Source organism: Pseudoalteromonas sp. APC 3893 (genome assembly GCF_030408095.1).
Classification (GTDB): Bacteria; Pseudomonadota; Gammaproteobacteria; order Enterobacterales; family Alteromonadaceae; genus Pseudoalteromonas.
In genome coordinates, this window is sequence record NZ_JASDCD010000003.1 from 230,016 (window position 1) to 287,686 (window position 57,671).

Sequence of the window (57,671 nt, forward strand, 5' to 3'; positions counted from 1 at the left end):
GCGCGATTGCAGTGTTTAATGACACGTTGGTTTTACCAACTCCGCCTTTACCACCGGTAACAGCGATAACTTTTACACCGTTATTATTGTTTTGACTCATTTTTCGCAGGCCACTTGCTTGATCTAATACTGTGTTAATCATACATCCCTACTGTGCTTGACGCCACTGCTTGACGTCGTGAATGTTGTGCTTTTGTTCTTTTTAAATACAATTGTTCAGCTTTTTTTACTAATTTTTCTGAATTAGCGACACGAATGTCCTCAGGAACACGCTGGCCGTTAGTAAGATACCCTATTGGAAGGCGATTTTGAATCGCTACGCTAATAATCTCACCTAAACTTAGCGACTCATCCAATTTGGTGAAAATACAGCCACTTAATTGTACTTTCTTAAAGTGTCGTACCGTTTCCTGTAACACGTTAATTTGTGCCGTTGCGCTTAAGACTAAATAATTACGAATATCCACACGTTGATTACGCATTAGCGTGTTTAATTGCTCTGTTAAACGTAAATCACGTTGGCTCATTCCCGCCGTATCAATTAATACTAGTCGTTTATTTCGTAAATGGTATAACACTTCTGCTAATTCGTTAGCATCTTTAACTTGTTTTACGCCACAGCCAATTATACGACCATACGTCGCAAGCTGCTCATAAGCACCTATACGGTAGGTATCGGTTGTGATCAGCGCGACTTTATCTGCGCCATATTTTTGCGCGCCCAGTGCGGCTAACTTAGCAACCGTGGTAGTTTTACCAACGCCAGTAGGCCCCACTAATGCGTATACACCACCTTGACGAAGTATTTCGTTATTCGTTGTATGCATTTGGTTTTCAACCATTTGCAGTAGCGCCTGCCATGCTTGTTGGCGAGAAACATCATCAGGAATAAAACACGCCATTTGCTCGGCTACATCATGCTCTATGCCCATACCAACTAAACGGTCAATCATACAAGCTCGTGTTGGATCACGCCGTGCCATATCTTGTTGCATTAAACCTGACACTTGGTGTTCAAGCAGTTGACGAATCGCATTCATTTCATCACGCATTGACGAAATTTCGTCACTTTTGCCATTCCCTGTAGCTGCCTGAGAGTGTAAAGGGGTGTCTAAATCATCAAAGCCACTTTCTAACTCGTCATCAAAACCTAAGCTGTGTGCTTGAGTATGTGCTTTATTTGTCGTTTCACGGCGAGCAAACTCTGGGTGTGCTTGCGGTTCACCTGCTCTATAATGTGCTTGATCTGGCTGTGGCTGTTGCTGCGGCTTACCCTGATATTGAGTTGAAGTATCAATACCCGATTGGCTAAACATAGACGCAAGCTCTGGTGATTTAGGTTGTGGTGACTGACGTTCTAATAAAGCTTGTAGGCTATCAGCAACCGCAGCTTGTGGCTCTTGCTGAGCACGTTGCGGCGCAGGTTTTACAAAGTTCGGATTTCTTTGCGCTTGAGCCGCGGCAGGTTGTGGTGCTGATTCTTTTGGTGCAGACTTGTCATAATCAACAGCAGCAACAATTTCAACGCCATTAGCTAGCTTTTTATTTGACATAATTACTGCATCTACACCAAGTTCATCTTTAACTTCTTTTAGTGCGGTACGCATATCTTTAGCAAAAAAACGTTTTATTTTCATGGTTCACAACCCTTTTAAAATCCGATTATTGGCCTACTGAGCTAACAATCTTGATCTGTCTTTCATCTGGTACCTCTTGATAAGACATCACTCTCAAACCTGGAATGGTGTACTTAACAAATCGAGATAACACAGTGCGTAACATTCCTGATGTTAGCAATATCGAAGGTTCACCGGCCATTTCTTGATTCTGATGCGCTTCGTTTAATGATTGTTGAAGTCGCTCAGCAAGTCCTGGCTCTATTCCGGCACCTTCGTCGCCTGCATTCTGAAGTGACTGATGCAACATCTGTTCCAACTCAGGCGCCAAGGTTATGACAGGTATTTCAGACGACATACCAACCGCATCTTGAACGATTAACCTACGCAATGAAATTCGCACTGCAGCCGTTAATACGTCAGGGTCTTGGCTACGAGGACCATACTCAACTAGGGTTTGTACAATTGAGCGCATATCGCGAATTGCTACGCCTTCATTTAATAAATTTTGCAGGACTTTAACCACGGTTGTGAGTGGTAATACATCTGGCACTAAGCCTTCGACTAAACGAGGGTGGCTTTTAGCTAACATATCTAATAGATTTTGTACTTCTTCGTGACCAAGTAGTAATGCAGCACTGTTAGTAAGTAATTGACTGATATGAGTAGCCACGACAGTCGCTGAATCAACCACTGTGTAGCCTAATGATTGGGCTTCATCTTTTTGATTTGGCTTGATCCACACCGCATCTAAGCCAAACGCAGGATCTTTAGTTTCAATGCCTTTAATTGGACCGAACACTTGACCTGGATTAATCGCCAGCTCATCCCCGTGTTTGAGCTCCCCTTCACCACTAGATACACCCATCATAGTGATCCTGTAAGCATTTGGGTCTAATTCGAGATTGTCACGAATATGCACCGGTGGTACTAAAAAGCCCAGCTCTTGTGATAACTTTTTACGCACTCCTTTAATTCGGTTAAGTAGCTCGCCACCTTGAGATTGATCAACAAGTGGGATCAATCTATAACCGACCTCTAAACCAATGACATCAACTTGCTGTACGTCATCCCAGCCAAGTTCTTTTTGTTCTTGTTTATTAGCAACACCGGTGCCAGCTGCCCCACCATTTGCCGCCTCTTCTTCTTTAGCTGCGGCCTCTTTAATTTTGTTTTGTTGTGTGTAATACGCAAGGTAACCAAGCAGTGCACCTAAACTTAAAAATGCAAAATGCGGCATGCCAGGTACTAAGCCCATCACAATGAGAATGCCAGAAGCGATAAATAATGACTTTTCGTTACCAAGCTGGCTTTTGAATTGATCGCCCATGTTCAGCGATTCATTTTGGCGTGTTACAACAATTGCTGTACCAATTGATAACAGTAATGAGGGTAATTGCGCTACCAAGCCATCACCAATCGTCAGCAATGTATAAACCTCCATTGCTCGGCCGAAACTCAGATCATGTTGGATCATACCTACGAATAAACCACCAATGATATTGATGATCAAAATCACGATACCCGCGATGGCATCCCCTTTTACAAACTTACTAGCACCATCCATTGAACCATAAAAATCTGCTTCACGGGTGACTTCTTCACGACGGTCTCGTGCTTGCTCTGCGCTGATAAAACCGGCGTTTAAATCGGCATCAATGGCCATTTGCTTACCCGGCATAGCGTCTAAGGTAAAACGTGCTGATACTTCTGAAATACGCCCTGCGCCTTTGGTGATTACGACAAAGTTAATAATAATCAAAATTAAGAAAACCACTAAACCAACGGCATAATTGCCACCAATAACCACCGAGCCAAAGGCCTCAATAACTTTACCTGCCGCATCTCCTCCATTGTGACCTTCAAGCAGAACTACTCGGGTACTCGCAACATTGAGCGCTAAGCGCATTATAGTTGCGATAAGCAGTACTGCGGGGAACATACCAAACTCTACAGGTTTCATGGTGTAAACAGTCACCAACAAAACCACTAAGGCAAGGGCTATATTAAACGAAAAAAGAATATCGAGTAAAAACGGCGGCAGCGGTAAAATCACCATACCTAGTGCAGCTAGCACGAGTAAAGGCGTTCCGACTCCTTTGGCATACTCTTTTTTATCTTTATTAAGTTGTTGTAATACAGCTTTAAAATCCATAACTCACAATTTCAAAAAATTGACACTGCACGGAATTTGCAATAACTATTCCAAGTTATTGCAAAGCTAAAATTAAGCAGGACTAGTATTTATAAGCGTCTGGAATAGGAAGCTTTTTATTGAGCTCAGTTGGGCGCTTACCACGGCCTTTTTGAAAGCGCTTAAGTTGAAATACATAAGCGAGTACTTGTGCAACCGCGGTAAACAGTTGATCTGGTATTTGGTCACCAACTTCTGCGGTGTGATACAGCGCTCGAGTTAACATAGGTGATTCAACCAATGGTACTTCGTTGCCTTTGGCTATTTTACGAATTTGCATCGCCATCTCATCAACGCCTTTAGCCAGTACAATTGGCGCACCTGCACGCTCTGTATCGTATTTAAGTGCCACAGAATAATGGGTTGGGTTGGTTACTACTACATCCGCATCAGGCACGTCTTGCATCATCCTACGCTGAGACATCTGTCGTTGTGTTTGCCTAATACGCGCTTTTATTTGCGGGTCACCTTCAGAGTTTTTATATTCGTCTTTGACTTCTTGCAACGTCATTTTTAGTTCTTTGTGATGTTTATGGCTCTGGTACGGTGCATCAATCGCGGCAATAATCGTTAAAGTGCAGGTTAAGCCTAAAAACATCCACGCTAGAATCTCTAAGGCATGAATAATATTACCCGGTGCACTTTCGATACTCAGATGAAGAATCTCATCAAAAAAAGTATTAATTAAAAATATGGCAAACCCTGCTACCACTGCAAACTTTAAAATCGACTTAACTAGCTCCACTCCTGCTTGCGGGCCAAACATACGCTTGATACCTTTAGCAGGTGACATTTTACTCGCCTTAGGTGCAGCGGCTTGCCAACTAAAGTTAAATCCACCGAGTAAGGTATTACCAATAACACCCGCAAGAGCAATAATAAATACAAACATTGCCATTGGAAAAACAAGCGCGTCAGCTACAGATCCCCACACCGAAAACATCTTAGTTGTGTCATAGGTTTCGTTGCGATTCAGGCTCAGCATTCGTCCCATAATATTATACAAGCCTTTACCAATTTCAGGACCATACAATAATAGTGAAATGGCAGAAAAAATAAGCACGAACATGGTACCGAGTTCTTTTGAACGCGCTACTTGTCCTTTCTTTTTCGATTCTTCAATTTTTTTCCCCGTGGGTTCTTCGGTTTTTTCTTGACCTGAATCTTCAGCCATATTGCGCTCCTAAGGTGAACAGCCCACTAAAGTACACATCAACTCAACCATTTTCAGCCACTGAAATTCAAACTGAGTGACAAAATTACCTAGTGTCGCCCAAATAATTATTAGCCCGGCAACAAGGGTAAATGGAAAACCGATAGAGAATATATTTAACTGTGGTGCTGCACGAGTCATTACCCCAAACGACATATTAATAACCAGCATTGCGGTTAACGGTGCTAAAGATAGCACCAATGCAGTTGTAAACATCCAACCGCCCCATGTCACAATATCCCAATAGTGATCAACTGCCCACCAGCTACCATCAATAGGCAGAACATTAAAACTATGCACCACCATTTGGATCATCATTAGATGGCCGTTAAAAACAAAGAATAATAACGTCGCTAAAATTAAATAGAACTGACCAACCGCAGGTACGCTCATACCATTTGATGGGTCAACAACGGAGGCAAAACCTAAGCCGGTTTGCATTGCTAGAATTTGCCCCGCTAACACAAAGGTATTGAGCATGAGTAATGATGCAAATCCAATAGCGACCCCTATCAGCATTTGCTGAATCACCACTAACACCATTTGAAAGGAAAACAGATTATTAAAACTTGCAGGAGGAAGTACTGGCACCACTAAAAATGTAATAACCACCGCCAAGCCCATTTTTATTCGGGTAGGGACATTTTTAGCACCAATACCTGCCATAATCATGATCATCGAGCTAATACGTACTAATGGCAGTAAAAAATCACTGAGCCATTGAATAATAACCGAAAACGGAAATTCCATATTAGCCTGCGATTTCAGGGATGATCATGATTAAACGGGTAAAAAAGTCCATTAACTCCTGAGTTAGCCAATGACCACCAAAAATAAGTGCACTAATGGTAATTAATAAACGTGGTAAAAAGCTTAATGTTTGCTCATTGATAGACGTTGCTGCCTGAAATACCGCAACAACTAAACCAACGAGTAGACCGGGAACAACAATAGCTGAAACCAACTTAATTACTAAAAATAATGCATCGCTGAGTATATCAACAAAAATTTCCGGTTCCATGGCTCCCTCCTAGTTTTGCTTCAACGTCGATAAAAACAACATAGCCTAAGCCCCGAGTCCGAAACTTTTTGCTAAGGTGCCCATTACAAGACCCCAACCATCAACCAAAACAAACAACATAATCTTAAAAGGTAAAGATACGATCATCGGCGATAGCATCATCATACCCATTGCCATTAATACAGAGGCCACCACTAAATCCACGATTAAAAACGGAATGAAAAACATAAAACCGATTATAAAAGCGGTTTGCAACTCACTAGTTACAAAAGCAGGAATGAGGACAATCATTGGCGTATCTTCAGGTGAATTAAGCTGCTCATACCCTGCTATTTTGGCGAATGTTTCTAAATCTTTAATACGCACTTGTGACAGCATAAATGCTTTCATCGGCTCTTTAGCAAGTTCTAACGCTTGTACCGATGTAACCTGTTCATTCATATAAGGCTCTATAGCTTGCTCATTCACTTTTTGATACACAGGCGCCATAATGAAAATACTTAAGAATAAAGACATACCCAATAATATTTGATTTGATGGGGTTTGTTGTAAACCTATTGCTTGGCGTAAAATAGCCAGTACCACAATAATTCGCGTAAAAGAAGTCATCATGATCACGGCCGCAGGAATAAAGCTCAGCGCGGTCATGATAGCAAGTACTTGTAGTGTTACAGAGTAGTCTTGTGAGCCATCAGGATTGGTGGTGATATTAAGCGCTTCAATCCCTTCAGCATTAACTTGGGGAATAAACACTAGGGTAAAAAGTATCAGCAGCCACTTCATCATATTATGTATTCTTTTTATTGTGGTTGGTATTTGGGTTTAATAGCTTACCAAAACGCTGTGCCAAAGCGGGTAATTCTTTTTCGGTTAATGGCGTTTCTAATTTATGTAAGTAATTAATACTATGAGGTGTCACGCCAAGTAAATGTTGGCAATTATCAATTTCAACAACCATTAAACGTTCACGGGTACTTAAAGGAAGGCTTCGCACCACTTTAAACTCTTCACTATTCGCCAAATTGGGGTTTAGTTTTTTAACCAGAAATGCCAGTACCACAATCAGTACCAGTACCATGATTAACGACATCGCCATTGAGACAACGTCTCCCATCGGCGTAGCCGAGGGAGTTACTGTGCTTGTAGCTGCGGAAAGTAAAAACCAGCCACTCATCGTAATTTTTTGATCCGCTCTACTTGGCTAATTACATCCGTTAAGCGAATACCAAATTTGTCGTTTACCACAACCACTTCACCATGAGCAATAAGCGTACCATTAACTAACACATCTAACGGTTCACCTGCGACACGGTCAAGCTCAACCACTGAACCTTGGTTTAACTGCAATAAGTTACGAATATTTATTTTAGAACGCCCTACTTCCATCGAAATAGTCACCGGTATATCTAAAATTGTGTCGAGCTTACGCTTTTCTTCATTGCTCATTTCGTGCTTAGCGTCACTTAACTCATCCAGTTCAGCAACCTTTGCATCGCCACCTTCGTCTGCACCTTCAGCTTCGGCTAAGGCTGCAGCCCATTCGTCCATCGTATCTTGGTCATCACTCATACTTAAAAACCTTAATCTTTACCAGTCTAAATCCACACCTTCAGAAAGGTGTAAATCGTCTTCTAATTCTGCTAATTCTGCATCTGAATCGAGTTTTTTACCACCTTTTGTAAAGACGTGTAATTCTGATTTGACAGATTCAGGGCGTTTAATTTTTTCACTAATTTGCAGTGCGACATTATCCCGTGAGCGGCCCATTTTAGCTCTAAATGTAGGCAGTTCTTCTACAAAAACAGTTATATGCTCTGGCATCTCAACTGGAATGATATCACCGGCTTTAAGCTCCATAATTTGTTCTAAGCTTAAATCCACTTCTAATAATTGCGTTGAAAGCTCAACCTCTACATCCATGATTTCATCACGTAATGCTTTACTCCAACGTAAATCAGTGTCTTCGGTGTCAGATTGCACACCAGCATCAAGCAACTCTCTGATTGGCTCGAGCATAGAGTAAGGTAAAGCAATATGAAAATCGCCGCCACCGCCATCAAGTTCAATATGAAATGAACTGATCACCACAACTTCTGTTGGGCTAACAATGTTTGCCATGGCAGGGTTTACCTCTGAATCGAGGTATTCAAAAGACACATCCATCACCGGTGCCCATGCTTCTTTATAATCTTCAAAGATTATTTTCAACAGCATTTGCACTATACGGCGCTCTGTAGGGGTAAACTCACGCCCTTCAATTTTGGCATGATAGCGACCATCTCCACCAAAGAAGTTATCAACCAAAATAAACACTAACCGTGCTTCCATGGTGATTAAGCCTGTGCCTTTTAATGGGCGAAAACGCACCATGTTTAAACTTGTTGGTACAAAGAGAGTGTGAATATACTCCCCGAACTTTATCATTTGCACACCGTTGATTGATACTTCGGCGGTGCGGCGCATCATATTAAATAAACTGATCCGCATGTGGCGGGCAAACCGTTCATTGACGATTTCCAGCGTCGGCATTCTACCGCGAACAATACGGTCTTGTGATGAGAAGTCATATTGTAGCGTATTGCCACCATCCCCTTCATCACCGTCTTGTATATCTTCCTCTTCAACCTCATCAACACCGTGTAATAGCGCATCAATTTCGTCTTGGGATAATAAATCGCTCACGCGGACCCCTTATTGCATTACAAAGCCGGTAAATAACACCCGCTCAATTACTTTGCTGCCTTCAACATCATTCAATGCCGTTTGTACTTTTTCAAGTGCTGCTACACGCAAGCTTTCTTTACCTTCACTCGTGCCTAGCTCATCGGCTGTGGTAGTAGAAAATACACTTAATATTGTCCCTTCAATAAGTGGTATATGCTTTTTAGCTATTTCTTCATTTACGTCACCACGGACCAATAATTGTACTTTAATCTGCACCACACGGTCTCTGCTGGCACCGGGTACATTAAAAACAAACGGCCTAGGCATAGCTACATATAAAGCACTACCTATTTGTGCTGAATCAGAATTGTTCACCTCTTCACTAGTAACAGTTTCATCAGCCAAAGTTTCAGCAGGTTCATCTGAGCCTGATAGGAAGAAATAACCAGCGCCGCCCGCAATAACAAGCAATATCACTGCGATTATGATAATAAGCTTTTTTTTACTTTTTCCACCATCTTCGATTTCTAAATTTGCTTCTTCAGCCATGATAATTCCTTTGCGTCTTAATGACCCAGCAAGTTATTTATTTTTATATCATTATAATAGCAGGTGTTAGGCATAGTAATCTATTGATGATGAAGATTGTTGCTTGATATTGTTAGTAGATGCTTGAATATCTGTCGATTCATCATCATTTTCAGCATTATTTGCAAGTTGACCTTGAGCATTTTGCTGCTGTTGTTCTGCCATGTTTTCTTGGCTATCACCTTGCTGAATACTACTTTCTCCGAGTTCTATGCCTTGCTCCGCAAGCATTTCACGTAATTTAGGCATAGATTGCTCAAGCGCTTCTTTTGCTTGTTGGTTTTGAACCACAAAGTTTATTTGTGCTTGTTCCGCATCACTGCGAATACGAATTTGCATGCTGCCCATTTCTGGCGGATCTAAACGAATTTCAGCTTCCTTATTATTAATATTTAATAAGGCACTAACGCGCTCTTGCAATAATTTAGCTGCATCACTCTTAACAATATTTAGTGCCTGTAGCATAGTAGGGTCAACATTTATTTGTTTGCTCTGAGATGTAGCGGTCGTTTGCTGCGCATTAAGCACTTGCATATCAGTAAATTCTTGCTGATAACGCTGCTCAATAACCTCATTCATCCCCGTCACTACAGAGCTTGTAATTTGATTCGTTGCAGTCGTAATTTGAGCGAATAGCTGATTTGTTCGAGTTACAGCTGTGTCGCGAGGAGTTAATGCTTCTGCGTTATCTTTATCAACGATGACTTGCTCTTTAACAATACTTTGCACAGCAGACTGTTTATTAGCTTGCTCTTGGCTCAATGCACTGCCCGCAGCACTATGTACCGGTGCTGCTTTGCTTGATTCAACGGGTGTACTATTTGCCGCTTGTGTAAGCGTTTGTGCGTTCAGTTGTGGCTCTTTTATCGTTGTAACCGACTTACCTTCGAGCTCAGCCAAAGCAGCATTAACTTTATTTAATACGGCACCTTGCGGTTTTTCAGTCGCGATAAATTGATTTAACTGTTTAGCTAACACTTGCTTTTCTGGCGCTGAAAGGCTCGCTATTTCATCACTTAATTGCGTAGTATCCATTGTTGTATTTACAGTTACATTTTTTATTGCTGGGTTAGCATCATTGTTACTCACTATAAATTGAGCAATGGTCTGCTTTAATACTGAGATACTTTGTGGTGTCGCCCCTAGGGCTGGCAAGCTTTCTGCTTGCGTTTGTAATTGTGTACGCTGCTCAGTGCTTAAACTTGCAAGTAATTTATCATCCGTTAATGACGTACTTTCATCTGCTTTTAGTAATGTTTGAACAGCTTGAGTAACGTCTGGACTTTTAGCTATCGCTGATGTCACTACTGAGGGTTTATCCGCTGCTGAGTTAACCTGCGTTTGCGTTGCTGTAACGGCCTCTTTTAATACTTTTACTACATCAGGTGTTTGCGTCAGAGTTTTGTCAACCACAGGGCTTTCAGTTGTATTCGCCACGCTACTTGCTTTTTCTGTATTGCTAACATCGTCCAATTCAGCCAATTTACTTTGACCTGTTGATGATGGTAATGTAACGTCAGCTAAAACTTTGGCTTCACCATTATGCGATGATTTTGCCATCTCAGTCTTAACAGATTCATTCTCACTATTAGTTGCAGTACCAACGAACTTCCCTTCAAGCGATTTAGGGTTTACAGGCTCTTTATTCAAAATAGTAGATTCAGCTGCATCTTTTACTTGGTCTGAACCCTGTGCTGTTGTAACAGAATTAATTAAAGCCTCTTTGTCTGAGTTAACCTTATCAACAATGGGTGTCACAGCATCACCTGGGTCGCCTTTATAATTAACTTCTTTACCAATCGCTTCAGCAATAACTGTTTTATCACTTGTTACAGCAAGCTTATTCTCACTGCTATCATCTTCGAGTGGTGAATCAATAATTGGGGTAACCGCATCAATAGGGCGTGGTGCATTGACTTTTACCAACTCAGGATCTAGCTGCTCTTTTGAGTACTTGTCCAATAAATCGCTGACAGAGTTACTCTCAGCATCTTGACTGTCATCTTCAAGTGGCGGGTCAATAATTGGGGTTACAGCATCAATAGGGCGTGGTGCATTTACTTTAACCAAACCTGGATCTAGTTTTTCTTGAGCATATTTATCTAATAGGTCAATTACAGAAGTTGCCGGTTTATCAGTTGATGTGGTCTTTACACTGGTATCTAAATTATTTGCAGCATTAATTTGTGCAAGCATATCGTCACCTGATATTTCAGGTTTATCTTGCTCTTTTTTTATTTCATCTTGATCTAACTTGACCTCTTCGGGGTCTCGCTGCTCGGCTGTATTTGATTTTTTATTTGGTGTTTCAACAGCATTATTAGCACTTTGCAATTGGCTGAAAAAATCACTACCAGAGATCTGACCATCTTCGGTGTTGTTTTGATGCACCTGATCTTTGTTAGCTAATTTAGCATCTGGCTCTGCTGATATGAGTACTGATAATTCGCTAATCGACATAATTCACCTACATTAAACGTGGCAATTTGCCGCCGCAGTTTGCCAATATAAAGACTTCATAAATGAATAAAGCAATTTATATGCCTAAATTGTTATTAGTTCACAAGGCTTGGCGTTTTTGAAAGAATTGATTGGAGGAAAACTCATCAAGCATTTTTTGTTCATTCTTTAAAATTAGTGCATTCGCTTTTTGCTGCTGCTTCTCGATGAGCTTAGCAACTGCTTTGGCCTTTATTTGCTGCTTTAACCACAAACTTTGCCGCTGGGTAACAACTTGCTTTGCTGTACTTACAGTGCTCGCTTGCTGGCGAATAGCTTCTTCTATTTTTGCGATAAAAGCATGATATTGACTAAACCCTGCACTACTCAAACCAGATTGGCCTTTGACGTGAAGTTGCTGTGTATACTCCATGCGAAAATCATTTAATCCTTGGAGCTTTTGCTGATTAGCTTGAAAATGTTGTTGCGCTTGCAAATAATTCATTCGCAACGACTCTTCTTTGTCTTTTTCTAATTTCAGCAATAGATCGAGTTTATTCTTTGCCATTATGCTTGTCCTAATAATTGGGCAAGCCCTTGCAAGCCATCATCATAACTAATCACATCTTTCATACCTTGCTGCAAAAATGCGTTTACTCTTGGCATCATATTTATAGCCTGATCAAGCATTTGATCAGTGCCCTTTTGGTAGGCACCTAAGGTGATCATGTCTTTATTTTGTTGATACATGGAATACACTTGTTTTAATACTCTCGCTTGCTGCATATGGGGCTCTGAAACAACTTGCGGCATAACCCGCGAGATAGACTTTTCAATATCAATTGCAGGATAATGACCGCTATCGGCTAAATCTCTTGATAACACAATGTGACCATCTAAAATCGCGCGAGCAGCATCGGCTATTGGGTCTTGCATGTCATCCCCTTCGCTTAGCACAGTAAAAAATGCCGTTATTGAGCCCTGCCCTTCACCACCATTCCCAGCGCGCTCCACCAGCGCGGGCAGTTTAGCAAACACTGAAGGCGGGTAACCTTTGGTTGCAGGCGGCTCACCAACAGCTAACGCTATTTCACGCTGTGCCATGGCATAACGCGTCACTGAATCCAGCAGCAATAGAACGTTTAAACCTTGATCGCGAAAATACTCTGCAATAGTCACTGCACTTTCGCACCCTTTAAGGCGCATAAGCGGTGAGGCATCTGCTGGAGCTGCAACCACTACGGATCGCTTGCGCCCTTCAACGCCTAAAATCTCTTCGATAAATTCTTTAACTTCACGGCCACGCTCGCCCACTAAACCAACGACGATAACATCGGCCTCAGAGCCTCGGGTCATCATACCCAGTAAAACAGACTTACCCACACCAGAACCTGCAAACAAGCCCATTCGTTGGCCCTGACCTACTGTAATAACTGAGTTAATCGCGCGCACGCCAACATCCATAGGCTGACTGATTGGTCTACGAGACAGGGGATTAATAGTGTTTTGGGCAAATTTTAAATGATGCTCTGCGTTTATCGGCCCTAAACCATCCAATGGGCGCCCTAAACCATCTACAACCCGGCCAAGTAAACACATACCAACCGGCAAGCCAGTTTCATTTACTTGCGGTATAACCCGTGCACCTGGCAACACACCTGATATATGATCATTGGGCATTAAGTAGAGGGTTTGGTCGTTAAAACCAACTATTTCAGCATCAACAAAGCCATGCATGGTTTCGATTTTACATTGGCTGCCTACAGGGGCTCTAAGCCCCTTAGCTTCCAAAGTAAGGCCTACAACGCGTGTAAGAATGCCCGCGACAGCCGGTGCTGGGCTGTGAATATGTTTTTGGTAGTCTTGTAAGCGTTCGCTTAATGGCCGAAGTTGAGAACTCATTGCAAACCAATTATTGAGTTAGATACCACTACTATGCAAAAAACTATCCAACGTTTCTTTGACGCGTGTTTTCATCGTCATATCAATGGATGATTGAGGGGTTTTAACTTGGCAACCACCACGCTCTAAGGTTGGCTCTGGCACAAGTTGCCAATTACTTTGCGATAGTGCTTGTTCACCATAACTGCTTTTAACTAATTCGATATCGTCAGGGTTTAGGTGAATACGCACACTTTGTTGTTGCTCTCCGAGCGCATCAATAGCGTGTTTTAAGCTATGTAAGAGCACATTCGGCGAGGTTTTAACTTCTTGATAAATTAATGCTTCAGCCAGCATCACCGCCAGTTGAATTAATTGCTTTTCCGCATCTTCGTCAACTTTATCAAGGGGGGCTGTTAAGCTATCAAGCAGTGTTTTTAAGCCCGTTAACTGCTCTTCAATTAATGGCTTAACCTCTTCATGGCCTTGAGTTTTACCCAGTTCAACACCTTCTTTGTAGCCTGCTTCTTTGCCTTCTGATACACCTTTTTCAAAGCCATCAATATAACCTTGTTCATGGCCTTGCTTTAAACCTTCTTCATACGCATCTTGGCGAATACGCTCCAGTTCAGCCATCGTTAAATTAGGTAACTCTTCTTCTGCTTCAGGCTCTTCAATCGGTTCTTTAACTTCTTTTTTGTAAAGCTCTGCGAGTGGCGTACCAAATGCCGTTGAACGACCATCGTATTTGCGTGTATCTTGAGTTACATCTGGGATAGGCCAGTTTTCTAATAACTCATCAACCGCCTCATTTGCATGCAATGGCCGACCTTGAGTTGAGCGAGGTTTATTCATGGTTTACAAGAACTCCTCGCCACCGCCGCCACCAAGCATAATTTCACCTGAATCAGCTAAACGGCGAGCTGTTGATAGTATTTCTTTTTGTGCAGCTTCTACTTCACTAATCCGCACCGGTGCCATCGCCTCCAAGTCATCCGCAAGCATGTCGGCAGCACGTTTTGACATATTACCCAATATTTTATCTTTTAATGCTTCGTCCGTACCTTTAATCGCTTTCATCAGTACATCTTGTTGTACTTCACGTAAGATAGCTTGTATGCCTCTATCTTCGACATCCATTAAGTTTTCAAATACAAACATTAAATCTTGAATTTGTTGTGACATTTCTTCGTCATGCTCACGGATAGAGTCCATGAGTTGACCTTCAACATTGGTATCTAGGTAGTTCATTATATCAGCAGCAGCTTTCAGGCCGCCCATTTTCGCAGCTTGTGCACCCGCTTGACCTGCAAATTGTTTTTCCATGATCTCGTTAAGTTCTTGCAGTGCTGCAGGTTGAACTTCTTCAAGGTTAGCAATACGCATGGTTAAATCTAAGCGCACTTTTTCTGGGAATTGCGCTAAGATTTCAGCAGATTGCTCTGGTTCCAAATATGATAAAACAATGGTTTGAATTTGCGGATGCTCGTTACGAATAATATTGGCTACTTGTTTTGAGTCCATCCACTTTAATGAATCCAAGCCTTTCGCGCCTGATCCCATAACTATTTGATCAATTAAGCTGGCGGCTTTGTCTTCACCTAATGCAGCAGTAAGTGCTTTTTTTATAAAGTCTTCAGATTGGAAGCCAATAGTACTAAAGCTTTGTATTTGCTCAATAAATAAATTATGTACAGCACTTATTTTAGCCTGCGACAAATCATCTATTGCCGCCATTGCCATACCTACTTTTTGCACTTGCTTCGGCTCTAAGTGCTTAAGTATTTGCGCTGCATCTTCTTCCGATAAGCTCAACAGTAAGATTGCCGCTTTGTCTACACCATCTAGTTTATCAACATCAAATGCAGCGGGTAGTTGTTTTTGTTCTAAATCTTGATCAGTCATCTTCGCTTAACCACGCTTTCACAACCTGTGAGGATAGTTCTGGTTCATTTGCTACAAGGGCACGAACAGCTTTAAGTAAGTCTTCGTCGCCATGTAAGTCTGGTAATTGCAGTGTACCATCACTTGAGAAGCCAACCGAAGCAGAATCAAAATCTTTATTTAGCATATCTAGCGTGTTATCGCCAATATCAACACCTGAGCTTAGTGCATCATCATCATATTCTTCAAGTGTGTCGTCAGGGTAAATTAAACGTTTCAGCATAGGTTTAACCACAGCCATAATCAATACGATAATAACTAATGCGCCGAGTACTAAACGAACAACCTTCATGAACCAGCTTTGCTCCCAAAGTGGTACTTCTTCTAACACGTCTAATTGCTCACGAACAAAAGGAACCGTAACGACTTCTAATGCATCACCACGCTGTAAATCAAAGCCAACCCCACCTTGTAATAAACGACGGATATTTGACAGTGCTTCAACTGAGCGCGGTACCATAGTGGTTTCACCGTTTTCACCCACAGTGGGCAAGTAATCCACCGCAACTGACACACTGATACGGCGAATAACACCTGTTTGCTGACGCTTATGTGAAATTGTAGTATCTAGCTCATAGTTACGGGTCGCTTCTTTATGACTTCTGCTCGGAGATGTACCTGTACCCGCTCCTCCTTGCCCCGCAATTTCAGGGATATCCGAATTGACTGGTGGTTGGTTTGTCAATGCACCTGGGATACCTACCGCAAGTCCACCAATGTTATTTTCTTCAAAGGTTGTTTCGCTACGTACTGCAGGTAAATCTGGGTTATAACGCTTTTGTGTTTCTTCAACTGCACTAAAGTCCATGCTTAAATCAACTTGCGCAGTATAATTGCCCATACCAACTACAGGCATTAAGATGCTGTCAATTTTTTGTAGATACTCTTGCTCACGTTTACGTTCAATATCGTATTCTTTACGCGAACGTGCCGCTAATGAGCTTTGCGAACCTGAATTAAGTAAACGGCCATTTTGGTCAGTCACTGTGACTCGTGCTGGTGATAGGCCCTGCACCGCGGAGGCAATAATATCAACAATTGAGTCAACTTCTTCACTATCAAGCATTCTGCCGCGCTTGAGTGTTAAAACCACTGTAGCAGAAGGTTCTTTTTCACGACGAGCAAACACATTTTCTTTTGGAATGGCGAGTAATACCTTAGCACGGGTGACGTTTTTTAATTCTTCAATAGTACGCGCTAACTGCTGTTCACGACCATGCTTTAAGCGCTCACGCTCTAAGCGTTGACTCACACCAAAACCCATGTCTTGCATTATAATATCAGTGCCAGAACTCGGCGCTTGATCTAACCCTTCACGGGTCATAAGCAGTTTAATATTCTGATATTCACCCTCTGCAACTGAAATGACATTGCCATCCAGCTCATATTCAATCTTTTGCGCATCTAAAAAATCCAGGGTTTGAATTAACTCTTCTGTCGGCATTTTACCCAGCGGACGCATATCTGGCTGACGAGCCCAAATAATCACAAAAATTGCGATAGCTAAGCAAATAGCAAGGGCGATGATCAAAGTCACTTGGCGCAATACATCAACACCATTTAATGCGCTTAAGTAGCCTGACTTTTGCTCTTGTTGATCGTCATTATCAGCTTGGTCGATACCGCCGCCAGCTAATGCAAGGTCTGTTGATTGATTAGATTGCGCCACAATAATTCTCCACTACCTAATTAAACAGGCATGTTCATGATTTCTTTATAAGACTCAACAAGCTTATTACGAACTTGCACTGTCGCCTCAAAAGCAACCGATGACTTTTGTGATGCAATCATCACTTCAGCAAGAGATACACTGCGATCGCCCATTTCTAAAGCCGTTACTTTTTGTTTTGCTTCTTGCTGATGATTATTAACTGTATCGAGTGCATTCGTTAATAAGTCACCAAATTGTGCAGATGAAGTGGGTTGTGTTTGCGTTGGAATTACATTGCTGGTGTTACTACGGCCTGCTTCTAGAGCCATAGACTGCATTTCTTGGAATAACGCGCTATTTTGAATTTTCATAATTATCTCTGACGTTGCACTTTACTAACAACTTAACAAGCACAAAACGTGCCATAAAACAAAATAATAAAATTCAATAAGTTAGCGTTTATTTTCAATGTCAGAGTTTTGACATAGCAACGCCCAGCAGTGCTGAGCGTTACTATATAATGGAGCCCATTGAGGGGTTAGGCTGGTAATGCAATTCCTAAGTCGCGCATTTGTGCTAATTTATAACGTAGTGTTCGAGGACTTATGCCAAGAGTTTCGGCTACGTCTTTACGCTTACCTTGGCAACGGGTAAGGGTTTCCAAAATAATACGATGCTCTTTGTCTTTGAGTTCATCTTTATAAGTACCAGAGTCTAAGCTTGGTAACTCCCCCACAGGCTCTATCGACTCAGTTTTTGCAGCAATCGCTGGTGCAACGGCATCATAGTAAACCTCATTCGTTGTAGCTGGTTTACCAACAAACGGGGTGACAGTTAAATTCTCAATGAAAATAGCACTTTCATCGATGACTTCACCTTGGCGTAAGATCAACGCCCGCTGAATCACATTATCGAGCTCACGTACATTGCCCGGCCATGCATGAGAGAGTAATTTTTGCTGTGCTTTTTCACTAAGCTGCGCGAGTGATTCTTTACTTTTAGTTAAATGACGTTCAATTAAATGCTTTGCTAACACTATAATGTCACCAGGGCGCTCACATAATGGTCGCCACATTAACGGAAATACATTGAGTCTGTAATATAAATCTTCTCTAAACTTATGCTCACTTACTGCCTCTTTTAAATCTCTATTACTAGTTGCAAGTACTCGCACATCAAGCTTAATTGTTTTACGCCCACCTAAACGTTCTACTTCACGCTCTTGCAATACACGTAGCAGCTTTGCTTGAAGGCTTAAGTCCATTTCGGTGATTTCATCCAGTAATATAGTACCGCCTTGGGCTTGCTCGAACTTACCAGGACAAGCCTGAATAGCCCCGGTAAACGCGCCTTTTTCATAACCGAATAAAGTGGCTTCGAGCATATTTTCAGGTATGGCAGCACAGTTAATTGCCACAAATGGTTCATTCGAGCGCTCTGACTTATCGTGAATATAACGAGCTAACACCTCTTTACCAGAGCCACTTGGGCCTAACACCATAACGCTGGCATCAGATTTTGCCACTTTACTGGCAAGCTCTAATAACTGAATACTTGATGGGTCTGCAACAATGGGACCGTCAGTTTCTTTTTCTGGCTCTGGCAAGTAACGACTCACCATATTTAATAGCACTTCAGGCGCAAATGGTTTTGCCATGTAATCAATAGCCCCCAAGCGCATGGCTTCAACTGCATCATCGATAGTGGCGTATGCTGTCATCATGAGTACAGGTAAATCTGGGTAGTTTAAATTAATGCTGCGCAATAAATCGAGCCCGCTCATCGCGCCCATTTGAACATCACTGACCACTAGCGAAAAACTGTCTTTTTTTAGTAGCAACATTGCTTGCTCAGCACTGTCGGCTGCAACACATGCAATACCCGACATTTCTAATGTGTCAATCAGTGCTTCACGAAGACCTGCGTCATCCTCAACAACTAAAATAGTGTTATTACTCATAATGCCTCCACCGGTTTAGAATCAGTACAAATAGGCAGTAATATGCTAAAACATGCTCCGCCCTCAGTATTATTGGTAACTTCAACTCTGCCTTGATGAGCACTCGCTACGGAGCTAACAACAGCTAAGCCAAGGCCTGTCCCCTGACTTTTAGTAGTAAAGAAAGGTTCAAAAAGTTTTTCAGCTTGACTCATATCAACCCCAGGCCCGTTATCGCATACACTAATACGCACATGGTCGTCTAAATGGCTGTCTCGAACTGCATTTACACGCACTAAGGCACCTGAGCCAATTACTTGAATGCTGTTATGAATTAAATTTTGAATCGCACTGGCTAAGGCCGTTTTATTACCCATAATGGCAATATCAGGCTCCGGTAAATTAACCTCAAGATCACTATTATTAAGTGCAACCATGGCATCAGCACCTGCTTTTACTTCGCTAAGAAGTTGCTGCATAGACACTTGCTCGACAACTTGTTGGTCACCGCTTTTTGCAAACAGCAGCATGTCATTCACTTGTGTTTCAAGATCTTTCAAGCGCGACATGAGCTTAGTATGAAAATTACCACGAGAAGTTTCAGGTAAACGTTTAGAGCCCAAATTAGCTGCGTATAACATAGCTGCAGATAACGGTGTGCGAACTTGATGTGCTAATGACGCCACCATTTTACCTAACGCACTCAAGCGCTGCATGTGAGCCACACGCGTTTGTAAGCGCCGTGTTTCGGTTAAATCAGTCATTAGTATTAGCTGGCCAGGCTCTGGTGCCAATGCCGTAATATCTAACTTGATTAACCGACCATCTTTTAATGAAACTTCATGGCCATCATCTTGTTGAGGACGAAAAGAGCGCTGGATTATACTAAACCATTTCTCGCCTTCGAGCGGTTCACCTAGCATATCAATGGCAATTTGATTAGCTTTAGCAATCATGCCACGACCATCTAACACAATAACGCCAGCAGGCATGGTATCAACCAAATGACTTAACCAACTCGCTTGTTGACGAAGCTCGCTAAGCTCTCCCACGTACTCTTCTTGTTGCAGGCATGGGTTATATTGATTAGCTGTGATAAATTGTGGTTTCAACACGTTTGCAAGTGCCATAGTAAACTCTCATAAAGGTTCTCTATGGTGGTAAATGCACGATCTATACCAAAATTATATTAACTAAAATTCATAAGCTTAGCTTTAAATTAACGCGACAATAAACTGACACAAGGAAAACACACTATGGCTAAAAATGTACAGTGTCGTTGCCCATGGCTTGATACTTCAAAACAAGATTATGTAACCTACCACGATGAAGAATGGGGAGTGCCTTTGTATGACGACCAAAAGTTATTTGAGTTTATAACGCTCGAATCAGCCCAAGCGGGGCTTAGTTGGTACACAATATTAAAAAAGCGTGATGGCTATCGCCGCGCGTTTGCAAATTTTGATGTTAAAACCGTAGCCTCATTTAGTGAAGCTGATATAGAGCGCTTAATGCTCGATGAGAGTATTGTGCGTAACCGGCTAAAAATCAGTGCAACAATCAACAATGCAAAGCGTTTTTTAGAAATTCAACAAGAGTTTGGCAGTTTTAGTAATTACCAATGGCAGTTTGTCGACAACCAGCCACAAGTCAGTAATTTAAATGAATTAAGTGACTACCCCGCCATTACTGAAGCATCAACGGCTTTCGCTAAGGATTTAAAAAAACGCGGCTTTAAGTTTTTAGGCCCAACTACAGTTTACGCGCACATGCAGGCATCCGGTATGGTAAACGATCACAGTAATGATTGTTTTAGAAAAGCTGAGATTATTGAAAAATATTAAGGGCTAAGTGTTAGGTACTAGGTACTAGGTACTAGGTGAAAGTTTAAAGGCTCGTTTTAACCTATCACGAATTAATCTCGTGATAGGTTATATTTTTTCATTTTTTCAACAAGGGTTGTACGTCTTACCCCTAGTATCTCAGCGGCGCGAGCAACCACGTAATCATAACGCTCTAGTGCTTGAGTAATAAGGCTTATTTCAAGCTCAGCTAAGTAGTCTTTTAATTCAATACCTTCATCAGGTAATAGCCCCGAATCAGACAAAGCTACTTCAATCTCAGGCTCTTCATCGTAATCACTAAAGCCCGTACTAAAAATATCATTAAACGCGTCACGTTCCATCAGCTCTTCAGGGTATTGAGGCTCGTAGGCATCAACTTCAATATAACGATACTTTGCAGGAAGATCTGGCACATCAACGACCTTCTCAGGAAACATAATCACCATGCGCTCGACTAGATTTGCAAGCTCACGAATATTACCCGGCCATGCGTGTTCTTTAAGGCTTTCAATGGCACGCTCAGTAAATTTAGCTGTGGTACCACTTTGCTCATTTACACGGCGCATTAATTCTTTTAGTAAAAGCGGTATGTCATCAGCCCGCTGTGAAAGAGATGGGTTTTCGATAGGAAAGACATTTAAACGATAATATAAATCTTCACGAAATGAACCTTGCTCAATCATATCTTCAAGGTTTCGGTGAGTCGCCGCAATAATACGCACATCAGCTTGTATCGCTTTCGTTCCACCAACACGTTCGTAGCTGCGCTCTTGTAACACGCGTAAAAGTTTTACCTGCATTTGCAGGGGCATATCGCCGATTTCATCTAAAAACAGCGTACCACCTTGAGCAAGTTCGAAACGACCTTTACGGGCTGAAATAGCTCCTGTAAAAGCACCTTTTTCATGCCCAAACAATTCACTTTCTAATAACTCACCGGGGATTGCACCGCAGTTTACTGGTACAAATGGCCCTGAATTACGTTTAGATAATAAATGTACATTGCGAGCAACCACTTCTTTACCCGTACCGGATTCACCTAATATAAGTACGTTTGCGTCAGTTTTAGCTACTTGCTCAATTAAAAAACGGACATCTTTAACTGCTTCTGTTTCACCAACTAACCCGTCAAACGACTTATGTGGCTTCTGGTGTTTGTGATCGCTTGGCAACATGCGTTGATATTGCTGACAATCATGCAAAAGTTGAGTAGTAACGTCGTGGTTAAATGGCTCAGAAATCAAACCCACTACATTAGCAATGCTCAGTAGTGGTTTTAAGGTCTCGCCAATCAATAAAAAAGGAACTGCAGGATAGCGCTTAATTAAGCTTTCATGATCAAACTCTTGTAACGCTCCCAAGATAACCATGCATTCTTGTTTTTGATAGTTATTGCACTCTTGTTCGAAATTTTGCTCGTCAAGGCTTAAAACAGCTTCACCAATAAATGTCAGTGAAGCATGTAAACCAATCGCACGATTATTATTATTATCTAGAATCAAGATCATTAGTCAGCGAACCACAGTTACAACAAGCTATTAGTAATTAAATTGTAAGCGAGTTTGAGAGGGATGCAAGCACTAAGCGACAGTTTTTTGACATCATTGCCAAAAAACTGCCACGAGTTAACTATAAGTAATACTTATGAATTACTTATAAAACACAAAGTCTATAATAAACCTAGTATTGACTCTGCAGATTGATTCGCTTGCCCACGAAGTGCAATGGATGCTTGAGACAAAATATCATTAGATATCTGTTGAGATATAGCCTGAGCATAATCAGTATCTTGAATACGACTTTGGCTTGCTGCAATATTTTCTTGCTGCGTCCCCAGCCCCTTAATAGTACTCGCTAAGGTATTTTGAAAAGCCCCTAACTCTGCACGTTGGCGGTTAATTTCGTCTGCTGCTTGGTCACTGATATCAATAGCAGCTTGTGCCCCCGCTTGTGTAGAGATATCAATGGTTGAGATTCCTGATGCAAAGCTACCGTCCCAGGGTGTGGTTGTTTGCGTGGTATTGCCATCAGGCCCTACTTGAAACGACACAGATTGACCATCAAATAAAGGTTTACTACCGAATGTGGCATTTTCGAATGTTTCTGATATCTGCGTTTGCAATTGCGATACTTCTTCTTGCAGTGCAGCCCTATCATTATCTGTAAGGGCACCATTACCCGCTTGAATTGAGAGCTCGCGAATACGCGACACAGCATCATTGACACTCGACAGGTTTGACTCCGCCGTTTGTGAATATGAAATACCATCATAAGCATTTCGTACAGCTTGGCCATAACCATCTTGTTGCGAGGTTAAACGGTCTATAATTTGCAAAGCCGCAGCATCATCCGCCGCAGAATTAACTTTTTTACCTGTAGCAAATTGCTCAGCAAGCTTATTACTAGTTTGCTGCGTTTGGTTTATAAGCAGGTTTGAGTTATCAATTTTCATAGCAAGCTCCGACACTCTATTTGGTTAAATTATAGCTTAATTTGCCAAATTTTATACTTTGTACCATGTTTAAACTAAATTAACTTGGCATCACACTTGCTAACTTACTCTGTTACTATGTAAAGTATTGAGAAATGTGTCAAAATTCTCACAATGCGTACTGCACTTAAATAAATAGCTACGCCAATGATAAATAACTTGGATAACATTATGTTCGACAACAAAACAATTTTAATCACCGGTGGTACCGGGTCATTCGGCAAAAAGTACGTAAAGACATTGCTTGAACGATACAATCCTAAAAAAATCATTATATTCTCTCGTGATGAATTAAAGCAATTTGAAATGCAACAGGACTTTGATCAACCATGTATGCGCTATTTTATAGGCGATGTTCGCGATAAAGATAGGCTACTTCGCGCTATGCGAGGGGTAAATTATGTGATTCATGCGGCAGCTCTTAAGCAAGTGCCTGCTGCAGAATATAACCCTATGGAATGTATTAAAACAAATATTAACGGGGCTGAGAATGTAATTGATGCCGCCTTAGATAATAATGTTGAAAAAGTAATAGCGCTTTCTACTGATAAAGCAGCCAACCCGATTAACTTATATGGCGCAACAAAACTTGCTTCTGATAAGCTATTTGTTGCTGCTAATAATATTGCGGGTGGACATAAGACGACGTTTTCTGTAGTTCGATACGGTAATGTTGTGTGTTCACGGGGTTCTGTTGTGCCTATTTTTCAAAAGTTTATTGACCAAAGCCGCGACCACATTCCAATCACTCATGAAGAGATGACGCGTTTTTGGATTAGTCTGCAGCAAGGTGTAGATTTTGTTTTGACTAACTTTGAACGAATGTTAGGTGGTGAGATTTTCGTTCCTAAAATACCTTCTATTCGCATTATTGATCTTGCCAAAGCCATGGCGCCCGACTTACCTATTAAAGTTATCGGTATTCGTCCTGGTGAGAAGCTTCATGAAGTAATGTGTCCTGCAGACTTATGTTTTGAAACCTACGAATATAAAGACCATTTTGTAATTGCCCCAGGCATCAAGTTCAGTAGCCGTAGCAATGACTTTACCGTGAATGCAATTGGCGAAAAAGGTAAAAAAGTAAAACAAGGCTTTGAGTATAACTCTTTAAGTAACCCACACTATATGACCCTTGAAGAAATCAAAAACTTCAATGTCCAAGCATTGCTGTAATACTTATGATGATGAACAAGGTAATTCCTTACGGCAAGCAAAGTATTTCACAAGACGATATTAATGCCGTTATTGATGTCTTAAAATCTGACTGGTTAACACAGGGGCCTGTTGTTCCTGTATTTGAAAAGGCAATCGCAGACTACTGTGGTGCAAACGATGCTTGCGCTACAAACAGTGCAACTTCAGCCCTGCATATTGCTTGTCTTGCTCTAAGTGTTGGTGAAAGTGACTTGGTATGGACTTCGCCAATCTCTTTTGTAGCTTCAAGCAATTGCGCGCTGTATTGTGGAGCAGAAGTAGACTTTGTTGATATTGACCTTGAAACGGGCAATATGTCGGTTACAGCCCTTAAAGAAAAATTAATAGTTGCCAAGCATAACAAGCGACTTCCCAAAGTGGTTATCCCTGTTCATTTAGCAGGTCAATCATGCGATATGGTCGCGATAAATGAACTTGCCAAAGAGTATGGCTTTAAGATCATTGAAGATGCCTCTCATGCTATTGGGGCGACGTATAAAAACAAGCCTGTTGGCAGCTGTGAGTACTCAGACATTACTGTTTTTAGCTTTCACCCTGTAAAGATCATCACTTCAGCTGAAGGTGGTATGGCGGTTACTAACTGCGAAAAACTCAATAAGAAAATGAAGCGCTTACGCAGTCATGGCATCACTAACAATCCAGATGAAATGACTGAACCTAGTCATGGTCCTTGGTATTATCAACAAATTGAGCTTGGCTTTAATTATAGAATGACTGACATACAAGCAGCATTGGGGCTAAGCCAATTAAAACAACTAGATAACTTTGTAAGAGTACGTAACGACATTGCAAAAACATATGACCATGCGTTTGCAAATCCAGCTGTAGCTCATTTAATACAATCGAATGATTGTTACTCTAGCTACCATTTATATATTGTTCGATTAACGCAGTGTGGCGTAGAAAAACACAAATCAGTCATTACAGGCATGCGCGAGCAAGGAATTATTGCTCACTTGCATTATATACCCATTCATTTACAACCCTATTATCAAGCATTGGGCTTTTCTGAAGGCGATTTTCCAAACGCTGAAACATATTACAAACAGGCTGTTACAATTCCTGTGCATCCAACAATGACAGCGCAAGAGCAGCAATTCGTTATCAATACATTGATTGGTTTAGTATGAAGCTTGCTCTAGGTACAGTGCAATTTGGCTTGGACTACGGTGTTAGTAATAAGCATGGTCAACCTAGCATTGCCAAGGCTCATGCCATTTTAGATATTGCAAAAGACGCCGGTATTACTACATTAGATACAGCACTTGGTTACGGTGAGAGTCACCAAGTGTTGGCATCCTATCCTCCGATTAATGACTGCTTTAACATAGTTACTAAGTTACCCCCACTACAAAAAGAGCAATTTTCTAATAAGGATACAGATCATTACATTGCATTAATTGAGCAATGTTTTTCAGATTTTAAAACTCAAAAACTAAACGCAATCCTATTTCACCAAGCAAGCGACATTGAGAAACTAGGTGTAGCGCCCATTTTAGCGTGTTTAAAACAACGACAATTAGAAAGTCAATTAGCGGGTAAAGGTGTTTCTTTGTATTCAGGTGCAGAGGTGGATAGCTTCAAACAGTTGAGCGAAATTAACCTTGTGCAAATACCTTACAATGCATTTGATACCTACTTTAAACATACTGGCGCTCTTTCATTACTAAGTAAAAACAAAACACAAGTGCATGCTAGATCTTGTTTTTTACAAGGCTTGTTATTAATGCCAATCAATGAGTTAGCTAGTTACTTTAAACCTTGGAAGCAAGATTTATTATCATTTCATCAGTTAGCGCAGCATCTTAGTGTGTCGGCACTAACACTCAGCCTTGCATATGCTTTAAAAGAAGATGAAATAGATAAAATAGTGGTCGGTGTGAACTCAGAGTCTGAGTTAGAGCAAATTTTAGAGGCCTATCAGAGCAGCATCAAAATCTCTCACGACGTGCTCAAAGAAATGACTGTTAATGATCCAAGACTCACCAATCCAGCAAATTGGCAACTATAAATAGTTTAGAAAAAAGATTGATTGCCGATAAATGGCTATGATCAAAAAAGGCAGATATATATGAATGACAACAATAAACAATTAAAACTTGCCTTCATTGGCGGTGGCAATAACTCAGCTGTAGGCTATGTTCACTTCGCCGCAAGTCAACTCGATAACAAGTTTGCAGTTGTTGCAGGTGCCTTTTCAAGAAACCCCGATGAAAATAGTGCTACAGCGCAGAGATGGGGAGTTTCAGAAAAGCATTTATACAACAATTGGGAAGAACTTGTAGAGCAAGAGAAAAACCATGTTGATGCATTTGTTATACTGACACCAACACCCCATCATATTGAGGTAATAACCACGCTTCTGAGGGCGAACTTACCGATTATTTGCGAAAAAGCCCTTGTAACCGGCCCTGCAGAAGTCGCTGAAATTGAAGCCTGCTACGATAAAAATAAACACTTTCTAGCTGTTACATACAACTACAGTGGCTATGCGATGGTCAGAGAGTTGAAACACCTAGTAAAGCAAGGTGCCCTTGGCACTATCCAAAAAATTCACCTTGAAATGCCACAAGAAGGATTCAGAAGGCCGCCAGATATTGCAGGTAAACCATCGATGCCACAAGCATGGCGTTTAAAAGATTTTGAAGTGCCAACTATTTGCTTGGATTTAGGGGTGCATTTACACCACTTATCAACATACTTACTTGAAATGGAGCCAACGGAAACAATCGCACAATTTACTAACCATTCTCAATACCCAAATTTAATTGATGATGTAAATATGTTGCTGAACTACCCAAATAACATAAAGGGTAGTATGTGGATGTCAAAAACGGCGATAGGTCACCGCAATGGACTTCAAATCAGAATATACGGTGACAAAGGAAGCGCGCGTTGGTTCCAACTAAACCCTGATGAATTAGAGTTAAACTACAATGACGGGCGCAGAGAAATCTTAGATAGAGCCGGACAGTGTGAGTATGCTAACCAATTTAGATATAACCGAATGAAGCCAGGTCACCCAACAGGATTTGTTGAAGCTTTTTCTAATTTATATACAGATATTTACGAAGAACTTTGCTGTTACTTAGCTGGTACAGACAAAAAAAGTGACTATGTATTTGGCTTAGAGCAAGCAAAAGACGGCTTGAATTTATTTTCTGCAGCAAATAGCTCTGTAAAAGAGAAAGCGTGGGTCAAAGTTTATTGATGTCTCTTCTACACAATAAAAATATTTCAGAAAAATTATTGAAGGAAAATGTATGCACTATTTTCAAATGGTAGGGTTCAATGGCAAGAAAAACTTAAAATTGCTTATGGGGGATACCAGTACAGGTAACTTAAAAGAAATTGATAAAAGAGTGTTATTTAAGAGACATGTTGAAGTCATTAATCTTGAGTTATCATACGAGTGTAACCGAAAGTGTGATTATTGCCCTGTCAGTTTTTCTGATAGACAAAACTCTCAGTCTTATATGAAAGATAACCTGATAGAAAAAGTCTGCAAAGAATTATCAGAGATCCGATACGATAACAAAATATCACTAAACCTTTATAATGAGCCGCTTTTAGATAAGAAACTAGCTGATAAAATTTGTACTATTCGCAAATACCTACCAGCTGCACACATTGGGTTTAACTCAAATGGTGATTTTTTGCGATTACCTTTACTAAAGGACCTTTCTTATAGTGGGTTAAATCATATTTGCGTTACATTACACCCTTTACCTAATGTTAATCAAGATAATACAATAATTCAGCGTAGATTACTTAAGGTATTGAAAAGGCTTGAATATAATTTCATTGATGATGAATTAGATATTTCTTTCATTGAATTAAACAACTCTTTCTCATGCTATGTAGAAGGTGTCAGAATATTGATTCAATGGCCAGACTGGAGAAAGGACGGTACAAATAGGGGCGGCACACTTGAGAATAACAGTGCTGAAGTAAACAAAAGAGTCTCTCCTTGTGCTAGGCCGTTTCGTGAGTTTACAATTTTTTATGACGGTAATGTTCAGCCATGTTGTGAATCATTTCACGATAACAAATTTAACTTGGAGAATGTTGGTAATATTTCTGATCAAAATCTATTTGACCTATATACTTCAAAAAAATTAAACCAGATGAGACGGTCACTATATGACTTCAGTGAGAAAACGGGTATTTGCTCTGAATGTACGGTTGGAGATTTTAGTTCATATTCTGAAGATAAGTCAAGAAAAGAGCTATTAGCTGAGATTAAAGACTTTTCTATTCCTGAAAAGATCGACTGCCAAACTAAGTTTGATTAAATCTCACTTTGCTACCCTTCAGCTAGGAGTTTAGTCTATTTATGTATTTCAATATTAACAGCTTTTTAATGACTATAACCATAGGATACATATGGATATTAAAAATTTAATTGAAACTGAACTAAGCTATTTTAAGCCAATTCTAGATAGTCAATCTAAAGTTAGTGATAACAATTTAGCTATATGGAGAAACGAAACCGTCCAGCAGAGACAGGAACGGATTTCTTTAGAATGTTACGATCTATTGAAAGGCCAAGTTTCTTATGGTCCATTTAAAGGGCTCAAATTAAATAAGGACACTTGGTGGGGTAAATTAGATCTTGGCTCAATGTTACTTGGGCTATATGAGAAAGAAATACTCGATATCATTTCTAATATCAAACAAGATGAGTATTCTAACTTCATAGATATAGGTGCTGCTGATGGCTATTATGCGTGCGGTATTTTAAATTCGAAAAAAATAAACAATGCTATTTGCTTCGAGCAAAGCCAAAAGGGTCAGGAAGTAATTCATCAAAATTGGATAAATAATGGTTCTTTGGGAAGCTTAACAATCTACGGCGAGGCAAATCTACAGAGCCTTGAAAGGCTATCAGAAGAAGATGTTCAAAACGCGCTAGTGTTAATAGATATCGAAGGTTTTGAGTTCGAATTATTAACTGCTGAAGTCCTGGCTGTACTCAAAAATTGCACCATCATTATTGAAATACATAACTGGGCCGATGATTTTATAAATAAATATCGCACACTGCTTATGAATGCAGCAAAACATTTTAAAATTGAACCATTAAAACCGGTTGATAGAAGTTGCTTTAATTACCCTGAACTACGCCACTTTACTGATGACAATAGAGCTCTATTAATATCAGAAAGGCGTCCATGTCTAATGAGGTTTATAAAATTAACACCTCTTTAAGTATTGGGCTACGGAGGTATAGCTAAAGTTATTACAACTCTAGCTATATCTTTCTTTTACATTCTGCCGAAGAATTTTGCCTAAACTACTTCTTTCAAAACTATCAATTTGCTCTAACACTCTAGGCTGTTGATAATCGGTTAATTGTTGTAAACACAGTTTCTTTATTTCTGTTTCATTTACTGACGACGAGAGCGTTGTATAGACAACTTTTATTACCTCACCAAACTGAGAGTCTGGAATTGAAAAAGCCACGCAATCTTCGATGTCTGGATGCATTTTTATCACGGCTTCAATATCTTGAGGGTATACATTGATTCCGCCGCTTGAGATCAACTCTTTTTTACGACCAACATAATATAAATAGCCTTGCTCATCAAGGTAACCTAAATCACCTGTTTTGAAAAAATCACCAAGATAATAAGCTTCTCGCGTTTTTTCAGGTAATTTATGATACCCGTTAAACCCGGTTGTTGTTTTACAACAAATTTCTCCAACTTCAGTTGCAGCTAATTCTTGGCCATGCTCATCGGTAATTTTCACAGTAACGAATGGTAAAGCATTGCCTACACTGCCGCTCAATTCAGGATGTTCTGATACCGCAAAATCAGTCACAACACCAACCTCTGAAGCACCGTAACACTCGTGTAAGCGGCAACTAAGCAAAGAAAGTAAGATTTGTTTACTCTCTTTATCTAATACCGCCGAAGAGGATACGAGGCAGCGTAAAGAGCTCAAATCATGCCCTTCAACACCGTTTTGAATTAAGCTTACTAATTGAGCCGAAACGGCAAATAGAAAACTCACCTGCTGCTGTTCAATTGCTTGTAGCCATAGCTTCAAATTAAACTTTGGTAATACAACCGTTGTTGCACCAAGCATCAAAGGCATTAGCACACCACGCTGAGCTAATGAGTGGTACATAGGAGTCGCTACGAGAATAACGTCATCGGGCGTTAATCCGTAGTAGTTTATGGTCGCATAAAATGCTCTATTTACTTTACATGCTTGACTCAACACTATTGGCTTAGGTTGACCAGTAGAACCAGAAGTCATGGTTAAGATATAAGGTGCTTGCGTATCAATTGTATCAGTAAAAAAGCATTCTGCTTCAGCTTGTTGAACACAAAACCAATTTGTTTCATTAGCAACACTTTGGCCTAATGTTATTAAATTTTCAGCTTCAATAAGATTATCTGCAAGAAGTGATTTGCTAATGGTCGGCCAAGCAATCACCTTAGCAACGGGGGTTTTCTTAAGAGCAACGGTCAGAGCAAGCCCTTTTAAGCTAACAGGTAACGGCACAGCGGCTAAACCTAATTTAGCGATTGCCAGCAGCGAAACAATAAATTCAATACCGTTAGGTGCAAATATTGCGACACGTTGGCCTTGCGTAACACCTTGTTTTAAAAAATGGCTAGTAAGCTTAATAACTTGCTGATTTAATTCATCATACGTTACGCTTTGCTGTTGAAAAAAAACAGCTACCTTAGTGGGAGTGTTAGCGACATTCGTAGCAAATAACTCATAAATACCTTTATCCACACACTCACCCTTTTCCTACAAAATTAAAATCATCAATCGAAGCATTTGGAAATAAATGTTGAGTCACTGCCATTTTTTTAGCATCCCCTGCAATAGATTTAAATCCTGCTCGCTGATTAAGCAAATTTACAAACTTATTTTCTTTATTAATAACGGCTACCCACATTGCATCTGGGTTTGTTTGCTCAGTCTCTTTTAGTTGCCAATCTAATACTAGTTGAGCATGGGCAAAATTAACATCGTCACTTGCAGCAAACCAACCACCTATTAAATAATTTTGCTGCTCTATTTCATACAATTGATGCCAAACGTAAAGTAACGGCTTGCCTTTCACTTCCATAACATAAGAGTCGCGACGATTAGCAAACCACCAGCAATAATGATCAAGTTGATCGATATCTTTTGTGATCGTCATTCGCCAAGCATTGTTCGGTAAGTTTCTCGCTGCCAAATAGCGGTTTATGTCCTGAACAACCACTCGCCTTAACGTAATAGTGTCGGTTAAATGCTGGTGCTGGCTTTCAATTAGGTTGCTATTGGCTTGAGTAATCTGGCTAGAAGCTAGCTCTGAAGTAATTAACTTGGCAACACGACTTGCACCTTCGCCATCAATTTTTACAGCAACATTTTCACGCATTAGGTGGATGCGTTCTATATTTTGTAGCATTGCTAAAATGAGCTTTAAAACCTGTTTTGGCGGATAGTCTATTAAGTTTGCGATATGGAAATAATGCCCCAGATCATCTAATGCAGTTTGTTGATTTTCTTGATTCTTTGCGATTGAGAACGTTAACGCAGGGGTTTTAGTCGCGGCCAGCTCATACAAGGACATGCCTAAAGCGCCAACAAACAAGGTGCAGCTTTTATAGTATTTGGCTAAACAACGAGGTGCTTCAATTAAATTTAATTGCGAGTTGCCTAAAGCTAACTCATGTAGCAGAGTGACCGATGTAGCATTAGGGCCTATAATTACATTAACTTTATACTCTGGCGCTGTTTCAAGAATTAATTGAATAATTTCAGTAAGCTTTTTCCAGTCGCCACCACCACCGAGAGAAAACATAAGCTCTTTATTTGAACGCTCAGTTTGCACGCAGTTTCGATACGCCGGCGACAGCATCGAAAAATCAGGACCGAGTAAAAAGTTTTGTGATTCAAATGCAGTACTTTGGTAACGTGACGAAGTCTTTTCAGCACTCCATTTACTATCGATAACAAGCTCAGCTAAATGCTCCCTTTCAAGATCGTCTATCCCAATAATGGATGACACATGCTTTGCCATCTCTGACTCCCACTCGATATCAAAACGATAGCTATCAATGAGTAGTTTATCAACTATTAGTTGCTGGTCGTTGAAAAGCTGAACACAATTCGCTGCATCTTCTATTTGTGATTTTGCATGGGGTAATATATGGATATTTCCGAGCTGTTCAGTTAATTGATGTGATAATCGTGTATCGACTAAAAAAACAACCTCTTCACCCAAGCGTTGTAATTCCAATGCGAGCCATTTACAACGCATAAAGTGACCCAAGCCACATAATGTATCGACTCTAATTGCTATCATTTAACTTCACTAACGCAGTAGCTAAATTTCCTACTTTTGCATTCTCACTGTCAACCATTAACTCTGGAGGAACAGCAATACCATATTCGGTTTCTAAGCTCATAATAAGGCTCAGTATCTCAAATGAGTCTAAAGCCCCAGCAGCCACAAAGTCATATTCTACAATGTCAGCATCTTCAACAAATACGCCGCGCTCTAATAAAAATTGCTGAACCGATTGGATTAAGTCTTGTTTCATATCGCTCACTTAAGGTCACTCCAAGACAATTGAGTGCCACAACGTAACTCTTTATTAACTGTTCGTCCAATAAGGTTTGGCAGCTCTTTTGGCGTAATTTCGCCGCCCCCTGGGCGCATTTGTCTTAAATGCTCAGGGCTCAGCGGCTCTCCAGCTTTAATATCTTTGATAATGTAAACACAGCGACGTGCTTTTGAGGCAACGGATGGATAATCAACTTTGCCCAGTGCTTTTTCAATTTGTCTCACACCATGGACAAGGGCCTGAAGCTCCGATGGCGTCATTGAAAAAAAGCTATCCGCAGTATTATCTGTTTTGTCTAATACAAAGTGCTTTTCAATCATACATGCACCTACGGCAACTGAAGCCAATGGCACATCATTTCCCAATGTATGATCAGATAAACCAACAGGGCACTCAAAAGCCTGTTGCATGTGAGGAATAGTTCGTAAATTAATAGTCTCTGCAGGAGCAGGATAAGTGCTTGTACACTTCATCAATGCAAGTTCAGTAACCCCCGCATCTTCAGCGACTTTGACCGCCTCAGCAATCTCAACTAACGTCGCACCACCTGTTGACATAATAACGGGTTTACCGGAAGTGGCTACATCACGAATTAATTGGTGGTCAATTAGTTCAGGTGAAGCAATTTTATAAGCTGGTGCATCAAACTGTGCTAATAAATCTACTGCAGATTTATCGAAGGGTGATGAAAAACAAGTAAGTCCAAGTTTTGCTGATAGTTCAAACAATTCCGCATGAAAATCCCAAGGCATAAAGGCTGTCTTGTATAAATCATGTAAGTACTGACCTTGCCATGGACCAGTCGCTTCAAAGTGAGGAAGTTTACAATCCATGGTTAAAGTATCTGCGGTATAAGTTTGTAGCTTAATCGCATCAGCACCGGCTTCATGAGCGGCATAAACTAACTCTTTAGCTTTATTTAAACATTGACCATGGTTAGCTGACATTTCAGCGATGATATAACAAGGATGATCGTGCCCTACCCATGTATCAGCTATTTTAAATTCTTTCTTAAACATATTACCCAACTTGAACTTGTTCTACGTGCTCATTGATCTTAAGTATATCAGGATGAGAGCTTAGCATTTGTTTTAATTCATCAAATGTGAAGTCGGTACGGTAATCAAACAAGCTATAAATGGCTTTAATTAACTCATAATCAGCTGGCTCATCTAAAGTTAAACGCCAATGACTGAAATCATCGACGTTTTTATAATCAGCCACTTTCATATTTCTGCAAATATATTGCGTCATATGCTCTTTTTCAAAATCTTCTGTTGCGTATTCAAAGGCTGATTTAAGCGCCTCAAAAGTAAACACTTCTGTATCAAAGCCATTAGGGAAACCACAGTGAGGGCCAGCCGAAATATAATCATACTCACTGCGCACACTATAAAAATGATCTATAACACGTGCGGTTTCAGTTAAATCAATGAGAGGGCAATCACTGGTACAACGAACAATTACGGAATCCGAGTTTGCATTTACAGACTGTGCAGCTAGGTAATAGCGACTTAATACATTGTTAGTGCCACCTTCAACGTATTTCACACCCAGTCGTTCACACAATTCAGTTATAGGTCGTTGAGTTCCATCATCTGTTGTCGCGATAATGATCTTCTCTTTAAAAGGAGCTAATCTTTCAAGCATCACTTCTAATACAGGCTTTGTTCCAAGAGGTAGCATTACCTTTTTAGGTAAACGAGATGACGTCATTCTAGCTTGAATTACAATATAAAAATCTTTGTTCAGAAGCTTTGAAACAAGCTGTTCAGTAAAAGTATTCAACAACTTAAAACTCCCATAACATTGTTATACCGCCATCATTTCGACCATCATCTACAACTTTAAAACCTATTTTATAATAAGCCGAAACGGCAGCAGTATTGACTGAGTCAACACCAAGCTGCATTTTAGTAATACGTAATTGCTGTTTTGCATGGCTTGCAAAACATTCTATTACTTCCTTTGCAACACCTTTGCCATGCCACGCTTTTTCACCTATCAAAATACCCATTTCGACACAATCTCGGTTTTTTCCTTTGATGATAAACTTAATATTTCCAATATGATCATCAGTATCAAGAGTAAAAATGCCATAAAAATACACATCTTTATCTGCAAGCTGCTCTTCAATATATGCAACAAGGCCACTGTTAGACTCTGGTTTATTTAGGATAAATTCGCTTACACCTGAATTCAACCAGTTTAAATACTTAGCAGATGCATCAGCTGCTTCAAGATATCTTAGTTTAAACCTATTTGAAGTCAGTAAGTTCATCTTAATTCAGCCTTTTAAAGCCTGACGTTGATGGAACAACATGTGCAAGTAACTCTGGATTTTCAATCGCATCGGCTATGGCCGAAAACGCATTATCAACCGCTTTTAAATAAGTCTCAACGTGGTGCTCTTTGTGTGCATACATGCAGTAAAACATATTAGTTGCTAACACACCTTGCTCTAACATTTTCTCAATAAAGTAAGATTTAAGCGTCAAAAAGTTTTCATTCTTTAAACTAAAGTGGCAAAGGGCATCAATACCAGAAACATGAATTTCAAGGCCATGCTTTTGCGCTAAACTTAGCCAGCCATCCTTAATTTTTGCACCGATTACAGCTATATGCTCATGGACTTGGTGTTGCTCGTAATAGTTAATCGTTGCTAATGCAGCTGTAGGCCCTACTCGTTCAGTCCACATTGTGCTAGATATAAAACTTGTTTGAGCTGCATCCATCCATTTAGACTTGCCAATTATAGCAGCCATTGCATAACCATTAGCCATTGCTTTAGAAAACACAGCAATATCCGGGTTAATACCTAGTTTCAAATGTGAACCACCACAGTTGATTCTAAAGCCCATAGATATTTCATCAATAATTAATGGGATATTTAATCGTGCTGCAATCGCTTCAACTTGCTGCCAGTATTCTTCAGATGGGGCAAAATTTCTCATTGGCTCCATCACGATAGCAGCAAGCTCATCACCATTTTCAGCAACTAACTGCTCTAGAGCTTTGATATCATTAAAAGGAAAAGGTAATGCTGTTCCTGCTAGAGCTTTTGGAACACCTTTAGGTGAAAGGCCAGGAATTAAATGGTCGTTAAGATTACTATTACTTGTAACATTGGCTGATAAGTACCAATCATGCCATCCATGATAACCACTAAAAGCAATTTTATCTTTACCTGTTGCTGCTCGTGCAATACGAACTGCGACAGTCATTGCTTCACCGCCACAACGGGCATATCTAACTTCTTCAGACCAAGGGTGTAATTCTAATAACTTCTCAGCAAGCTCAACATCCTCTGGGCAATTTAAGCTAGAACTAACCCCATTTCGAATAGAGTTAATAACCGCATCATCAACTTCATCTATCGCGTAACCAAGAATATTTGCACCGATACCAGAAATAGACATATCAAGATACTCATTACCATCAAGATCCCAAACTTGGCATCCTTTTGATTTAGAAAAATACCCAGGCCAAATATTGGTACTAAACATATCTGGTCGCTTAGAAAGTAATTGAGTTAAGCCAGGAATTATCTGTTTTGCTTTTTTTTGCAAAGATAAACTTTTTTCTAATTTGTTATTATTCATTAATAAATCCGCTAAAAGTAAAAAAAGAACTCGCAACTATTCGTTTAAATGACTTTACTTGCACAAGCGAATATTAGCTTTGTAGTACTCTGGCGCCGAGTCAATAAACTCAACCCAATGCTGGAGTGCTTTTAAATAGTAAGGCATTATTTGCTCTTCATCTCCAAAGTTGTACAACAGAGATATCAAAAGAGCTGTCGTGTATAAGGTTTCCCCTTCCATCATTAGAAAAATGTTTAAATATTTTGCATTATCTTTAAATGAATAGAGGTAGCGAATACTTTTGAGTAATGCATCTAACGCATCACCTCGAGTGCTTACATCTTCTTTTAATATATTTGCAAACGTAGAGCAAAACTCTTCAAATTCATTGTATTGCAAATATGACTCAACTTTTTCTACATCAAATGGAGCTGAGAATTTAGTTGATTTGATAAATTCAATAACCTCATGTTTATCAACTTGAGTTTTCTCTAAGAAAATATCCTCAGACTTTAAAGGTATTGCCCCTTTAATTTTTGCACCATTACTACAGTTAAAGAAGTGTGTACCTTTTGGCACAAATAAATCGACGAGTTTCTCCATTTGGCTGTTACCAACACTCATAAACTCATCAGTTAAAACAGAAGGTGCAAAATTTCCAGGTAATACTATTTGCTTACCCATTTTTAAAGGTTGATGGACTGTTTCGCCTTTATCATTGTAATAAAAACTTGATTTTGAATGGTGATGGTTTTCATCTATATAGCCATTATCAACACCAAATAAATAAATATTTTTAAAATTCAAATGACATGCAAAACTAAGTGCTGTGTTGCCAACTAGCGGATTACAATATGAAAGACTTCCCGTAAATTCATGCTTGCCTAAAACCTGTGATAATTGAATTAATTGCGAAGCAGACTCATTACCTTTTAATCCAAAGCCAGTCCAAGGGAAAAGACTTGATACGCTAGGATGCATCACATTAGTTGTCAAAAAATTAATCTTGCTTCGAGCAGATTCAGGGAGGTAATCTTTAAGAAAATGATAGGTCTGTTCTGTACGCTCTAATGCAACATGAAAGTCGGGAATAATTCCATATTGAATCAACGCTGTAGAAGCTGAATTACATGAAAAGATAACGACTTTATCTTTAATACTTTGAAGAGCTTCAATTTCTTTATCTAAAGATGGACCATTAGCAATTATAACGATTGGAAAGTTGTCATATTTTGGAGCGCTAACTTGACTTAAATGATTAACCATAAGGTTCAGGCCATTATCGACATTACCCAATGTGTGGGCAACTCCCATAAGTGCATCATCAAAAAAGCCAAAACCTGTAAAAAATTGATGAAAATTAACTTTAAATTGATTAATCCAGTTATTAACAGTTACAGATGGGTAGTGCTGATAGAACCAAGAAAAACTAACTGATGCCACGCCAACATTTCTTGAGCGCTCATAAATATCTTGAAAAACTTCGGTTTCTGTTTTGCCAATGCCTAGATAAAGATAACTACCACTGTGATTGATATGTTCTAAAATTTCCTGCCAATCTGTAACAAATAGACTTGCAAAAAAATAGTCTTCGTTTGGCTCTAAAATATTTATAAAGCTAATTTTTTTACTGTCAAGCAGGTATGGTAAGTGATATCCCAAACCTATGCCAAAGACAATCAAGCTAGGCATAACTTCATCAAGAGTATTGTTTAATTCGAGTTCTTGTTTTGCTTCCAAATAAACCAAGCCCATATTTTTCATTAATTTGATATGGCAAAAATCAAGGGGGTTTTCAATTAATGAAACTTTTGAGTGGTCTGTACGCCCAAGAATTGGGGCATTTATATTTTTTTCAGCCTGTTCTCTTGCCTGACTTATTGGATCTTCCGAGTACATTGGCACCCCGGTTTCATAATCTATTATGTTAGCAGTGCCATTCTCATTGAGGAGTAGCTGAAATTTTTCGCCTGGATTGTAGTGTAAAAACCTATCATAAATTTCAGGGAAAAATTGCTTAAATGCCAATAGGTTACGCTCAAAAATCAGATTAGCTTTTTCGGCAAATATTTGTTCTTTCTGCTGTTTTTCTAACTTCGTTTCAAGCTGCTCTGAAAGTAATTCTAATTGAGCTTCAACAGATTTTTGTGTTGTCATTATTCTTTACCTACTTGATGCTTTTATATACGTTAAGTTTTTTTTGATTACTTATATGAACACCTATTTGCTTTGCTAAATTCTTTTTTTGGCCTTCAGCACGTTGCAGTAGCGCATTAAAATCACTAAAAACAACTTCGCAACGCCTAATGCTTTCAGGTGATAGGCTATTGATATTACTGAATAGTGACCTTACTTTTTGGTCAAATTCTATAAAACTAGCGTTAAATTCATCAAGGTTGTTTTTTTCTAAATGAGCGTTAAGTATCTCAATTTGATTTTCAAGTTGAGAAAATTGACTATCCGACATTTGCATCAGCGCCATTATCTCTTAAAGTTTGTTCTCTTACTTCATGGGGAATTGCGTCCCATGCAGACTTAATTTCTTTAAGTAAGCCGCTTACTTCGTCAATAATGGTTGGATCGTTCTTTAAACTTGCATCTAACAATCTATCAATCATGTAAGAATACAATGCATAAAGGTTTTCAGTTACTTCACCACCGACGTCAAAATCTAAACACCCTCTAAGTGCTTCTATAATAGCTGAAGCTTTTGATAGATATTCACTTTTGGCTTCAAGGTGCCTTTTTTCAATTGCCACTTTCGCAAGCACCATTTTTTCTATAGCACCAGCCATTAGCATCTGAATTATTTCATAACGATCAGCACCTGCAAGGCGAGTTTTAAGTGCTTCTTTTTGATATTTTTTTACTTTTGCGTTGTACATGGTTCACCTTTTGCTCAAACGATAGAGAAACTAGTTATTCTTAAGATGATTTAGTAAAACCAGGGAGGCTGGAAAGCTGTGAACTCAAGTATGTTTGAGTTGATTGCATTTGGGCTAATAACACATCTAAACCAGCATATTGCTGGCGAAGCCTCGCCTCCAACTCTTCCATTCTATATTCATGGTTAATTACATCATCTTCAAGATCGTCTAGTTGAGAATTTAAGTTAGTTTCTCGTTGATTCATAATTCCTTTGGAGTCTAAATAATTGTCAAAAAGAGACTCTAATTGTTTTGCTATCCCGTTTTCACCAGCAAAAGCCTTGCCAATATCATCGTAATTTTCATCCATAGCTTCGTTTAAGCTACGAACTAAGCTCGATTTTTCAAGGTAACCTTCTTTATCAACACCTAAACCAATATCAAAGATACTTGAAAACGGGCCAGCTCCTGTAATAGGTGTCGAAAGAGCATTAACTAGTTGAGAATCGAATGAACGAATTGTCGAATCTGCATTAAGAGGTTTGCCCACTCGCGTTTGTAAACCAATTTGACCAATTAAATTATTATAGTTCGTGATAAACTCATCAACTAACTTGGTAACACTTTCAGTATCTACATTAACAGATAGTTTTGCAGTCTCACCGTCAACACTTTGTCGCTTTGCAACAATTGTCATGTCTTGGACAGCATCTTTAAAAGTATTAGTATCACTAGTAATCAAAATACCATCGACTTTGATTTCTGCACTTTTAGCTTCATCACCCGATGCAATTGCAATACCGCCAGCACTTACACCATCGTTAGCAAGTGTCGAAACATTATCAAGTTCAGCATTATCGTTAGTAATAACTAAATCGTTGCCCGTACCAGACACATTTGATGTGAGTACCAGTTTCGATTCTGTACCCGTGTTAATGATATTTGCTGTAACACCAAAGTTATCATCTGAGTCATTAATTGCATCACGTAAGTCTGCTAAAGTCGCACCTGCGTCGAGTGTTAAATCAAAGCTCTTATCACCTGCTGCAAAAGATAGAGTACCACTAGAAACTGTTACAACATCGTCTGTTGAGGTAAATAGGCCTGCATTAGATGTAGCTCGGCTACCTTGAGCAAGCTCAACTACTTCTATATTAAAGTCTCCAGGTGAGATATCAGAAGTTGGTGTTACCGAAATCAGATCGCCTTCATCACTGGCCGGTTGCTTAATATCAGCAATTCGGTTGTTAAAGTTATCAATGTCTGCAAGTTTCTCTATTGTATCCTGCAGTTTAGACATAGCAGATTTGACTTCGCCTAACGAAGAAAGCTCAACCTGTAAGGTCTCTTCCTTTTCAGCGAGCGCTTGTAATTTAGGGGTATTTTCAGCTGATAGTGTCGCGCTGATGATGCTTTCCAGATCAAGTCCAGAACCAACCCCAGCAGATGTAATTAATGCCATAGTAATACTCCTAAAATACTATATTGCTATGCTGTTCTATCGAACAACATACCTTTATTACTCAATTTAGCGGCAAACTCTTCTAAAGCTTTAGCCACTTCTCGAAATTCTTCAGTTGGAATTTCTCGAATTACTTCATCATTTTCTTTATCGAGAACTTTGATAATAGGTGATTCTCCTACCTCATCAAATTCAAAAATTAAATTGGTTGATGTAACTGGGATATAGCTATTAAGCTTTTCTAAGTTTTGTTTTACTTCAGCAATTAGAGCACTTTTATCTTTCTGCTCATTTTGTTTAGAGACTTTCTCAATATCCACAGCCTCTCTACCAGCAATTTCTGTGCCTTTATTTGCTTTAATATCATCTATTTCAGCTTTTAAAATTGCAGAACTTCCACCAGTCGTAAGGTTATCATTAGACCTTTGCGTTGAATTAAGATCTATCATAGTAGCACCTCTTAATATCTTATATGCTAAGTATAAGCCACTTCAGAGAAAATTTCCTGACCCTAAAGTAGCTTATTTAAAAATATTAACCAAGTAGCGATAATGCTACTTGAGGACGTTGATTTGCTTGGCTTAAAACAGATTGGCTAGCTTGTTGTAAAATTTGCATCTTAGTTAAGTTTGCTGTTTCTGTCGCGAAGTCTGTATCTTGGATACGTGAACGTGCGGCAGATAAATTTTCAGAGATGTTTGACTGATTACGAACTGTAGATTGGAATCGGTTTTGAACCGCACCAAGCTCTGCACGCTTTTTATCAACAACAGCAATTAGAGAGTCCATACCTGCCATTATAAGCTGAGCATTACCTTGAGATGACACACTTATAGTAGTCGCAGCGAAACTTGAGAAACCTACGCTACCTTGTGCTAAACCAGAGTCAACACCACTGATACCTGCTGCAAGACTAGACATTGCTTTACCTGTAACACCAGTAGCAACTTCAGCAATACCTGACATGGTGAAGCCACCATTTGCCGACATTGTATTAGCTGTACCAGCTACATTTTTCATACTAAAACCGATAGTTTGGATTGCATCAGCGCCTACTTGGAATTTAGCATCGTAGGTCCCATCAAGTAGGTTTTGGCCACCAAAAGTTGTATCTTCAGCTACACGATTCACTTCTTCAGAAAGTGAGCGTATTTCTTCTTGAACAGCTAAACGATCTTCATCAGTGTTTGATCCATTTGACGCCTGTTGTGCAAGCGTACGAATACGTTGAAACATTGATGTTACTTCATCAAGAGCGCCTTCAGCAGTTTGCGCTAATGAAATGCCGTCGTTGGCATTTCGATTACCCTGAGTTAAGCCATTTACTTGACTAGTTAAACGGTTAGCGATTTGCATACCTGCCGCGTCATCTTTTGCACTATTAATACGCAAGCCGGATGATAGACGCTGGAATGAAGTGTCTAAAGAGTTGCCAGATTTCATTAACTGGCGCTGTGCGTTCAACGAACTCACATTAGTATTTACATATAAAGCCATATTAGCCTCCGCTTTATCATTTTTAACAGAATTACAACGGGATACCCCTACCCTGCTGCAACTCCAGACTTAGAGTCCTAGATTTTTAGTTCTCTAAATCTGTTATCGTCTGATACAGTGAAAACTTTAGCCTTATTTGCAAATATATTTAACTGATTTCTCAGTTTAGCCTTGTAATAGACTTAATGCGGCCTGAGGCCTTTGATTTGCTTGACCTAATATGGTTTGGCTTGCTTGTTGTAAAATTTGGTTTTTTGTCAAATTTGCAGTTTCTGCTGCAAAATCAGCGTCTTTGATTCTTGATTTAGCTGCTGAAAGATTCTCAGAAATATTCGCCTGATTTCGGATTGTTGATTGGAAGCGATTTTGTACAGCACCTAATTCAGCACGCTTTTTGTCTACAACTGCAATCATAGCATCCATTGCCGCAAAAACTTGTTGGGCATTAACTTGACTTGAAACACTTATATTTCCAGCAGTAATGCTACTAAAACTAGCGCTCGTCTGTGTTAATGTGGAAGAAACACTACTTATACCTGCAGCTAGTGAAGACATTCCTTTACCACCAACAGCTGACGCAATAGCGGCTATACCTGACATGGTAAAGCCATCATTATTAGTTAACGAGACCGGACCATTAGCAGTACCACCAACACTTTTCATACTAAAGCCGATAGTTTGAACAGCATCAGCTCCCACCTGGAAACTAGCCTCATAACTTCCATCAAGTAAGTTTTGGCCACCAAAAGTAGTATCTTCTGCTATACGATTCACTTCATCTGAAAGCTGTCGAATTTCTTCTTGAATAGCTAAACGGTCTTCATCAGTATTTGATCCATTAGCAGCTTGCTGAGAGAGTGTTCTAATACGCTGAAAAGTGGATGTAATTTCATCTAACGCACCTTCTGCTGTTTGCGCAAGCGATATGCCATCATTTGCATTACGATTACCTTGGTTTAAACCTAGTATTTGTGATTGCAAACGGTCAGAGATTTGTAAACCTGCCGCATCATCTGCGGCACTATTAATACGTAACCCTGATGATAAACGTTTAAATGATGTATCTAAATCATTTCCTGTATTGGTCAGTTGGCGCTGTGCATTTAATGCACTCACGTTTGTATTTACATATAAAGCCATAATACACTCTCTTCTTATCTGTCAAAGTTAAGTCACCTTGATTTAGGTGATTTTTGACAAAGTGACTCGTCACAGAGGCAAACCTTAATGTTGCCGAGGCAAAAAACTGCCACTTTGCTGGTTAATTAATAAATTTACTAATGTAACAGCAAAGTTCAGGCCAATATTTTCTGAGAAGAGAAAAGGCCCCTAAAAGGAGCCTTTGAAAGATAAGTTTGAGAGTGGGTTAACAAAGCATGAAATATGGCATAATTCATGCTTTGTATTTCATGTTCTACAAATGTTAGAACGATATGAATGGATTTTTAGCGCCTCCGCTTTACAATCCTTCTATAGCGCCTTTGTTAATACCCCATTAGACAAAGGCGCTTTTTATTACCTGTCAATAAATTGACTTTCTTTTATTCATAAAAAGCTAATTATTAACCTAGAAGACTTAGTGCAGCCTGTGGTCGTTGATTCGCTTGACTTAATACTGTTTGACTAGCTTGTTGTAAAATCTGCATCTTAGTTAAGTTAGCCGTTTCTTGTGCAAAGTCAGTATCTTTGATACGAGATTTTGCAGCACTTAAGTTTTCAGAAATATTTGATTGGTTACGAATTGTAGACTGAAACCGGTTTTGAACCGCACCAAGCTCTGCACGCTTTTTATCAACAACAGCAATTAGAGAGTCCATACCTGCCATTATAAGCTGAGCATTACCTTGAGATGACACACTTATAGTAGTCGCAGCGAAACTTGAGAAACCTACGCTACCTTGTGCTAAACCAGAGTCAACACCACTGATACCTGCTGCAAGACTAGACATTGCTTTACCTGTAACACCAGTAGCAACCTCAGCAATACCTGACATGGTGAAGCCACCATTTGCCGACATTGTATTAGCTGTTCCAGCTACATTTTGCATACTGAAACCGATTGTTTGAACTGCATCAGCGCCTACTTGAAATTTTGCCTCGTAACTACCGTCAAGAAGGTTTTGGCCACCAAAGGTTGTATCTTCAGCTACACGATTTACTTCAGAAGATAATGAGCGAATCTCTTCTTGAATAGCTAAACGATCTTCGTCGGTGTTTGAACCGTTTGCAGCTTGCTGTGCAAGTGTACGAATACGTTGGAACATTGATGTTACTTCGTCAAGTGCGCCTTCAGCAGTTTGAGCTAACGATATACCATCGTTAGCGTTACGGTTACCTTGATCTAAGCCATTTATTTGTGATGTTAAACGGTCAGAAATTTGTAGACCTGCCGCATCGTCAGCAGCGCTATTGATGCGTAGACCTGATGAAAGACGCTGGAATGAAGTATCTAGTGAGTTACCAGAATTCATTAATTGTCTTTGTGCGTTTAATGAACTAACATTTGTATTTACATATAAAGCCATGATTATCTCTCCCGAAGTAAACTTATCATTTACTCTCAAACTTACTTAATTTAAGCAGTGGTTGTAATTTACAACGCTTTGCTTGGTTAATTAAGTTATCGGTCTGCTCAAAAATTCCTTTAGTTTTTTTTTGATTTTTTTTGAATTAAATAATTAAGCCAATGTTTTTGTATATCTTTTATACTATTAATTTAATCTTTTTAAGTTAGCATTGGATATTTATCAACATTAAACATTAGTGCTGAAAAACTATTTCAAATGAAGCTAACTAATTAATTTTTAAAGGAGAGAAATTAAAATTGAGTGTTTTAAAAGAGTAAGGCAAGACTTTGCCTTACTCTGGGGTTATTTATAAGTAATCAAATAAGGAAAGATTAGCCAGTCGGCCAAACGTTGCCTGTGATGCCTGTAAGGCCGTTTCTTGCTTTGTTAGCTCTGTAATCGCTTCGGCCATATCTAGTTCAACTAAATCGGCGCGGGACGCTTTATTGTTTATATCTAAATCGGCATTTGATTGAGTAACTTTCTCAGTGGTATTTAACCTTCCGCCTAGGCCGGCTTGAGTTAAAGATACTTGATTTTTACTATTATCAATTTGTGTCATAGCATCTGCGAGAATTTGGTCGTAATCATCTTGGCTTATTGTTGAGTCTGCTAAACCAGCAATTAAGTCGTTCAAAGTATTTAATATATTCTCTTTTTTCGGTGCTTCTAGGGTAAAGTCTACTTGCCCTGTTGCTACAGGGCTAATATCTATTTCCATTCCCGCAAATTTGATTTGTGAGCCATCAAAACTGCCTGACTCAATCACTGTACCACCTTGTTCTACTTGATAGGTGTTCGGTGTACCTGCTGTTGTTACTATGTTGAATGTATTAGCCCCAGCAGCGGCAGTGGGATCGGCGTTATAATTTGCTTTATGGAACTCATCAAATTGACCTTGCTCACGCACGTAAACTTTAGCACTAGTGATACCACCTGAAACTGTGGCATCATTTGACTCTACATTTAAACGGGCATCAACTTTTTCAAAAACCTCAAAGCCATTATCACTTGATTTAACGTCAACACTGGCCGCTATCTTTATTTGATGCTGACCCTGATCACCGTTATAAGTATATTTACCTGTTGAGGAATCAAATGAATAAGTTTGAGTATTATCTTGATAGCCCGAGAATATATACTTCCCGTCCTCGGTTTTAGCATTCATTAAATCAAGTACGCTACTTTGGATGGCCTTTATCTCTTCAGCAATACCTTCGCGGTCAATATCAGAATACGCACCGTTACCCGCCTGAATAGCAAGAGTATGCGCTTTTTCTAAAGAGCTTTTAATATTCTCAAGTACACTATCTTGAGTTGTAAGCCTACTAGTTAGCATAGTGATGTTCTTGCTATATTGTTCGTTTGATTCAATACGGTCCGTATAAAGCAAAGCCCTTGCAGTTGCTGCTGGGTCGTCAGATGCACTGAGCACTTTTTTTTGCGTATTAACTTGCTCTTGCGCCTTACTAACACCTGATTGACCATTCAAAATTGAATTTAAACCATTTTGGTACATTAAATTATTTGATAAACGCATAATTACCTCGCAGCACTCAGAAGTGTGTCAAAAATTGTTCGGGCTGTTGAAAGCACTTGTGCAGATGCAGCATATGATTGTTGAAAACGCAGTAAATTAGCCGCTTCTTCATCTAAATTAACACCAGATAAAGATTCATACCAAGCTTCTGATTGTTGAGCGAGGGCATCAAATGCCGCCCCATTTGTCATTGCTTGATTGGTAACGACCCCAATGTCTGTTACTAACCCTGCGTACGCTTCATTAAATGTTTTATGATTATCAGCAGTTGTAGAACTCACTACATTTTGACGGACCAACTCATCACTTTGTAATCCTGCAAGCATTAAACCATTACGATTATCATCAAAGCCACCTTGATTAAATTCAAGTGTGAAAGTGTCCCCGACAGCAGGGGCCCCTTCTATATTAAAGTCAAACCCATAAGCATCATAAGGTGCGCCAGCTTGTGAAAGTAAACCTTCAGCTGGTGGTGTAATAGTAAATGTGGTCGAGCCACTGCTATCTGTTAGAGTGTACTCGTTGGTATTCGCGGTTTTAACTATACTCATTTCACCATTAGCAAGGCTTGGCGGTGATACAATAAAGCCACCTGACGTAACACTACTAACAGTCCCTAAAGATATATTTGCACTGCCCGTGTTATTAATATCATCTGCAGTTCTGATTGGTGACGCTAATGCTAATGCATCAGGGCGGTTAGTTGCTAATTCTAAACTAGAAGCTGCTTGTGAATTTAGTTTTAGTTGAAATTGGTCACCAGCATTAGGAGTACCATTGACATTGATCTGTAAGCCAAACAAATCAATAGGTGGAGTCGAAGTGTTGGTTGTTGAGTCAATTACACCACCCGAAATAGTCGCTGTTGTTGCACTACCTAGTGGCTCACCTTTATTATCTACTGGCTGAATTTCAACTGTATTAGCCGCCGTATAGGTAATAATAAAGTCACTGGCTGGCAACTCACTACCTTTGCCAGGTTCAACTGTAGCTGTCATTGTTGCATTACCAGTATTAGCTTGGTAATTAAATGCATCAACTGTAGGAATTGTAAAAATATCACCTCCTAGCTCACCATTGCCATCCATGCCTAGTTTATTTTGCTCATTAAATGCATCGGCTAATGCCAGGCCCATTTGGCCAAGCTGGTTTTGCGCTGGTACTAAAATATCATCACGAAATGATAATAACCCGCCGATTTTGCCTTTCAAGGAGCCAGTATCGACCTCAAGCGGCACGGCTTTGCCGCCATTAACATCCAAGTGAAGCTCTTTAAAATTTAGATCTGGGTCACCGGTCATTGAAAACAGATTAAATGTGCCATCTTGCATAACTAATGACTCCCCTGTACCCATAAATAGTAATTTCTCACCATTAGGGCCATCTAACGTTTCAATATCAACCAGCTCGGATAATTCACGAATAGCCAAGTCCCGTTGATTATATATAGCACTAGACTCACCTTCACTACTTGTTCCATGTACGGCTGCAACTTGCTTATTTAACGAACTAATATTCTGCACTAAAGTGTTTGCCTCATCAGCAAATATTTCTAACTGCTCATTCACGACATTTTTTTGATCAAACACAATTCCTGACAAACGATCCATTTGTTCAATTAAGTTTTCTGCATCTGTCATAACCAACGAGCGCGCGACAGTTGAAGATGGTTGATTAAGGCTTTCTTGTACATTATTGAATAATGAATTAATACTGGAAGATAAGCTATTCGACTCTTCTGAAAATAATGTATCAACACGACTAGCTTCTGTTACAAATTGATCAAAAAAAGCTTTATTTGAGGTATCACGATTCAATTGTTTTTGTGCAAATTCATTGATCAATCTATACGTTTCACCACGACCAACTTGATTGTCAATCATAGTCAAATGCTCCGTACGCTCACGTACGTAGCCTTCTGTATTTACATTTGCGATGTTTTTACTGGTCGTTTGCAACAATTCAGAGTTAGCACGAACTCCTGAGCTTGCAATATCAAATAAATTAAACGACATTTTAATTTACTCCTTGGCGAACCAATGTGCTAGCCAATGACTTAAGCTCAGCGCGGTTGAGCACTTGCTTAATTTTATCAGCATAATTGGGATCGGTTGCATAGCCTGCTTTTTGTAATGAATCTAAAAAGGCGGCAGGTTTTGCTGTGTTTTCGAGGGCTTCTTGATAGCGTGGGTTTTCATTTAAAAAATCAACGAAATCGTTCACACTATCTTTAATGGATTCATAAGCTCTAAAGCTCGCTTGCTTTTTAACGGGCATACCTTGTTCAAATTCTAGTGTCACTTTACTGGCTTTATCGCCTTGCCAACTGCGGTCAGATTTAATATTAAAAAGATTATTACTACTACTGCCATCAGCTTTGTTAATAATATGTTTGCCCCAGCCGGTTTCAAGTGCAGCTTGTGCGACCATAACCGCTGGATTCAAGCCAATCTTTTCTGCAGCCGTTTTAGCGTGTTCCCATACAGAGCTAATAAATGATTCAACGTCATCAAAGTTATTACTTTGTTTAGCTGTATTGTCTATATTTGTTGTCGGTTTAACCTCTGCTGACTCTGCATTTTTGATAGTGCCGTTAGCACGTTTATCACTGGTAAAGTCATCCACCGAGCGCAGTACAGAGCCTGGCATAAACTCTTTACCATCTGGTGATAATTGCTGCACAATAAGATCAGCAAGCCCTAACGAGCCATTAGATGACAGCTCAACAGACAGTTGTTGATCGTGCATTTCTTCAAAAAACTTTACCCCGCTTGAATTAAACGGGCTGTCTTTATCTTCAAATGCTTCATTAGCTTTACGCATACTTTTTAACAGCATCTGGGTAAAGATAGATTCAAATTGTGCCGCGGCTTTTTTTAAGGCTTCTTTTGACGCGTCACTTGAAGCATCACTTTTTAAAGCACTTTGACGTAGAGAGTCTAAGTTGCCTAAATCAAAAAAGTTTTGCTTATCGAGGTGATTAGTATCCATCAGCTTTTTGACACAATAATTAATAATAAAATTAACAATGCAATAATTGAGCCAAACAAACCATAACAAGGAAGTTGTAATGAGAGGGGCTAGACTCCAGTTACCTAGAGCCTAGTAAATTAAAAAACTAAATGACCACCAACTGGCCGTTAATTGCGCCGGCTTCTTTAAGGGCTTCAAGTATCGCCATTAAGTCACCAGGGGCTGCACCGACTTCGTTAATTGCACGTACTAAATCATCTAAGCTGACACCTGGGTTAAACACAAAAGCCCGTGAATCGTCTTCATTTACATCGATAATGCTTTGGTTGGTGACTACCGTTTCGCCTTCGCTAAATGCATTAGGCTGCGATACATTTTGCTGCTCTGCAATCGTCACTGTTAGGCCACCATGAGTAATTGCTGCAGGTTGCAGCTTGACATTTTTACCTATCACTATAGTACCCGTGCGAGAATTAACAATGATTTTTGCTGATGTATCTGCCGGCTTAAATTCTAGATTCTCAAGGGTAGATAAATAAGCAACCCGTTGTGAAGCATCCCGAGGGGCTATTACACGAATTGATGCCGCATCAATTGCTTGTGCGCTATCTGGGCCAACTAAATTATTAATTGTTTGCTCTAAACGTTTTGCCGTTGTGAAATCAGGGCGGTTTAAATTAAAAGTAATGTAATCCCCCTGCATAAATGGGCTTTTAATCGCTCGCTCAATTATTGCGCCATTTGGAATACGCCCAACCGTGGGTGTGTTGATAACTACTCGGCTACCATCTGCGCCTTCTGCACCTAAGCCCCCAACAATCAAGCTACCTTGTGCAATTGCATAGGTATTACCATCAACCCCCTTAAGGAAAGTTTGCAGTAACGTACCGCCACGTAAACTACCCGCACTACCGATTGATGAAACTGTAATATCAATCATTTGCCCTGGTTTTCTAAAAGGCGGTAATTCAGCGTGAACAGCAACAGCGGCCACATTTTTAATTTTTGGTTTTAAACTACTGTCCATTGTGATGCCAAAACTATTGAGCATCGCTTTAAAGCTTTGTTCTGTGTATCGGCTCTGTTCGCCAGTACCAGGTAAACCAACAACCAAGCCATAACCAACAAGTTGATTTGAACGAACACCTTCTACCATAGAAACATCTTTAATGCGTTCAGCAGCGGCAGTTAAGTGCCACCCAAGCAGACAAATACCAATAAATACCTTAAAACCATTCATATCCAATGTCCTTTAAAAAGGGAATAACGCGCTACTAAAGAATCGTGTTAGCCAACCAGCACTTTGCGACTCTTGCATTTGCCCTTTACCTGAATATTGAATACGCGCATTCGCAATCCGGTTTGACGTTACTGTATTATCGGCCGTCACATCTTGTGGCCGTACAAGTCCTTCTAGGCGAATAAACTCTTCACCTGTATTAAGGGTTAGCCACTTTTCACCACGTATCACTAAGTTACCATTTGGTAGAACACGCATTACATTAACTGAAATATCACCGAACAAGCTATTCGATTGATTAGATTTGGAATCACCTGTAAAAGAGGAATCAGAGCCGATACCAAACTGCATGCTATCTCCACCAATATTAACGGGTAAACCACCTAAACCAACAACAGGATCAAGACTGGCATTACTTTCTTTATCGGTTTCTGTTTTTGCGGCTTTTGAGGCCTGAGTCGACTCTTGTAGTTTTACCGTAATAATGTCGCCAGTTCGAAGCGCTTTTTTATCTGAGTACAAGTCGTTAGCTGAGTAACTGTCAAACAATGAACCTGTTGGCACAACTTGCTCTGTCACAGGCTCTGGGTACATTGGCGCATAATATGGGTCATCCTGAACCACGTGGGTATTTTGAGTGGTCATACAGCCACTTAATATACATGCCCCGCTAAAGACAATGATTAAATTACGCATAATGCTGCCCTTACTCATTAAAGTTGCTGATTAATGTAACTAAGCATTTCATCAACAGCTGAAATTACCTTTGAATTCATTTCATAAATACGTTGTGTTTCAATTAAGTTCACAAGCTCTTCAGTCACATTCACATTCGATGTTTCAAGTGAGCCTTGTACAATCGAGCCCAACCCATCAATACCCGGGTTACCTTGAACCGGCGCGCCACTCACTGCTGTTTCGGTGTAAAGGTTTTGCCCAATAGGTTCAAGACCCGATGGGTTAATAAAATCACTAATGGTTAGCTGCCCGATCACCACGTTATCAGCCTCACCGGCAATACGTACCGATACTTCACCATCTTGCGATACAGTAATTGATTGTGCGTCATCAGGTACATTCATCTCTGGTTGAATAGGAAAGCCAGCACCTGCTGTGACAATTCGACCGTCTTCATCGGTGGTAAATTGTCCGTTACGTGAGTACGCAATATTACCGTCGGGTTGTAGTACTTCAAAAAAGCCTGAACCCGATATCATCCAATCCAATGAGTTTTCAGTGGTAAGCATGTTACCTTGAGAAAAGTTCTTTTGGTTAGCAACCACTTTAGCACCGGCACCTAACATCAAGCCCGATGGCATTTCAGTGTCTTGTGAAGAGCGCCCACCTGGTTGATTGATATTTTGATAGAGTAAATCTTCAAATACAGCACGGCTTTTTTTATACCCAACGGTACTGGCATTGGCTAAGTTATTTGAGATAACCGATATATCGGTTTGTTGGGCATCTAAGCCTGTTTTACTGATCCATAATGCAGGATTCATATTAATGTCCTCTCAATTAGGTTAAACAATGCGCAGCAATTGGGTATGACGCTCGTCAATTTCTTCTGCTGTTTTCATTAACTTAACTTGTAATTCAAATTGGCGTTGATGGCTTATCATATCCACCATTTCATGTACCGGATTCACGTTTGACATTTCAAGCGTGCCGCTCATAACTTTTACGTTTTGCGAGATATCACAAAAGCCACATAAATCATCTTCTAGTTTATCGGCTTTAGGACGAAACAAGCCGTCGTTGCCTTTTTCAAGCTGAGTGTTATCCGCTTCGATAACCTTTAAACGATCAACCACTTCTAAAAAGTTAGCCGGCGCCCCTTGGGGGCGTACTTGAATTGATCCGTCTTCACTAAACTCCACTTTTTCAATCGGTAGAGGTAAAATAATAGGCCCACCCGCGCCAACAACTTGACGACCATGACTGGTAATTAACGCACCATCGGGGGTAATATTTAAAGTACCTGTTTTTGTATAAGCTTCATTACCTTGGGCATCTTGAACGGTTAGCCAACCTTTATCGCTCATCGCAATATCTAAATCACGGCCGGTTTCAACAATGCCCCCGGAGGTCATATTTGAACCTGGACGCTCTTGCATGGAAAAGACGCGCGTAGGTAAGCCTTCACCAAATGCTTGCATAGACCTTGCTTGTGCAAAATCAGCTTTAAAGCCAGTGGTGTTAGCATTGGCTAAGTTATTTGCTTTGAGCGCAAGGCCCCGCATACTTTGCTTAGCCCCTGACGCTGCAATGTAAACCATCTTATCCATAACATCGACTCACGTTAAAAAATCTATATTAGAGATAAATGCAAAATAAGTGCCACAATAATTTGACAGTAAAAATACACTGATAAGAAATAAAAAAGGCTGCCCGAATTGGCAGCCTTGGTGTCGGATTAGTATAATATTCGCTATTAACGAATTTGCAGGATGCTTTGCTGAATTGTTGAGTTCACCTCAAGCGCTCGCGAATTAGCCTGGAAGTTACGCTGCGCACTAATCAAATCGACCAGCTCATTAGTTAAGTTCACATTTGATTGCTCAAGCGCCGATGAGCTAATTTTACCAAACGCGCCCGAATTAGCTTCCCCAGCTATCGGCTCACCAGAGGTTAAGCTTTTCTTCCATGATGTATTACCCACTTGTTGTAAGCCCTGTGAATTTGAAAAACGAGTTAACGCAACTTGCCCTAAATAATTAGAATCACCATTACTATAAGAAGCAACTATTTTTCCATCAACACCAATATCAATATTTGCCAACCGGCCCACTGCTGCGCCATCTTGGTCTAATACTTTATTTTCAAAAGAACCTGCGTGCTGCGTAGGTATTTTTGAAGAAGTGCCCGCTTCATCACGCCAATTGATCGTTACATTATTAGGGAAACTAGCACCGTTACTTAAAATCCCAGTCAGGTTAGTACCATCGAAGACCACTGAATCAAATGTACTTGCCGCATTAGGATTACCGTTAGTATTGAGTGGTAACCCGTTTGCATCAAACTGAAATGTTGAAATAGGAGTAAATGGCCCTGTAGCACCTTGCGGGGTGCCATCTGGATTGACAACTTGACCGTCTAATGTCGAATAAACTTCCCATTCGTTAGCATTTCCTGTAACAGCCGCATCTGTTTTCACAAAGTACAATTGCATAGTATGCGATTCACCTAACGAATCATAAACATTCGTTGAGGTAGAATGAGTAAATGAGCCAGATTGGCCTGGATCAAATGGTGTAATTGACGGTGCTGCTTTAGTTGAATCTAACCTAAAAGATGAATACACATTTGTTGTAGCGCGCGGAGCCCCCGAAGAATCAGGAATTTGAATCGCACTAGATGTGCTCAAACTCACTGAAGTCGCGTCTCCGCTTGATGCATCAACAGGGAACCCTTGTAAAAAGTTACCTTGCGAATCAACAATAAAATTATCTTTATTTAATTTAAACGCCCCTGCACGAGTAAATGTTTGATCTTGCGAGCCCAACTCTGAACTAAGAGCAAAATAACCTTCTCCCCCGATAGCTAGATCGAGTGAATTTTGCGTACCTAGTGTTGAACCTTGATGAAACTGTTGAGATACAGACGTTGTTTGCACCCCATCACCATTTTTGGTTTTACCCGAGGTAAAAACGGAAGATGAATATACATCTGCAAATTCAGCTCGTGACTCTTTAAATCCCGTTGTATTTACATTAGCGATGTTATTAGCAGTAACATCTAAATCTTTTTGTGCGGCAGCGATGCCTGTTAACGCAATATTGAAGCTCATAAGTGACCTCTAAATTGTTAATATTTAGCCTTCGGCTGAAAATATACTTTAAATGTGTTATGCAATTTCTGCGACATCAGTCAGCTTAATCGCACCGGCTTTAGTGTTGATAATAATGCCATTAGCACCATTAATACTTACACTCTCAATGTTTTTATATGTAGCAACTGGTAAGCTGGTAAACTCCTCTCCCATGCTGCCTTCAGCTTTTATACTGTATTCACCTGGTGGAAGGCTCTCACCGGCTTCATTTTTACCATCCCAGTTAAAACGAAAGCCACCTGCAGGTTGGGTATCAAAATTAATAGTTCTTACAAGTTGCCCCGAATCATCTGTGATACTAAGCTTTAAATCTTTAACAGGGCTTTCAATAGCAATTATGCCTGAGGCTTTACCACTGCTGTTAAGGTCTAATGAATCAGCTCCTACTAAGGCCTTTTTACCAACCAAAGTAGATGCTTGCAACGCAGAGTTTGAGGTCATTGATGCCGCCAAAGACTCAAATTTTGAGTTAAGGTTTGAAATCCCTTCAGCCATAGTAAAATTAGTCATCTGTGCAATCATTTGATCGTTATCAGCTGGTTTGCTAGGGTCTTGAAACGACAACTGTTGTGTAAGCAAGGAAAAGAAATCTTCTTGCGTTAACGCATCACTTTTCTCTTCCGTCGATACTTGGTTCTCTTGCCACTTAAGCGAATCTAAATAAGTCGACGATGTTGTAGTTATATCGTTACTCATAACTTTTCCTCAATTACCGCTGCCCGAGCAACAGTGTTTTACTTAGCATTTGCTTCGCTGCATCAGCAACTTGCACATTTGTTTGATAAGAGCGTGAGGCAGAAATCATATTAGCCATTTCTTCTACAACATTAACGTTAGGTTTGTAGATATACCCATTTTCATCCGCACTGGGGTGATTAGGGTTATATTCTATTTGCAGTGGCTTATCGCTCTCTACAATACCTAGTACTTTAACGCCTACAGACGACCCCTGTTGATTACTTTGCGACGCTGATGCCTTTGTCAGCTCAGCAGCAAAAACAGGGTGGCGCGCTCGATAGGTTTGATCCTGACTTGAGCTAATAGTATTAGCATTAGATATATTACTGGCCGTGGTATTCAAACGCACATTTTGCGCGCTCATACCGGTACCTGAAATATCAAAAACGTTATATAAACTCATGCTTAGGCTCCTTGACTACCGAGGGCTTTTTTAAGGCCTTTAATTTTACTACTCATAAATTGCAGGCTTGCCTGATACTCTAATGAGTTCTGTGTATACAAGTTTCGTTCCACCTGTATGTCCACTGAGTTACCATCACCTGTATCTGTTTGATTTGGCGAGCGAAACATTTCACTATTACCGACATAACGGCTACCACCAGAAATGTGTTTAGCATCGGTTGTTACCATGTTATTGCCGCCCTGTTGGTGGCTTTTTGCCGCTTTTAAAGCGGAGGCAAAATCAACATCTTTCGCCTTATAGCCAGGCGTATCAGCATTGGCAATATTGGTTGCTAATAATTCGGCTCGTTGAGAACGGATCAACATTGCGTGAGGGTGAACCCCAAAAGCTTTATCAAAACTGATAGCCATAACCATCTCCAAAAAATTGACTTAAGCTTATTAATGCAAAAGGTGAGCCAATATAAAACCTCAAAAAAGGGATGGTTAAGTCATTAAATAACAAGGAAAAACGATGGCTTTTGGCCATCGTTTTTATATTTTTATTAATTAGAAATAGCTGAGGATACTATTTCTTTTGATAAATAATACCTGGATTACAACGTACCATATCAAACTCTGTACTGAGTCCCGACATCGACTCTGAGGCACCTAAAAACAAATATCCTTTAGGGTTTAGTGCCTGCGCAAATTGCGCAATAATTTTAGCTTTTACTTCAGGTGAAAAGTAAATCAACACATTACGACAAAATATAATATCGAACTTTCCCATCAAGGCGTAAGAGTCAAGTAAATTCAAGTGCCTAAAACTGGTTAATTTTTTAATCGGGTCGATCACTTGGGCCATGCCGTTGCCACTGTCTTTGAAAAACTTTTTCCGTCGCTCAGCAGATAAACCGCGCGCGAGTGCTAACGAGTCATATTCTGCATGTTTACACATATCAAGCATTGTATTTGAAATATCAGTGCCGACAATTTGCGCCCCCATTTTTAAAACACCAGGGGATTTAGCCTGAAATTCAGCAACAGACATAGCAATAGAGTAAGGCTCTTGACCAGAAGAGCTTGCCGCAGACCAAATTTTTAGTGGCCTGCGTAGTTCTTTATGTTCTGGAAATAGCTTAGTTTGTAATAATTCAAACGGGTATTGATCTCTAAACCACAATGTTTCGTTGGTGGTCATTGCATCAACTACGGCGGCGCGAAGTTGCCGTTCGTGGGGGCTGAGTGTTTTACTCACTAATTGTGATAACGATTCAACATTGAAACGAGTCATTAAAGGCGCAAGTCTACTCTTTACTAAATAAAGCTTGTTATCGCCTAACACAATACCGCACTGCTGCTCTAAAAAGGTACGGAATTGATCGTACTCGCCTTGCTGTAAATGTTTATTTTCCAACGTAACACCACCTATCAAAATTAGTCACAATGAACCCATTTTTTTACTGCTGTAGCTAATTCATCCGGGTTGAATTTTGCGATAAAGTCGTCTGCGCCTACTTTTTCAATCATAGCCTGATTAAACACACCACTTAAAGATGTGTGTAAAATCACATGTAAAGGTGCAAGCTTAGGATCTGCTTTTATCTCTGCAGTTAAAGTGTAGCCATCCATTTCAGGCATCTCAACATCCGAAATCAATAAACCGACTCTTTCAGTAATATCGTTTTTACAATCAAGC

At 39.9% G+C, this 57,671-nt stretch carries 57 protein-coding genes (2 of these 57 cut by a window edge); 7 read left to right on the plus strand and 50 right to left on the minus strand.

Annotated elements, in window-relative coordinates:
* From QMA12_RS07095 to QMA12_RS07190, 20 genes are all read right to left on the minus strand, one after another.
* Positions 1-142 carry the 5' end (the start) of a MinD/ParA family protein gene (locus QMA12_RS07095; RefSeq protein WP_087530867.1) on the minus strand. 719 nt of this gene lie to the left of the window's left edge, so the window shows 142 of its 861 coding nt (coding positions 1-142); its start codon is at positions 140-142; its stop codon lies off the left edge, out of view.
* The gene (gene flhF / locus QMA12_RS07100) at positions 135-1,637 is read right to left on the minus strand and encodes a flagellar biosynthesis protein FlhF (RefSeq protein ID WP_290210848.1); all 1,503 of its coding nucleotides are present in this window, start codon (positions 1,635-1,637) and stop codon (positions 135-137) included. Before flhF ends, QMA12_RS07095 begins: the two co-directional genes overlap by 8 nt.
* Positions 1,638-1,662: 25 nt before the next feature.
* Entirely contained in the window at positions 1,663-3,771 is a 2,109-nt protein-coding gene (gene flhA, locus QMA12_RS07105) for a flagellar biosynthesis protein FlhA (protein WP_290210849.1), read from the minus strand.
* A gap of 82 nt (positions 3,772-3,853) precedes the next feature.
* Positions 3,854-4,984, minus strand: a complete 1,131-nt coding sequence (flhB, locus tag QMA12_RS07110; protein WP_290210850.1) for a flagellar biosynthesis protein FlhB — start codon at positions 4,982-4,984, stop codon at positions 3,854-3,856.
* 9 nt (positions 4,985-4,993) lie between these two features.
* Positions 4,994-5,773, minus strand: a complete 780-nt coding sequence (gene fliR / locus QMA12_RS07115; protein WP_290210851.1) for a flagellar biosynthetic protein FliR — start codon at positions 5,771-5,773, stop codon at positions 4,994-4,996.
* A gap of 1 nt (position 5,774) precedes the next feature.
* Complete coding sequence (fliQ, locus tag QMA12_RS07120; protein WP_087530872.1) at positions 5,775-6,044, minus strand: flagellar biosynthesis protein FliQ; 270 nt, start codon at positions 6,042-6,044, stop codon at positions 5,775-5,777.
* Positions 6,045-6,089: 45 nt separating this feature from the next.
* Positions 6,090-6,830 (minus strand): flagellar type III secretion system pore protein FliP, encoded by a 741-nt coding sequence (fliP, locus tag QMA12_RS07125; RefSeq protein WP_290210853.1) that lies wholly within the window; start codon positions 6,828-6,830, stop codon positions 6,090-6,092.
* Between the two features lies 1 nt (position 6,831).
* Positions 6,832-7,218, minus strand: a complete 387-nt coding sequence (gene fliO / locus QMA12_RS07130; RefSeq protein ID WP_290210855.1) for a flagellar biosynthetic protein FliO — start codon at positions 7,216-7,218, stop codon at positions 6,832-6,834.
* Positions 7,215-7,613: a flagellar motor switch protein FliN gene (gene fliN, locus QMA12_RS07135; protein WP_087530875.1), complete on the minus strand. Its 399-nt coding sequence runs from the start codon at positions 7,611-7,613 to the stop codon at positions 7,215-7,217. The genes fliO and fliN overlap by 4 nt, the downstream gene beginning before the upstream one ends.
* A gap of 18 nt (positions 7,614-7,631) precedes the next feature.
* Positions 7,632-8,726, minus strand: a complete 1,095-nt coding sequence (fliM, locus tag QMA12_RS07140; protein WP_087530876.1) for a flagellar motor switch protein FliM — start codon at positions 8,724-8,726, stop codon at positions 7,632-7,634.
* A 9-nt stretch (positions 8,727-8,735) separates the two neighbouring features.
* The gene (fliL, locus tag QMA12_RS07145) at positions 8,736-9,257 is read right to left on the minus strand and encodes a flagellar basal body-associated protein FliL (RefSeq protein WP_087530877.1); all 522 of its coding nucleotides are present in this window, start codon (positions 9,255-9,257) and stop codon (positions 8,736-8,738) included.
* Positions 9,258-9,323: 66 nt separating this feature from the next.
* On the minus strand, positions 9,324-11,756 hold the full coding sequence (locus tag QMA12_RS07150; RefSeq protein WP_290210857.1) for a flagellar hook-length control protein FliK: 2,433 nt from the start codon (positions 11,754-11,756) through the stop codon (positions 9,324-9,326).
* A gap of 100 nt (positions 11,757-11,856) precedes the next feature.
* Entirely contained in the window at positions 11,857-12,303 is a 447-nt protein-coding gene (gene fliJ, locus QMA12_RS07155) for a flagellar export protein FliJ (RefSeq protein WP_087530879.1), read from the minus strand.
* Positions 12,303-13,637, minus strand: coding sequence for a flagellar protein export ATPase FliI (fliI, locus tag QMA12_RS07160; protein ID WP_087530880.1), 1,335 nt, complete (start codon positions 13,635-13,637; stop codon positions 12,303-12,305). The genes fliJ and fliI overlap by 1 nt, the downstream gene beginning before the upstream one ends.
* Before the next feature lie 18 nt (positions 13,638-13,655).
* The gene (gene fliH / locus QMA12_RS07165) at positions 13,656-14,471 is read right to left on the minus strand and encodes a flagellar assembly protein FliH (RefSeq protein WP_290210858.1); all 816 of its coding nucleotides are present in this window, start codon (positions 14,469-14,471) and stop codon (positions 13,656-13,658) included.
* Positions 14,472-14,474: 3 nt separating this feature from the next.
* Positions 14,475-15,521: a flagellar motor switch protein FliG gene (fliG, locus tag QMA12_RS07170; protein WP_087530882.1), complete on the minus strand. Its 1,047-nt coding sequence runs from the start codon at positions 15,519-15,521 to the stop codon at positions 14,475-14,477.
* Positions 15,514-17,229 (minus strand): flagellar basal-body MS-ring/collar protein FliF, encoded by a 1,716-nt coding sequence (gene fliF, locus QMA12_RS07175; RefSeq protein ID WP_290210859.1) that lies wholly within the window; start codon positions 17,227-17,229, stop codon positions 15,514-15,516. Before fliF ends, fliG begins: the two co-directional genes overlap by 8 nt.
* A gap of 20 nt (positions 17,230-17,249) precedes the next feature.
* The gene (gene fliE / locus QMA12_RS07180; protein WP_290210860.1) at positions 17,250-17,582 is read right to left on the minus strand and encodes a flagellar hook-basal body complex protein FliE; all 333 of its coding nucleotides are present in this window, start codon (positions 17,580-17,582) and stop codon (positions 17,250-17,252) included.
* A gap of 167 nt (positions 17,583-17,749) precedes the next feature.
* Complete coding sequence (locus QMA12_RS07185; RefSeq protein WP_290210861.1) at positions 17,750-19,171, minus strand: sigma-54 dependent transcriptional regulator; 1,422 nt, start codon at positions 19,169-19,171, stop codon at positions 17,750-17,752.
* Positions 19,168-20,280 carry an ATP-binding protein gene (locus QMA12_RS07190; protein ID WP_087530886.1) on the minus strand — a complete coding sequence of 371 codons (1,113 nt, stop codon included), beginning with the start codon at positions 20,278-20,280 and terminating at the stop codon, positions 19,168-19,170. Before QMA12_RS07190 ends, QMA12_RS07185 begins: the two co-directional genes overlap by 4 nt.
* 126 nt (positions 20,281-20,406) lie before the next feature.
* Between QMA12_RS07190 and QMA12_RS07195 the strand changes: the two genes are divergently transcribed.
* Complete coding sequence (locus QMA12_RS07195) at positions 20,407-20,994, plus strand: DNA-3-methyladenine glycosylase I (RefSeq protein ID WP_290210862.1); 588 nt, start codon at positions 20,407-20,409, stop codon at positions 20,992-20,994.
* A gap of 71 nt (positions 20,995-21,065) precedes the next feature.
* On the opposite strand, the gene QMA12_RS07200 is transcribed toward QMA12_RS07195, so the two are convergent.
* Together QMA12_RS07200 and QMA12_RS07205 are read right to left on the minus strand one after the other, a co-directional pair.
* A complete protein-coding gene (locus QMA12_RS07200) occupies positions 21,066-22,502 on the minus strand; it encodes a sigma-54-dependent Fis family transcriptional regulator (RefSeq protein ID WP_290210863.1) in 1,437 nt (478 codons plus the stop codon).
* 161 nt (positions 22,503-22,663) lie between these two features.
* Positions 22,664-23,446, minus strand: coding sequence for a flagellin (locus QMA12_RS07205; RefSeq protein WP_290210864.1), 783 nt, complete (start codon positions 23,444-23,446; stop codon positions 22,664-22,666).
* Between the two features lie 210 nt (positions 23,447-23,656).
* On the opposite strand from QMA12_RS07205, the gene pseB reads away from it, so the two are divergent.
* The 6 genes from pseB to QMA12_RS07235 all read left to right on the plus strand — a co-directional run bounded on the left by pseB (position 23,657) and on the right by QMA12_RS07235 (position 29,911).
* Complete coding sequence (pseB, locus tag QMA12_RS07210) at positions 23,657-24,658, plus strand: UDP-N-acetylglucosamine 4,6-dehydratase (inverting) (RefSeq protein WP_290210865.1); 1,002 nt, start codon at positions 23,657-23,659, stop codon at positions 24,656-24,658.
* 8 nt (positions 24,659-24,666) lie between these two features.
* On the plus strand, positions 24,667-25,830 hold the full coding sequence (pseC, locus tag QMA12_RS07215) for a UDP-4-amino-4,6-dideoxy-N-acetyl-beta-L-altrosamine transaminase (protein ID WP_290210895.1): 1,164 nt from the start codon (positions 24,667-24,669) through the stop codon (positions 25,828-25,830).
* Positions 25,827-26,711, plus strand: a complete 885-nt coding sequence (locus QMA12_RS07220) for an aldo/keto reductase (protein WP_290210866.1) — start codon at positions 25,827-25,829, stop codon at positions 26,709-26,711. Before pseC ends, QMA12_RS07220 begins: the two co-directional genes overlap by 4 nt.
* A 60-nt stretch (positions 26,712-26,771) precedes the next feature.
* Positions 26,772-27,911, plus strand: a complete 1,140-nt coding sequence (locus tag QMA12_RS07225; protein WP_290210867.1) for a Gfo/Idh/MocA family oxidoreductase — start codon at positions 26,772-26,774, stop codon at positions 27,909-27,911.
* 52 nt (positions 27,912-27,963) lie between these two features.
* Complete coding sequence (locus QMA12_RS07230; RefSeq protein WP_290210868.1) at positions 27,964-28,995, plus strand: radical SAM/SPASM domain-containing protein; 1,032 nt, start codon at positions 27,964-27,966, stop codon at positions 28,993-28,995.
* Between the two features lie 91 nt (positions 28,996-29,086).
* A complete protein-coding gene (locus QMA12_RS07235; protein WP_290210869.1) occupies positions 29,087-29,911 on the plus strand; it encodes a hypothetical protein in 825 nt (274 codons plus the stop codon).
* Positions 29,912-29,950: 39 nt separating this feature from the next.
* Here the strand turns inward: QMA12_RS07235 and QMA12_RS07240 are convergent, their stop codons facing one another.
* From QMA12_RS07240 to QMA12_RS07375, 28 genes are all read right to left on the minus strand, one after another.
* Positions 29,951-31,456, minus strand: coding sequence for a class I adenylate-forming enzyme family protein (locus QMA12_RS07240; protein ID WP_290210870.1), 1,506 nt, complete (start codon positions 31,454-31,456; stop codon positions 29,951-29,953).
* Positions 31,457-31,460: 4 nt separating this feature from the next.
* Positions 31,461-33,023 carry a UDP-2,4-diacetamido-2,4,6-trideoxy-beta-L-altropyranose hydrolase gene (gene pseG, locus QMA12_RS07245; RefSeq protein ID WP_290210871.1) on the minus strand — a complete coding sequence of 521 codons (1,563 nt, stop codon included), beginning with the start codon at positions 33,021-33,023 and terminating at the stop codon, positions 31,461-31,463.
* The gene (locus QMA12_RS07250; protein ID WP_290210872.1) at positions 33,010-33,261 is read right to left on the minus strand and encodes a phosphopantetheine-binding protein; all 252 of its coding nucleotides are present in this window, start codon (positions 33,259-33,261) and stop codon (positions 33,010-33,012) included. Before QMA12_RS07250 ends, pseG begins: the two co-directional genes overlap by 14 nt.
* A gap of 5 nt (positions 33,262-33,266) precedes the next feature.
* Positions 33,267-34,304: a pseudaminic acid synthase gene (gene pseI, locus QMA12_RS07255; protein WP_290210873.1), complete on the minus strand. Its 1,038-nt coding sequence runs from the start codon at positions 34,302-34,304 to the stop codon at positions 33,267-33,269.
* Between the two features lies 1 nt (position 34,305).
* Positions 34,306-35,076 carry a glycosyltransferase family protein gene (locus QMA12_RS07260; protein ID WP_290210874.1) on the minus strand — a complete coding sequence of 257 codons (771 nt, stop codon included), beginning with the start codon at positions 35,074-35,076 and terminating at the stop codon, positions 34,306-34,308.
* Between the two features lies 1 nt (position 35,077).
* On the minus strand, positions 35,078-35,566 hold the full coding sequence (locus QMA12_RS07265; protein WP_290210875.1) for a GNAT family N-acetyltransferase: 489 nt from the start codon (positions 35,564-35,566) through the stop codon (positions 35,078-35,080).
* Position 35,567: 1 nt separating this feature from the next.
* Positions 35,568-36,887, minus strand: coding sequence for an aminotransferase class III-fold pyridoxal phosphate-dependent enzyme (locus QMA12_RS07270; protein WP_290210876.1), 1,320 nt, complete (start codon positions 36,885-36,887; stop codon positions 35,568-35,570).
* Positions 36,888-36,941: 54 nt separating this feature from the next.
* Positions 36,942-39,026 (minus strand): 6-hydroxymethylpterin diphosphokinase MptE-like protein, encoded by a 2,085-nt coding sequence (locus QMA12_RS07275; protein WP_290210877.1) that lies wholly within the window; start codon positions 39,024-39,026, stop codon positions 36,942-36,944.
* 10 nt (positions 39,027-39,036) lie between these two features.
* Entirely contained in the window at positions 39,037-39,336 is a 300-nt protein-coding gene (locus QMA12_RS07280) for a hypothetical protein (RefSeq protein ID WP_290210878.1), read from the minus strand.
* On the minus strand, positions 39,326-39,754 hold the full coding sequence (gene fliS / locus QMA12_RS07285) for a flagellar export chaperone FliS (protein ID WP_290210879.1): 429 nt from the start codon (positions 39,752-39,754) through the stop codon (positions 39,326-39,328). Before fliS ends, QMA12_RS07280 begins: the two co-directional genes overlap by 11 nt.
* Positions 39,755-39,794: 40 nt before the next feature.
* Complete coding sequence (gene fliD / locus QMA12_RS07290) at positions 39,795-41,198, minus strand: flagellar filament capping protein FliD (protein WP_290210880.1); 1,404 nt, start codon at positions 41,196-41,198, stop codon at positions 39,795-39,797.
* 26 nt (positions 41,199-41,224) lie between these two features.
* A complete protein-coding gene (locus QMA12_RS07295; RefSeq protein WP_290210881.1) occupies positions 41,225-41,647 on the minus strand; it encodes a flagellar protein FlaG in 423 nt (140 codons plus the stop codon).
* Between the two features lie 85 nt (positions 41,648-41,732).
* On the minus strand, positions 41,733-42,695 hold the full coding sequence (locus tag QMA12_RS07300) for a flagellin (RefSeq protein WP_290210882.1): 963 nt from the start codon (positions 42,693-42,695) through the stop codon (positions 41,733-41,735).
* 165 nt (positions 42,696-42,860) lie between these two features.
* Entirely contained in the window at positions 42,861-43,835 is a 975-nt protein-coding gene (locus QMA12_RS07305; RefSeq protein ID WP_290210883.1) for a flagellin, read from the minus strand.
* 422 nt (positions 43,836-44,257) lie between these two features.
* On the minus strand, positions 44,258-45,220 hold the full coding sequence (locus QMA12_RS07310) for a flagellin (protein WP_290210884.1): 963 nt from the start codon (positions 45,218-45,220) through the stop codon (positions 44,258-44,260).
* A gap of 349 nt (positions 45,221-45,569) precedes the next feature.
* Positions 45,570-46,802 (minus strand): flagellar hook-associated protein FlgL, encoded by a 1,233-nt coding sequence (flgL, locus tag QMA12_RS07315; RefSeq protein WP_290210885.1) that lies wholly within the window; start codon positions 46,800-46,802, stop codon positions 45,570-45,572.
* A 2-nt stretch (positions 46,803-46,804) separates the two neighbouring features.
* Complete coding sequence (flgK, locus tag QMA12_RS07320; RefSeq protein WP_290210886.1) at positions 46,805-48,817, minus strand: flagellar hook-associated protein FlgK; 2,013 nt, start codon at positions 48,815-48,817, stop codon at positions 46,805-46,807.
* Position 48,818: 1 nt separating this feature from the next.
* On the minus strand, positions 48,819-49,793 hold the full coding sequence (gene flgJ, locus QMA12_RS07325) for a flagellar assembly peptidoglycan hydrolase FlgJ (protein ID WP_290210887.1): 975 nt from the start codon (positions 49,791-49,793) through the stop codon (positions 48,819-48,821).
* 127 nt (positions 49,794-49,920) lie between these two features.
* Positions 49,921-51,015 carry a flagellar basal body P-ring protein FlgI gene (locus QMA12_RS07330; protein ID WP_290210888.1) on the minus strand — a complete coding sequence of 365 codons (1,095 nt, stop codon included), beginning with the start codon at positions 51,013-51,015 and terminating at the stop codon, positions 49,921-49,923.
* Positions 51,016-51,027: 12 nt separating this feature from the next.
* Complete coding sequence (flgH, locus tag QMA12_RS07335; RefSeq protein WP_290210889.1) at positions 51,028-51,711, minus strand: flagellar basal body L-ring protein FlgH; 684 nt, start codon at positions 51,709-51,711, stop codon at positions 51,028-51,030.
* Between the two features lie 17 nt (positions 51,712-51,728).
* Positions 51,729-52,517 carry a flagellar basal-body rod protein FlgG gene (gene flgG / locus QMA12_RS07340; protein WP_256826572.1) on the minus strand — a complete coding sequence of 263 codons (789 nt, stop codon included), beginning with the start codon at positions 52,515-52,517 and terminating at the stop codon, positions 51,729-51,731.
* A 21-nt stretch (positions 52,518-52,538) separates the two neighbouring features.
* Positions 52,539-53,303, minus strand: a complete 765-nt coding sequence (locus QMA12_RS07345; protein ID WP_087530920.1) for a flagellar basal body rod protein FlgF — start codon at positions 53,301-53,303, stop codon at positions 52,539-52,541.
* A gap of 146 nt (positions 53,304-53,449) precedes the next feature.
* Positions 53,450-54,805: a flagellar hook protein FlgE gene (gene flgE, locus QMA12_RS07350; RefSeq protein WP_087530921.1), complete on the minus strand. Its 1,356-nt coding sequence runs from the start codon at positions 54,803-54,805 to the stop codon at positions 53,450-53,452.
* A 57-nt stretch (positions 54,806-54,862) separates the two neighbouring features.
* Complete coding sequence (locus QMA12_RS07355; RefSeq protein WP_087530922.1) at positions 54,863-55,543, minus strand: flagellar hook assembly protein FlgD; 681 nt, start codon at positions 55,541-55,543, stop codon at positions 54,863-54,865.
* A 13-nt stretch (positions 55,544-55,556) separates the two neighbouring features.
* Positions 55,557-55,988, minus strand: coding sequence for a flagellar basal body rod protein FlgC (flgC, locus tag QMA12_RS07360; RefSeq protein WP_087530923.1), 432 nt, complete (start codon positions 55,986-55,988; stop codon positions 55,557-55,559).
* 2 nt (positions 55,989-55,990) lie between these two features.
* The gene (gene flgB / locus QMA12_RS07365; protein WP_290210890.1) at positions 55,991-56,401 is read right to left on the minus strand and encodes a flagellar basal body rod protein FlgB; all 411 of its coding nucleotides are present in this window, start codon (positions 56,399-56,401) and stop codon (positions 55,991-55,993) included.
* Between the two features lie 157 nt (positions 56,402-56,558).
* Positions 56,559-57,389, minus strand: coding sequence for a protein-glutamate O-methyltransferase CheR (locus tag QMA12_RS07370; protein ID WP_087530925.1), 831 nt, complete (start codon positions 57,387-57,389; stop codon positions 56,559-56,561).
* Positions 57,390-57,409: 20 nt separating this feature from the next.
* Positions 57,410-57,671, minus strand: the final stretch of a protein-coding gene (locus tag QMA12_RS07375; RefSeq protein WP_087530926.1) for a chemotaxis protein. Its footprint extends 671 nt past the window's final position; 262 of the gene's 933 nt are visible here — the last part of the coding sequence; the start codon falls outside the window, past its right edge; it ends in the stop codon at positions 57,410-57,412.

What these genes read in the sequence shown, in the direction of transcription:
- flgH (WP_290210889.1), bottom strand. Translation starts at nt 51,711, where the DNA reads ATGCGTAATTTAATCATTGTCTTTAGCGGGGCATGTATATTAAGTGGC.
- fliR (WP_290210851.1), bottom strand. Translation starts at nt 5,773, where the DNA reads ATGGAATTTCCGTTTTCGGTTATTATTCAATGGCTCAGTGATTTTTTA.
- flgB (WP_290210890.1), bottom strand. Translation starts at nt 56,401, where the DNA reads ATGGCTATCAGTTTTGATAAAGCTTTTGGGGTTCACCCTCACGCAATG.
- QMA12_RS07265 (WP_290210875.1), bottom strand. Translation starts at nt 35,566, where the DNA reads ATGAACTTACTGACTTCAAATAGGTTTAAACTAAGATATCTTGAAGCA.
- flgC (WP_087530923.1), bottom strand. Translation starts at nt 55,988, where the DNA reads ATGAGTTTATATAACGTTTTTGATATTTCAGGTACCGGTATGAGCGCG.
- QMA12_RS07310 (WP_290210884.1), bottom strand. Translation starts at nt 45,220, where the DNA reads ATGGCTTTATATGTAAATACAAATGTTAGTTCATTAAACGCACAAAGA.
- flgG (WP_256826572.1), bottom strand. Translation starts at nt 52,517, where the DNA reads ATGAATCCTGCATTATGGATCAGTAAAACAGGCTTAGATGCCCAACAA.
- pseI (WP_290210873.1), bottom strand. Translation starts at nt 34,304, where the DNA reads ATGTTTAAGAAAGAATTTAAAATAGCTGATACATGGGTAGGGCACGAT.
- pseC (WP_290210895.1), top strand. Translation starts at nt 24,667, where the DNA reads ATGATGAACAAGGTAATTCCTTACGGCAAGCAAAGTATTTCACAAGAC.
- fliI (WP_087530880.1), bottom strand. Translation starts at nt 13,637, where the DNA reads ATGAGTTCTCAACTTCGGCCATTAAGCGAACGCTTACAAGACTACCAA.
- fliN (WP_087530875.1), bottom strand. Translation starts at nt 7,613, where the DNA reads ATGAGTGATGACCAAGATACGATGGACGAATGGGCTGCAGCCTTAGCC.
- pseG (WP_290210871.1), bottom strand. Translation starts at nt 33,023, where the DNA reads ATGATAGCAATTAGAGTCGATACATTATGTGGCTTGGGTCACTTTATG.
- flhB (WP_290210850.1), bottom strand. Translation starts at nt 4,984, where the DNA reads ATGGCTGAAGATTCAGGTCAAGAAAAAACCGAAGAACCCACGGGGAAA.
- QMA12_RS07275 (WP_290210877.1), bottom strand. Translation starts at nt 39,026, where the DNA reads ATGACAACACAAAAATCTGTTGAAGCTCAATTAGAATTACTTTCAGAG.
- QMA12_RS07250 (WP_290210872.1), bottom strand. Translation starts at nt 33,261, where the DNA reads ATGAAACAAGACTTAATCCAATCGGTTCAGCAATTTTTATTAGAGCGC.
- flhA (WP_290210849.1), bottom strand. Translation starts at nt 3,771, where the DNA reads ATGGATTTTAAAGCTGTATTACAACAACTTAATAAAGATAAAAAAGAG.
- QMA12_RS07280 (WP_290210878.1), bottom strand. Translation starts at nt 39,336, where the DNA reads ATGTCGGATAGTCAATTTTCTCAACTTGAAAATCAAATTGAGATACTT.
- flgL (WP_290210885.1), bottom strand. Translation starts at nt 46,802, where the DNA reads ATGCGTTTATCAAATAATTTAATGTACCAAAATGGTTTAAATTCAATT.
- fliO (WP_290210855.1), bottom strand. Translation starts at nt 7,218, where the DNA reads ATGAGTGGCTGGTTTTTACTTTCCGCAGCTACAAGCACAGTAACTCCC.
- QMA12_RS07355 (WP_087530922.1), bottom strand. Translation starts at nt 55,543, where the DNA reads ATGAGTAACGATATAACTACAACATCGTCGACTTATTTAGATTCGCTT.
- QMA12_RS07330 (WP_290210888.1), bottom strand. Translation starts at nt 51,015, where the DNA reads ATGAATGGTTTTAAGGTATTTATTGGTATTTGTCTGCTTGGGTGGCAC.
- QMA12_RS07185 (WP_290210861.1), bottom strand. Translation starts at nt 19,171, where the DNA reads ATGAGTAATAACACTATTTTAGTTGTTGAGGATGACGCAGGTCTTCGT.
- fliG (WP_087530882.1), bottom strand. Translation starts at nt 15,521, where the DNA reads ATGACTGATCAAGATTTAGAACAAAAACAACTACCCGCTGCATTTGAT.
- QMA12_RS07305 (WP_290210883.1), bottom strand. Translation starts at nt 43,835, where the DNA reads ATGGCTTTATATGTAAATACAAACGTGAGTGCATTAAATGCACAGCGC.
- QMA12_RS07195 (WP_290210862.1), top strand. Translation starts at nt 20,407, where the DNA reads ATGGCTAAAAATGTACAGTGTCGTTGCCCATGGCTTGATACTTCAAAA.
- fliD (WP_290210880.1), bottom strand. Translation starts at nt 41,198, where the DNA reads ATGGCATTAATTACATCTGCTGGGGTTGGTTCTGGACTTGATCTGGAA.
- QMA12_RS07150 (WP_290210857.1), bottom strand. Translation starts at nt 11,756, where the DNA reads ATGTCGATTAGCGAATTATCAGTACTCATATCAGCAGAGCCAGATGCT.
- QMA12_RS07200 (WP_290210863.1), bottom strand. Translation starts at nt 22,502, where the DNA reads ATGATCTTGATTCTAGATAATAATAATAATCGTGCGATTGGTTTACAT.
- flgE (WP_087530921.1), bottom strand. Translation starts at nt 54,805, where the DNA reads ATGAGCTTCAATATTGCGTTAACAGGCATCGCTGCCGCACAAAAAGAT.
- QMA12_RS07205 (WP_290210864.1), bottom strand. Translation starts at nt 23,446, where the DNA reads ATGAAAATTGATAACTCAAACCTGCTTATAAACCAAACGCAGCAAACT.
- flgJ (WP_290210887.1), bottom strand. Translation starts at nt 49,793, where the DNA reads ATGGATACTAATCACCTCGATAAGCAAAACTTTTTTGATTTAGGCAAC.
- QMA12_RS07300 (WP_290210882.1), bottom strand. Translation starts at nt 42,695, where the DNA reads ATGGCTTTATATGTAAATACTAATGTGAGTTCGTTGAACGCACAGCGC.
- flhF (WP_290210848.1), bottom strand. Translation starts at nt 1,637, where the DNA reads ATGAAAATAAAACGTTTTTTTGCTAAAGATATGCGTACCGCACTAAAA.
- fliH (WP_290210858.1), bottom strand. Translation starts at nt 14,471, where the DNA reads ATGAATAAACCTCGCTCAACTCAAGGTCGGCCATTGCATGCAAATGAG.
- flgK (WP_290210886.1), bottom strand. Translation starts at nt 48,817, where the DNA reads ATGTCGTTTAATTTATTTGATATTGCAAGCTCAGGAGTTCGTGCTAAC.
- QMA12_RS07235 (WP_290210869.1), top strand. Translation starts at nt 29,087, where the DNA reads ATGGATATTAAAAATTTAATTGAAACTGAACTAAGCTATTTTAAGCCA.
- QMA12_RS07220 (WP_290210866.1), top strand. Translation starts at nt 25,827, where the DNA reads ATGAAGCTTGCTCTAGGTACAGTGCAATTTGGCTTGGACTACGGTGTT.
- fliE (WP_290210860.1), bottom strand. Translation starts at nt 17,582, where the DNA reads ATGAAAATTCAAAATAGCGCGTTATTCCAAGAAATGCAGTCTATGGCT.
- QMA12_RS07270 (WP_290210876.1), bottom strand. Translation starts at nt 36,887, where the DNA reads ATGAATAATAACAAATTAGAAAAAAGTTTATCTTTGCAAAAAAAAGCA.
- fliQ (WP_087530872.1), bottom strand. Translation starts at nt 6,044, where the DNA reads ATGGAACCGGAAATTTTTGTTGATATACTCAGCGATGCATTATTTTTA.
- fliS (WP_290210879.1), bottom strand. Translation starts at nt 39,754, where the DNA reads ATGTACAACGCAAAAGTAAAAAAATATCAAAAAGAAGCACTTAAAACT.
- QMA12_RS07295 (WP_290210881.1), bottom strand. Translation starts at nt 41,647, where the DNA reads ATGATAGATCTTAATTCAACGCAAAGGTCTAATGATAACCTTACGACT.
- QMA12_RS07230 (WP_290210868.1), top strand. Translation starts at nt 27,964, where the DNA reads ATGCACTATTTTCAAATGGTAGGGTTCAATGGCAAGAAAAACTTAAAA.
- fliP (WP_290210853.1), bottom strand. Translation starts at nt 6,830, where the DNA reads ATGATGAAGTGGCTGCTGATACTTTTTACCCTAGTGTTTATTCCCCAA.
- QMA12_RS07345 (WP_087530920.1), bottom strand. Translation starts at nt 53,303, where the DNA reads ATGGATAAGATGGTTTACATTGCAGCGTCAGGGGCTAAGCAAAGTATG.
- QMA12_RS07225 (WP_290210867.1), top strand. Translation starts at nt 26,772, where the DNA reads ATGAATGACAACAATAAACAATTAAAACTTGCCTTCATTGGCGGTGGC.
- pseB (WP_290210865.1), top strand. Translation starts at nt 23,657, where the DNA reads ATGTTCGACAACAAAACAATTTTAATCACCGGTGGTACCGGGTCATTC.
- fliJ (WP_087530879.1), bottom strand. Translation starts at nt 12,303, where the DNA reads ATGGCAAAGAATAAACTCGATCTATTGCTGAAATTAGAAAAAGACAAA.
- QMA12_RS07190 (WP_087530886.1), bottom strand. Translation starts at nt 20,280, where the DNA reads ATGGCACTTGCAAACGTGTTGAAACCACAATTTATCACAGCTAATCAA.
- fliL (WP_087530877.1), bottom strand. Translation starts at nt 9,257, where the DNA reads ATGGCTGAAGAAGCAAATTTAGAAATCGAAGATGGTGGAAAAAGTAAA.